Here is a 42,671-nt window from a genome sequence, read left to right as displayed (position 1 = left end):
GTCCAGGCGATCGTCGCGGACCTGGAACAGGGGGGATACCTCACCCGGGTACGCCAAGGGCGCCGCAACCACTACCGCATCAGCCCCGGAGCCCAGTTCCGCCACCCCGCCGAAGCGGGCCGCGACATCGCGGGACTCCTCGCCCTCTTCGCCGACGACCCGCCCACGACCCGCACACCACGGCGGACCTGACCGGCCTCAGGCAGCCCCGGGTCCGGACGGCGTCGGCCACAGCAACGGCGGGAGCGTGCGGCAGACTCCCCCGACCGGCCGATGCCGCCCGCCTCACGGCGGGCGCCAGGCCGCGGCAGCCGTGGTCCTGGGGTGGCGGCGCCCCCACCCCAGCACGCTCGATGGTTCTCATGCCCGGTCAATGCCGGGACCGCGGAAGCGACGCGGACCCGTCCCCAAGCCGCCTCGGACGAGCGGCACCCGGAGTCCGGGCGTCGCTCTTACTTCCGGTCAGCCGGGAGCGGGTACCGCTCCGGGCCGGGCGAGCACGCCGCGGCGGCGGTCGTCCTCGTCGAGAACGGCCGGCATGTCCGCCGGCAGGCCCGCGGGATCGGCGGCCTTCTCCGGGGGCCCCTTGCGGAGCAGGTGCCGGCAGGCCGGGACGCAGCCCCGCCCGCCTGCCGCCCTATTCCAGGCCGATCCCGTCGCAAGCGGCCTTGAGGGCCTCGGTGCAGATCTCGTCGACGGTGTAGACGTTGTCCAGGACCAGGGTGCTCCTGATGTTGTCGCGGGTCACGGACACGCCGAGGATGAGGACGGCGGGGACTCGCTTGGTGGTGGGGCTGCTGACCACCTGGTTGATGATTCCGTCGATCTTCTCGCCCTGGGCGAGGAGGACGGCGAGTTCGGCCGCGGACTCGGCCTCGCGGGAGTAGGGCTTGTAGACGCTCATGAACTGCTCGCCCGCCACTATTCGCTGCACGGCGGGGAGTTCGGTGTCCTGACCGGTGACCGGCGGCAGGGGGGAGACTCCGGCGGCCTTGAGGGCGGAGATGATGCCGCCGGCCATGCCGTCGTTGGCGGAGTAGACACCAACGATCTTGTCCTTGCCGAGTGCGGAGATCGCCGCCGTCATGTTGGCGCTCGCGGTCTCCCGCTTCCACTCGGCGGTGTCGTACTCCTTGCCGATGTTCACCTTGCCGTCGAGGACGGTGCGGACGCCGGCCTTGTAGCGGGCGGCGTTGGGGTCGGTGAGGGCGCCGTGCATCATGACTATCTTCCCGTTTCTGGCTCTGTCGCCCAGGAGATCCAGCAGGGTCTTGCCCTGGAGGCGGCCGATGTCCTCGTTGTCGAAGGAGACGTACGCATCGACCGGGCCCTCGGCCAGGCGGTCGTAGGCGACGACCGGGATGCCCGCCGCCTTGGCCTTCGTCACCGCGCCGGCGATCGCCTTGGAGTCCACCGCGTCCACGACCAGGACATCGACCTTGCTCTCGATCATCGCGTCGGCCTGGGCGTTCTGCTTGGCCGCGTCCCCCGTCGCGTTGGCGTAGACCACCTTGCCCTTGCCGAGGGTCAGCAGGGCGACCTTCTTCTCCATCAGCGGCTTGTCGAACTTCTCGTACCGCGCGGTCTCGTTCTCGGGGAGCAGCAGGCCGATCGTGACACTGTTGCTACCGCTCGCCTTGCCCTCCACGGTGGTGCCGCAGGCGGCGAGGGTGGCGGTGAGCGCCAGCGCGGTCAAAGCAGTGGGGGTGCGCAGATACGGGTTCATGCGGTGGAACCTCCCTGACGTGGCCGAATTCGTACGGCCGAGGTGGCGCGGAACGACCTGCCCTTTCCGCTGCGCCGGAGGGTACCGCCTACGGGACCGTAGACGGCGCGGCGTCCACGCCCGCCGCCGAGGCCTTCGCTGAGGCGGGTCGCCGCGACGCGGCTTCACGGAGAGCGTCCGGTCGCCGAAGCCGTGGTGGGCGAGGAAGACCTGCGGGTGATGGAGCTCGTTCTACCGGCTCCAAGGAGACCTTGGTGAGCGGCCCGGAGCGCGCTGGCGCAGAGCCGGCGGCGGGCGGACAGCTCGTAGGCAACGTCGGCGACGGCCGAGACCATCCGAGATCGTCTCCTGGACGGCCGTCTCTGCCCAGGGGTAGCGCTGGGGGTCGATCGCGGCCAAGGGCCGTCCGCGGACGAGCGCGATGGCCCGGCGCAGGGAAACGTCCCCGTCCTCATCGTGGTGGGCGAGGTACCGGGACGTGCGCCAGTCGCTGGTGACCGCCGGGGCAAGCCGGCAGCGGCTGTCACCGGTGTCCTGGGCCCGCGGGAAGCAGGCCTCGCCGCCGCTGTTCTTTCCGAGCCAGGACCTGGTGCGGCTGATCACGGCGTTGCGGCACCGGGTAGCGCTCCGGTCCAGGCGAGGACGTCGTCGCGGCGGCAGTCCTCGCCCAGAGTGGCCGGCATGTCCGCCAGCCGGCCCGCGAGGTCGTCGGCCCTCTCCGGGTGAGCCAGGCCCGGGCGGTCGACACGGTGACGGTTGTGGCGTCCTCGCCGAACCAGCTGGCCAGGGCGGTCTCCAGCTTGTAGGCGAGGGCGACCGCGGTGGGCCGGTCGCCGTCCGCGTGGGCGGCCCACCCGGGGCGCCCGCATTGCGCGTCTCCGGGCGGGCTCGGCGACCCAGAGCCGGCCCGGCTGCCGGACCGGCTTGCTCCAGGTCCTCGTGGGCGTGGGCGTGGGTCATGCTGGCAGTGAAGCAGTCGGCGCCGACAAGGCCGCAGGCATCACCCGGGGCCGTGGTCGGGGTGGCAGGGCAGAAGCCGGAGCCGGAGTCAGATGCTGTCGACCGGGGCGGTGACCGGCGACGTGTGACGGCTGCCGGACCTGCCCGCGGTCGACAGCACCACGGGGCTGAGACCGGCCCTTAACCGGCCCTTAAAGGTGCCACTCCCCACAGTCGCTATTGCACCCCTCGTCCGGATAAGGCCCGCTGTTGACGCGCTGACACGGGTGTGAGCCGTACCGGACAGACTGGTCGCGTCCGGGTGCGGCGCTGCCGGTGTGCCCGGCGGCGGGGTTCAGAAGGAGACGTCGAAGTAGTCGATGTCGGTGAACTCGACCCGGAGCTGGTCAGCTCAGGTTCCGCCGTCCTTGAAGTAGATCTCCTGCAGTCCCTCGGCAACGATCGCGCGCAGGTCGCGGTCGGCGGCGCCCTGGGCGCGGGCGTCGAACAGGCGCTGCGCGTAGGCGGCGGGGAGGTGGACGGTGAGGCGGCGGACGCGGCCGTCGTCGGTGGTGCCGACGGGTGCGGTGCAGCCGAACCGGGCCCGGGTCTCGACCGTGATGCCGGTGCTGGTGGCAGCCTCCTTGCGGCGGCGGCCGCGTACCACGGGCTGCCAGCGGGCCCGTACGGCGGTGTCGGTGCGGTCCGCGACCCGCTTGGGCGGGGTCTTGCGGTCGCCCTTGCGGTAGCGCTCCACCGACCGCTGACCAACCCCGAGCTCCTCGGCGACGGCCTTAGTCGTCTTGAGCTGCTTCACCAGGAAGTTGATCCACCCTTCAGGGTCTTGGGCGGCTCCTTGGTGAAGGCCTCCTGGTCGGCGCGGACGATGGCGTCCTCAATCTCTCCCACAGCGGTTCAGCTCCTCAACACGGGGTCCAGGTCATGCAGCTTGAGCGGCGTCTGCCGTGGCCTCCGGCACGTCTCGCCGGAGACCACAGCGCGGTTCTATTCGCCGTCGTCGAGGACGGCGTCGCCGCCCTTGATGTGGCGGGCGGGGTTGGGGCCCTTCTCCGTCAGGTCCACCGCCCACGCCATCTCCTGCACCCCCTCCAGCTTGGCCAGTCCGGGGGTGGGGCCGAGGCGGAAGCCGCCCATCAGCGGCTTGCCGGACGCCGCGTACGGCAGGAAGTCCAGCGGGCTGGCGCCGGGCGAGGGGTAGACGACGCAGTCGGAGAGCACCGCAAGGGGGTACAGGCCGGTCAGCTTGACCATGTTGGCGAGCTTGCGGTGCATGTTGCCGCGGGCCTTGGAGATGACGGCGGCGCGGATGTCGGGGCACCAGGTCGGGCGCTGCACGGCGGGCCACGGGTCGCCGTCCCGGTAGGTGCGGCCCCCGGGGGGGGTTCGCGGAGCTTGCCGATGCCGCCCTTGACCGTGGCCTTGACCGCGGAGAGGACAGCGGCCATGGCCGGGTCGGTCTGCTTGTGGACCTCCATCGCCGTCAGGAATGCGGCGTCGGTGAGATCGGCCGTGACGCCGAGGTCGGCGAGAGTGTCCACGTACGCGGTCTTCAGCCGGTCGTGCCACGGGTCGAGGTAGGCGCCGGTCTCCCGGCGCAGGTAGGCCTCGATGGGGTGGACGTCGTGGCCGAGTTCCCGGGCGTAGGCGAGGGTGTGGGTCTGGTACCAGGCCGGACCGTGCGGCCGGGTGCCGTCCGGAGTGAACGGCGAGGGCAGGCGAGGGTCGAGCTCCCCACGGGTCTGCGGCGGCGGCGTCCAGGACGTCCCACACGGTGTCCTCGGCGTGCTCGGGCAGGGCGTCGAGAACCTTCGGGCCGGTGCGGACAGACGGACCGTGTACGGCTGCGGTGCGGTCACCGGCGCCTTCCCCGTAGCTCCGCCATGTCGACGGCCTCGCTGTCGTCGTAGCCGGAAGCGGCGAATGCGTCGACGGCCGGGGCGTGGGCGAGGCGTCCCTGCCAGTCCTGGACGACCTCGTACAGCCCGGCGAGGGAGAAGGTTCGGCGGGACTCCTCCAGCGCGGCCGCCCACTCCCGCTCGAAGGCCGGCACCCACGGTGCGGCGCGCCGGTCGGCCGGCGCGCCTGGCGCGGGGGCGTACGGGGTGACAGATGTGTGGTCGGGCTGGGCGCTCATGGGCTGTCCCTCCCGGCGGCGGGTCGTACCGCGACGGTACGCGCGCCGGGAGAGTATGGAAGCCGGCATCGGCAGATCCCTCCCTACCGGGTCAGGGCCCGGGCGAGAGTCCGGGCGTGGCGGCGCAGCGGGAGGTCCTGCTTGTCCCAGGTGGCGGCGACGTGGTTGAGGAGTTCGGCCGTCGCTCGGTCGGTGTCGCTCGGATCGTCGGCCAGGAGGCGGGCGGCTGCGGCCGCGATGCCGGTTGCCGGGGCGGGGGGCTCGAGGTCGTGGTCGGGGCCGTTGTGGCCGATGCCGAGGACCAGGAAGCGGCGGACGCCATCCCGGGTCTGAACGGTGATGGTGTTCTCGCGCGGCGAGTCGGGGCGGGCGACGTAGAAGTCGGGGTGGTTGAGGATCACCGCAGCAACGGCGTCGGTGAGGACCCTTGCGGGAAGGATGTCGTCGTCGGTGGGCTCGGCGTCCTGCATGGTGAGGGTGTAGTTGATGCCGGCCACGCTGGTGAAGCGGACAGTGTCGTCGCCGGGTTCGGCGGAGGCGGCGAGGAAGTGCGGGCTCCCCAGCAGCGCGTCGGCGATACGGGCGGCGTCGTGGTCGGCAACGGGCAGCGGCCTCTTGTCACGGTCGTGCACGGGGTTGCTCCTGGGTGTCGGGGGTGTTCGGGGGCTGCCCGATGATTCGCACCCTGCCCGCCTCACATCGCCCCCGACCCCGCACTACGCGCCGTCTGGACCCGGGAGCGACACAAATGTCTTCCACTGGCTCCGCACAACTGACCACCAGCCCTGCCACGGCGCCCTCAAGCCACTGATCGAAGACCACGCCGAGCAGCTGGCCAAGGAGATCGACAGACGCTGAGCCTGAGCGTGATGGGCAAGGTCAGGACCGCGCGGTCCGAAACACCAGATACCGGCTGAAGGCTTCGTTGCTGTCGGGGGTGAAGCGCCACTCCAGCAGGGCCGACCGCAGCTCCGGCTCGGTCAGCCAGCCATGCCAGGCCACCTCATCGGGATCGGGGACCACGACGTCCGGCACCACGGCTTCGTGCACGCCGAGCCAGTGAGGGCTCAAGCCGCTTCGGTTGATGAACGTGAACAGCAGGCTCGGCAGCGCACGAATGCCCAGCTCTTCGGCCAGCTCCCTCGCGGCGGCCTGTTCATAGGACTCGCCGACATTTGCGGCGCCACCGACCTCGACCTCATAGAGCCCGGGGAAGCGCGATACCTGCTCCGACCGCCTGTGGACGAGGATCCGTCCACGCTCATCACGACACACCGTCACGGCGACTCGGTGCAGCCAACCCTCCCGGATGGCCTGCCGGCGGCTGACCACCATCCCCAGCACACGATCTTGATCGTCGACACGCTCCACCAGCTCATCCACGACGCACACCCTGGCAGAGCCCACTGACAACGCCGCTTTGAACGGCGTGCAGCAGATGTGGCTTCACCTTCCGCTTTTCCGCCTAGCAGACGCTTCTGTGCCAGGCTTCCACAACCCAGCTTCCAGCGGTGGGCCCAGCCCCGCTTCACTCAGTCCGCCCAGAGTAAGTGATGAGCCTCGATCCCAGCGTGGAACGGGATCGACACAGCACAGGGCCCCTCGTTGCCACGAGGGCCCTGCGGCAGTTGGCGAGGCTGACGACGAGGTCGTTGTGCACCAGGCGAGGGCCCACGCGTTGATGGTGTTAGAGAAGGTCGTTCACAGGAATGACGGCCTATCCTGCCTGTGCATTCCCCTCATCATCCGTCAAGGGCACCCATCTGCTCGAAGCCAGGTTCTCCATCCAAAATTGGATGGAGATCTCCCTGAAGCGCCTGCAAAAGGAAGTCAGTAAAACCGATCTCGAAGGAGATCCATTCTCCTGCATCTATCGCCACATCCCCCACTCCCCCGGCTCGCCGAGGAGGCACCGAAAATAGGACATTACCTGAGATGGACCGACCAACGGGAACCGCACCAGCTGGATCTCTATAGATAGGCATGGGGGTGCGTAGCTGCCCGCGCGAGACAAGTATGCATAAATTTTCACTACCGAACGCCACAGGTCAAATAGATTCAAACCCTCATCACCCATCCGACCTGCAGGGTGAAAACACAGGAGAGTCCCCATGAACTCACCAGAACCATACGCGCTAACAAACGCCTTATAGTCGGCAGGAAGAATTACCCCGAGCTCCGCTTCAACCCGCGCCCAGTCTCGCGCTGGATCGCCCAAGACGCCTGGAGGCCCAATTAGATCACGGAATTGATATAGTTCCACCCGAAGACCTTTCAGAGCAGTCCACTGGTGGGGCGATTATATACGACAAGACGACCCACCCCTACCTCGAAATAATACGCCCCACCCCCACCAAGAGAAACTCAACAATCACGTTCGAATAGGACAACGGATTCTAAGAAAATGGCGGATCATACCACTCGATGGTCAGTTCGCCGGGCCGCACTCGCGACTTTAACCCTCCGGCAGCACCATGCCCCCTGACGGAAGAATTCATTTCACTCAGCATGCTCCGCAGTGAGGGCCACTTCGGCTGGTACTGCAAGCGCCCGTCGTCATAGGCAAGTACGGAACCGAGCAATGGACCGGTACGGTTGTCCAGGAACAGTTGACCTCCAGCTGAGTCACTCGCAATGGGTAGCCAATCCGAATGACAGGCGAGGCCATAATTGTCCACTAACGTACCTCGTTGGCGCTCGTATTCTATATCCTCCAGCATGAGGGTCCGGCCAATCAAAATTTGGTCGACGCTCTTGAGGGAGCATCCCCCAGGGAGATAGGCCGAAGGCGATCCGCCTCGCGTAAGAGGGGGGCTCCATTGTGGCAGCAGAGAAGCGCGGGCAAGTCAGGGTGGAGAAGAAGTCCACTTGCATCAAGCCTCTCGATCTCACTTTCGCTGGCAGGGGGGTTCAGGGAGAGGAGCGTTCCCGGGGCATTCATTTCTAGCCAGGCGCGAAACATTTCCCACTCCTTGGCCATTGGTAGGATCTCACGCATTTAAAGCTCCTTGTTGAGGTTGAATCTCCGGCGCCTTTTCATCTTTCGTCGATAAGGTAGCAAATTAGGTTGAGGGGTCATACCGTTACCCTCAACCTACCTTCGTTATGCGCTCTCGTATCTCGACTTCGTCGGAATCAGCTGCTCGCCTCTCGCTTTTTACAGCCACCTGTCCGAAGGCGCTCCTTCACAGCCCTGGCTACGGCCCTCGGCCCGTGCGGCGCATGATCGCTCCTGACCTGCGCGACCACGCGACTCCCACGCCCTCTTCTACAGCTGGGCAGGGCCAACTCCGTACTGTCGGGCGCCCCACGGCGCCCACGTGATCAGGGCTCCCGGTCCCCCGGGCCGCAACAGGCCGGTGCAGATCCGTGTGCGGACGCCAGGTTGTCCCGGGACGTGTCGTTGGCGGCCGGAAGAAGCGCCCCAACTTCGCCCAACAATCGTCCTCTCCGGCATGGCCGGTCGCTCCATCCTCAGCCCGCTCGCCGCCGCCCCTGGTCCCTCGACTGGGACATCGCCCGCATCCGGGTGGCCGACCCCGCGCAGTGGAACCCCCGGGGGCTCCCCGAGTACGACCTCCGCGACCTCGTGCGGTCCGCCGACTGCCCACCTGACCTGGTGCGCTGGCTGACCCATGAGGAGACCGCCGACGAGTACAGCTTCCTCCACCTCTTCCGGAACCGGGCCGAAGGCCTCGACCTGCTCCGCTCCCTGCGCCTCACCACCGCCTCGGCCCCATCGCCCTATGGGCCGCCACACCCGACGGCGAGGACTGGCGTCCCGAGATCACGATCGCGGACGTCGTGCGGCTCGCCCACCCCGCCCACGCCCTGACGGACTGGTGGACCGGACGGGCCCTGTGGCCGTTCCCGACGTACGTGGAAGAGGCCGCCACGACCGCGCTGGAGGCACTCCTCGCCGACCTCACCCCCGAGCAGCGGACGGCCCTGACCGAACGGCTGCCCACCTTCGAGGGCACCCTGCCGGAACTCCTCGACGCGCTGCCACCGGCCGCCCCGGCCCCGCAGATGGCTGGCCGTGACCGTCCATGACCGACGATGCGGATGCGCCCCATGGACGTCTGGACGCCCAGGCCCGCGGCGGGAGCGCTACGTGCCAGCCCCAGTGCCGGTCGAGACTCGCGCCCGGTTCGGGTACACCGCAGCTGTCGGCACCACCGACGACGGCCCCATGCGACGCCTCACCGTCCACCTCCCACCCGCCTACGCGCAGCGCCTCTTCGACGCCCGGCAACAAGGCGCCCAGGATCCGGAACTGCGCGCGATCGTCGCCGAAGGCCTCCAGGACATCTACCTCAAGGACAGCGGCACCCGCGCCGGCCACCTCGAAGTCGAATTCACCGACATCGACTATGTCGACGTGTCGTTCTGAAGGATGGGGCGGCCCGGCGGTACTGCCCCCAACGGGTGAGCCGAAGCACGGTAGTTGTCACAAAGGCACCATTGGTGTCGCCGCGCTGGCGAAGTACAAGGCGCCCGGATCGAGGCGATGGGCACAGGCCCTGTATCCCTGTCCGGCGCGGGCGGGTGGGCCGGTGGGGTGCGCTTGAACAAGCAGCCGCCTTATCCTCGCAAGCATGTCTTACGAGGAGGAAGGACCGCGTCCGGCCGACGTACTGCGCGCGTCTTACGGTGCCTTCGACGCCGTCGTCACGACCATCACGGATGAGCGGTCGTGGCTGTCGACTGGCTGTGCCGGCTGGGCGGTGCGCGATCTTGTCTTCCACTGCCTGAGCGACGCGCAACGCGGCCTGGTGGCGCTGCACACGCCTGCCGGACGGACGCCGGACCGTGACGCGGTCACCTATTGGGAGGATTGGCGCCCGGACCCCTTGGGCGCGGCCAACGGTCGGAGGTTCACTCGGGTCGTCGCCAGCATGTTCCTGCGCATCGATCAGTTGTGCGAGCTGTATTCGCAGACTGCGGCCGCAGTGGTGGATGCCGCAGCCAGTGCCGCGCCCGACCAGCCCGTTGCCACCCAGGGCCACGTGCTCAATGCCGGCGATCTGATCCGCACGCTGGCCGTCGAGGCGACGATCCATCATCTCGACCTCGTCGTGTCGCTGCCTGACGCACCAGGCCCTTCGGCAGAAGGGCTTGGCCAAACGCGCCGCACGCTGGACGGGCTGCTGGGCCGCCCGGTGCCAGTGCCGTGGGACGACGCGCAGTACGCACGCGTGGCGACCGGACGCGCGCCGTTGTCCGATACCGACCGAGATCGCTTGGGTGCGGACGCTGCCCGATTCCCCCTGTTCGCATAGCCCCCGGACAGGCTGACCGACATCAGCAGACCGGCCGGGAAGGGAAAGACTGCAAAAAGGCTATTGGTGACAAGTCACATGCCTCATCGGTGACAACCAGCTTGCTTCAGACGATCCCGACGGCCAGCTCACCCCATCTCGAAGGTGACAGCTACCGTGCTTCGGCTCAACGGGTGGGCACCGGGCCTGACCCGCGCACGCCATATCGGCACGGGCTGCAGCGACTCTAAGCCGGCCCTGCCCGGTGCCTCACCCTGTTGTGTGGCACCAAGCGGGGCGGCCCTGGACGGTGGCCGCGGATCGGGAGCCGGGCTGCGTCGTTGTACCGGGCGTGATCAGTACACAGCGGATCGCCGGTGAGGCGGCCGCCCTGGACCTGATGCTGGCCCACCTCACCCACGACGCCGAGGCGATCGCCTCCGCCACGGCCGACGGCGCCGTCTGCGCGACCACCGCGTCGTATGCCCGCCGGCAGCTTGCCGGGCTGCTCCACGACGCCGTCCTCGCCCACCCCCATTTCTCCCTCCACCGCCCGGCCGTCCTCGGGCCGCCGGACGGGCCTGGCTCCAGCACGTCGCCATGGGGTCATTCGCCGCGTTGGAGTGTGGCTGGCCAACCAGAAGCAGCGCCGCGACCGGCTCGACCAGGCGCAGCGCGCCGCTCTGGCCGCCGACGCCCGCGTGACACGTGCCGGCCGAGGGTGGCGAGGTCAGAGCACGGCGACGGTGAACGGCCTGTCCGCGGAGTTGCCGCTGCTGTCGCTCGTCACGACCGTGATCGTGTCGGTGGCGCCGCCGCAGTAGCCATGGGGTCCGCCGATGGCGGTGATTTCGCCCCGGCTGCTGTTGAGCGTCGCGACGATCGCCGCGCTGGCCAGCTCGATGCTGGAGTCCGAGACCCTGACGCAGTACACGCCCGCCTGGTTCGTGCCGATCCCCCGGGTGACGGCGTCGACGTTCTTGGATCCGAGGAGGGAAGCGGTGCCGCTGACCTTCGCGGCGGCGCGGGCGTACGGGGCGTCCATGCCGGCGGCCGCGGCAGTGCCGGACAGAACGGCCAGTGAAGTCATCGAGGGTGAAGCGGACGGCGGCAGCCACTTGCTTCGACCGGGCCGTGGCCCGCACCCGACGAGCCGCGTACTCGGACGCCGAACCTCGGTCCAGAGGGTGGTGGGGCGGCCCGGTATTACTGCCGCCAGAGCGCTCTGGTCACCGGGCCTCGCCCGCGCACGCCCTATCGGCGCGGACTGCGCCCGACCATAACCGCGGCCGGCCGTCACCCCGCATCAGAGTCACAGCGTTCGGCATCCCGTGTGACATGCGCGGTCGAGGGTTGACCCCCGGCGCTGACACCGCCACCACCGAAGCCCGCCCCTCTCGCGTCCCCGCCGGCGGCCGACCCGGGTGTCGCAGCGGCCGAGGATGAGGAGCTGGAGCTTGATCACGCTCACGGTGCCGGGAGCACGCCTGGTTCTGGCCCGTCTCGGATGGACGCCCCGGAGTGCACCGGCGATACCGGCGGCATAGCTTCGCAGTGCGATCCCGTGCGCCGTCCAGCCGCGGCGCGTCCAAGCGGTCGAGAGGACACTCCATGGCAGTCGTGATGACCTTTTCCTGGCCCGAGATCACACCCGATGTGTACGACGCGGTGCGCCAGAAGGTGCGCTGGGAAGAGGACACACCGGACGGGTGCGTGCTGCACGCCGCCTGGTTCGTCGACGGGGGCCTCAACGTGATGGACATCTGGGAGTCGGAAGACCACTTCAACCGGTTCATCGAGGCCAGGGTCGCTCCCGTACTCAAGGGCGAACTGGGCGTGCAGAGCGACCCCGAGCCGAGGTTCCACCCCCTGCACCGGCGCTTCGTCGCCCCTGGCGTCAGCGGCGCCGGCTCCTGACATCTCAGAGCAGCCGGACGACGGGAGAGGCGGGAGGCGGGTCGGCAGCCCGTGGGCCCGCTTGGCGTGCCGGCCTTTGAGCATGTACCCCCAGTGAGGGCACTGACAGAGATCATCGGCCAGGCCCTTCAGGGCCGGCCGCAGGTCCGCCCCCTGAGGCAGCTGTACGAAGGCCACGGACAGGTCTCCGCCGACCGCTCGCGTACGGAGTTCGCCGCCTCCGCCCTCGATTGCGACGGGTGCGTCCTGCCGGGGTGGTCTACGGGGCGGGGCAGGCGTTCTACTGGCCGCCCGGACACGCCCCCGTGGCCCTCGAGGACTGCGAATACGTGGACTTCTCACCGACCGATGACTTCACCGCGGTCATCAACCACATCACGTCGCAGGGCTGAGCCCCAGCGTTCGGCACCAGCCGAAACGGAGCCGGAGAGTATCGGGCTGACGCCTGAAACCGACACCGCCGCGCCCGGTGTGAAGGCGGCTCCCTACCGTGCACAGCGCGGGCCGATCCTGGAAGACGCCAGCCCCGGCGCCCGCCCCAAAGGATCGGGGCACCCCGGGCAGGGATGTGCACCGCCAGTCCAGCAAGCTCTCGCGGAACCCGTTCCGCAAGTGTGGACCGCCACGGGGCGAGGGCGTTGTCCTGTCTGCTGGACTACCTCGGCGCCGGTGCCTTGCCGGACACCTTGATGCCTGCCTGTCGGAAGTCGTCCAGAGTAGAGGCAATGGTGTCTGGGGCGACACCGACCGTGTAGTCCAGGCGTACCCGGGTTCCGAATCCAGCCGCGACAGCGTCCAGGGCGGTGGCGCGCACGCAGTGGTCGGTTGCGATGCCCACCACGTCCACATCCCGCACCCCGCGTGCGCGCAGCCAGTCCGCGAGGGAGGTGCCTTCGGCATCCGCGCCTTCGAAGCCGCTCTTCGACGCGCTGTGGGCGCCCTTGTAGAAGACGGCGTGGACCTTGCCGCCGGTGGCGGTGGGGGCGAAGTTCGGGTGGAATTCTCCGCCTTCGTCTCCGGCGACGCAGTGGACGGGAAAGCTGTCCTTGAAGTCTGGGTTTGAGGAAAAGTGGCTTCCCGGGTCGATGTGGTGGTCGCGGGTGGCCACGACGTACTGGTAGTCACCGTCCGCGCTCTGCTCCACCAGCTCGGCGATCGCGGTGGCGATCTGCGCGCCTCCCACGACGGGAACACTGCCTCCTTCGCAGAAGTCCTTCTGCACATCCACGACGATCAAGCCTCGGCTCATCACGAACACCCCTCAGGACGACGGAACGACCCCCGTCTTCTACCGGCCTTCTCCCCTCCGCCGGAGGCGTAGCGGGCTGCGCTCACCCACACAGCCGCAGACATTCACCGCAGGAACGATTCGCACTCTCGACGCAGTCAGAGGCCAAGTGCGGTGCGCCGTCGGGGCCAGGTCTGCCGTCGGGCGCCGGTAGCGGCAACCACACCGCGTCCATACCGCGGCCGTGGATCAGATCGCCCCCGGTAACTGCCCGGCGGCTGCGACCAGGTCGGGGAATCGGTTTGGTCCAGGCAGCCGCGCCGAGTCTGCAGGAGTAGCCGGCCGCCGGGCTGGCGGTAGTGCCCCCTACGGCCGGTTCGAGCGGACCCTGAACAGCCAAGTTCACACCGGTCCGAGCGCAAGGCGCGATCCCGGCGGGAGTGAGCGCAGCGGCGCTGGCCGCCACCCGGCGAGGACGGCGACCCGCGCTGCTGCTCTCGCCAGACGGTTTCCAGCCCGAAGTTCTATGCCCCGGCTACCGCGCGCAGGCTCATCGCGTAGATCTCGCTGTCGTCCTCGAACAGCGTTACCTTCTCGGCACTGCCGTCGAGGAGCTCCTTCCACACTTCACCGATCCACGACTCGGCGTCTCCCTGCGTCGTGAACTCCTCCGGCTCCACCGCCGGTGACGTCTCCGTGCCGTCAGCCGTCTCGAATCGCGACACCCATGCCATGGACGCCGACGCCGACGCCGCACTCCGCACTCCGCACTCCGCACCGCAGGCTTCACCACGGAATCCCTCGACGCCCACATCCTCGTACTGCCCCCACCACCAGCGTGAAAGCACCGCCGCAGCCCCGGTCGCTGTGTCCTTCGCCCAGCGTCGTGACAGCCCCCGGACAGGCCCATGGCACCGGTCAGGCCGGCGACCCCGGCAGGTCCCGGTCAGCACCACCGGCCGGGAGCCGCGCACCTGGAGTAGAACGTTGCGAAGAGCCGAAACGGTGAGTGCTCGCGGCCGGGTGCCGGGTCGCTGGTGTGGGTGAGGTGCACGGCGAGGCCGGCACGGTGAAGCGGGTGACGGTCCACGATGCAGTCCATGATCGATTGGATGAGTCTGACCCCGCTGGACGCGGGCGGCACCACGGTGGGCTGCGCCGGGGAACATCCCGGTTTCGCCGACCCGGCCTACGTGCGCCGCAGGAACCTGATCGCCGAACGGGCGGAGAGCCACCCGGTGGGCGAGCCCTCACCCGAGGTGCCCTACACCGACGCCGAGCATGCCACCTGGCGCGCCGCGCACGGCGCGCTGCTGCGCGCGCAGGACCTCTGGGCCTGCCCGGAGGTCCTGCGCGCCCGGGGCGTCGCGCCGATTCCGGCCGGTGGTGTCCCGCAGCACGAGGAGGTCTCCAACCGGCTGCAGGCCCTGACAGGCTTCCGGTTCACCCTGGCGGGCGGGATCGTTGCAAACAAGCGTTTCCTGGGCGCCATGGCCAAGGGGTATTTCCATGCGGTGCAGTACGTACGGCATCCAGCGATGCCCCTGTACACGCCGGAACCGGACGTCCTGCACGACGTGTTCGGGCACGGCATCCATCTCGCCGATCCGTTCTTCGCCGACCTCTACCGCACGGTGGGCCGGGCCGCGGCCCGGGTGGAGACGGCCGACGCGCTGGATCTGATCAGCCGCGTGTACTGGTTCACCCTCGAATACGGCACGGTGCTCAAGCAGCGGCGGCCCAGAGCGTACGGGGCGGCCCTGCTGTCGTCCTACGGCGAGCTCGGGCGCTTCGCCGAGGCCGAGCTGCGGCCGTTCGACCTCGCCGAGTTGGTCCGGATGCCGTACCAGGTCGCCGGCTACCAGCCCGTCCTCTTCACCGTCCAATCCCTGGCCCACCTCGCCGACCTGTTCCACGGGTTCCTCGACGACTTCGACGAGTCCACGCGCGATCGCTACCGCCTGCCCGTCCTGTCCGAGCGCGGCTATATGGCCCGTCCGCCCACCCGATGAAAGCGAGCGGCCACGGCACCGCCCAACCCCGCCCCGCAGAGCGGGTATCACCGCCCTCCCCGCAGACGCGGGCCGGGTGGAGGTCACCGGGCAGTCCGCCGCAAAGCCGAGGAGCGCCTGGCGCTCGGCCTCATCCGCCCACCCGACCGCAGAGGGCCGTCCCGGCCGGCCCCGCGCACCGTCCCCGCCACCATCGCCTTGCCGGGGGACGCCCTTACCTCCGCTCGCAGCTCCCGCTGGTGGTGGGGGTGATCACGTCGTCGTCCGGGCCTGCGTCGACGGTACCGTCCACCTCGAACCAGAACACCTCTGCCGTCGCCGTACAAGACGACGCAGCCCTCACAACGAGTTCCCGCGCGGGTCGCAGGTCGTCCCCGGCGGCCACCGATCCGTTGCCCGTGGCCGCGCAGCGCACCTCGGTGGTGCTGTCCACGGTGCAGGTCCCGGCGTGGGCGCCGTCTCGGTCCTTGAGGGCGAAGGAGGACCCCACCTCGTTGAGGAACTCCGCGTCGGAAAGGGCGCTGACCGACGTCTCCACTCGGTGCCGTAACAGCAAAGCCGGCGGGGGTCAGGTGCTGCGGCGCGGCGCTGGAGGGCTTTGAAGGACAGCCGGCCGGCTGCGGTGTCCCGGACGACGAGCTCGCCATCGAGGACCAGGCCGTCCGGCAGCTGCTCGGCGGCCGCGGCCAAGTCGGGGAATCGCTCCTGGACAAGGGAGCCGCGCCGGGTCTGCAGGAGCAGGCGGCCGCCCCGGCCGGCGGGGGTGAAGAGGATCGCGCGGTGGCCGTCGAACTTCTGCTCCGCCGCGAAGCCGCTCGCCAGGACGCCGGAGCCGGGGACGTACTCGGCGGCCTGGGCGAGCATCGGCTCGAAGGGCGGGGTGAGAACCACTCGGGGTCGGCCGCCTTGACCGCCGCTTCTGGCCTGGCACCCACAGCCTCCCCCGGCCAGGCATGCATGGCGCGTGGGCCCTGCCGAGTCAGGCTCCGGGGTGGGCCAGCTTCCGCTGTCACTTCACAAGCCGCGCCCGACACTCCTGGCACAGTGAGTTCTCTGGGGCGGTATCTGTGGCGCGAGGCGATGGTGAGCGACTCGGTGCAGCTCAGCGCCGGTACGGCCGAGGGTATGAGATGCGGTAGGTGTGGTGCAGTCGCTGGTTCGGGTGAGCGTACGAGGTGCGCCTCGGCACGGCTCCGCCGCACCTGACGATGGGCGGATGAGGCTCCGGCACGGTCGTATCCGCACGACAAGCAATGGGCGAAGGCCGCTGCCATGGCGCGGGTCGGTACCGCCCCAGGTCAGGAATTCGCACAACGGCAGGAAACGAGGCCGCTGTATGCCAGGGCGCTTGGGGTCGTACTTCGTTCGAGGGATGCCCAAGGTGGGGACGTTCATTCATCTGGCCGCCAGAAGCCGTGAAGCGCAGCAGCCGCCGTCGCGGCAGCGCATCGCAACCTGTCGGGGGATCGACGGGAGCTGGTCGTCATGGGCTCGCTGATCGCATGCCCGAATAGCTGACCGTCACCCTCCGTGGCCGGACTGATACGGTGCGACCGCTGCGCGCGCGTGATCAACAGTTGGCTTCGCGGCATCGTTTGCAGCAATAGGCCCCAACACGGCGAAGCCTCATCGGGCCTCGTCGTACGTGACAAGACCGGTAATCGAACAGTGGTTCACGGCGTTCACGATGACGGGGCTGTTTCCCCACGCCTGACTTTGCGGTTGTCCCCCTTGGAGGATTTACATGTCGCTCTTAACGTCCCACGGCGCCGTACGAGCGGATGCACCCGCACCGTGGGACTGTTCGGCGGTCGATCGGTTGCTTTCGCAGTTCCTCGCCGACAAGAAGCAGGCATCGGGCGGTCCTGAAATCGCGATGTTCGTGGAACTGCTGGAAGGGTTCCTGTCGGGCGGCAAGCGGCTGCGCCCGCTGCTGTGCTACTACGGCTGGCAAGCCGCAGGTGGGCATGGGGGCACCATCGCCGTAACTCATCTGGGCGCCGCCTTGGAGCTGTTCCACGCCGGCGCTTTGATTCACGACGACGTCATGGACGGCAGCGACATCCGGCGGGGCCGTCCGACGGTGCACCGCACGCTCGCCGGAAACCATGCCCGGCATAGCTCGCCTGACCGTTTCGGCGTGAACATGGCGATCCTGCTGGGTGATCTCGCCCTGTGTTGGTCCTACGACCTGCTCCAGGTCGCCGAGCTGGCCACCCCTCGGGCAGGAACGCTCAGGGCCCTGTTGGACGCCATGCGCATGCAAGCCGTGACGGGCCAGTACCTCGACCTGCGCGCGACGGGAGGCTCCGCCACCGCAGTCGAGGAAGCCCTGGCCATCTGCCGCGCCAAGACCGCCCGTTACACGGTGGAGTATCCCTTGCTGGCCGGTGCGCACCTGGCAGGCGCCGATCAGGGCATGCTGGCCGCGTGCAGCGCCTATGGTGTTCCGCTCGGGGAAGCCTTCCAGCTCCGCGATGACCTCCTCGGGGTCTTCGGCGACCCGGGAACCACCGGCAAATCCGATCTCGAGGATCTGCGTGACGGCAAGCACACCGTGTTGCTGGCCATTGCCAGGCAACGTGCCGACTCGGTCCAGGCCGGCGCTCTGCGCGCCCTGATCGGGAACGCCCGTCTCGACCGTGCCGGTGCCCAGGACGTCCGCGACATTCTCGTCGCCACGGGAGCGCGCGACGCCGTCGAAGACATGATCGACCAACGACGGGTGCGTGCCCTGGCTGTTCTCGACAGCTTTCCTTTCCCGGCTGCCGCGGCCGCCTCGCTGCGGCATCTGGCCGACATGGCCACCCGCCGCGACCGCTGAACAGGCCATCACCCCGAACGAGGAACTGTCATGGCAAGCCCGTATGTCCCCTCACCCCTCGCTCCCGCTGCTGCGCCCGGTGGTGACGCTCTCTTCAAAGTCGGCCTGCAGTTGGTGGAGCGGCACGAAGGAGGAAGGAGGCCGCAGGAATTCGAGATGCTGGGGTTGCGGTGGGATCTCAGTCCCCAGGTGTTCGCTCCGGTCCATACGGACTCCACCCAGTTGTTCACCCAGTGGCTGCCGTTCCCCGCAGGGGGAAGCTTTCTGGAGGTGGGCTGCGGAGCCGGCGTCACTGCGGTGATGGCGGCGCTGGCGGGGTGCTCGCGGGTCACCGCGGTGGACATCAGCCCCGAGGCCGTGCGCAACACGGAGCTCAACGCCGCCCGCCACGGTGTGACCGACCGGATGAACGTGCTGCACAGCGATCTGTACGACGCCCTGGCGCCCGATGAACAGTTCGACGTGGTGTTCTGGAACTCCAACGTCATCTGCGCCCCCGAGGAGTTCCTCTACACACGCCCCATGCAGCACGCGATCTTCGACCGTGGCTATGCCGCGCACCACAGGTACCTGCGTGAGGGGCTGGCACGGCTGACCGATTCGGGTCGCCTGTTCCTGGGGTTCAACAGCCTCGGTGACCCCGGCCGGCTGAACTCGCTGGCTGCCCAGTGCGGTGTGCGGCTCACCGAGCGGGAACGGACGACCCGCCGGGCCGGTGAGGTTCCAGTGACGTTCCAACTGCTCGAGGCCGTCGGCGTCCGCGATGAGCTGAGGAGCGCGTGACCGCCACGCACACGCCGGTCGCCGCCTCGATCAGGCCCCGGCCCAAAATTGTCAGCTACCTCAGGCTCGCCAAGGCCCGGGTCTACCACTACGTCTATGGCTGGGCCCTGGGGCTGCTGCTCCTGCGATCGGACGGTTTCCTGAGTGCCGACACGCTGCTCGCCATGGCTTTCATGCTGGTCGGCACGCTGGCCATCCAGTGGAGCGCGTCAGCCGCCGACGACGTGAGCGGGTTCTTGGACGGCAGTGACGCCCGTAACTACGCGGGGCGGCCACTGGTGACGATGGTGAGGAAACCACTGCTGACCGGTGCGCTGACCTTGCCCGAGGCGATCGGGTTCGCCGTCGTGGCGTGGATCGGCGGAATGCTCACGATCCCGCTTGCCGCCGGCGTTCTGGACTGGAGGGTTTCCTTACCGGCCATGGTGGTCGCCTTCAGTGTGCCAGCTCTCGCTGTCCAGTACTCCTGCGGCCTCAAGCTGAGCTACCGGCCGCTGGGGCTCGAGTCGACGATCTTCTTCACCGGTGTCTGCACCGTACTCATGCCCTACTGGTTCGCCGCCGGAACCGTCAGCCGCGAGGCACTCCTCATGAGTGCGTTGTTCGGGCTGTGGTTGCTCCTGGTGGTGTCGTACGGAAACGCCTCCGACCGGGCAGGAGACGCTGCCGTCTCCCGGAAAACCCTTGCTGTCGTCCTGCCGCCCCTGGCGTTCGCCGTCGTACTTCGTGTGCTGGTCGCGGTCAACGCCGTACTGCTCGTTCTGCTTTTCACCACGACACGGCTGGACGCAGGATTCATCGTGCTCGGTGCTCCAGCGGTCGCACTGCAACTCGCCCAGCTGTACTACGGGGTGTACCGCCGCGAGTTGCGCAAGGCCCGGTTCCTCGTGCTGATCTCCATCGACCTCGGGTTCCTCGGCCTCGCCACCGCGCTCCTCACGGGGCTCCCCTCATGAACCAAAGCCTTGGCGACCGGGCTGTCGTACTCGGAGGAAGCATCGCCGGAACGTTTTCGGCCAGTGTCCTCTCGGAGTTCTACCGTGAAGTCATCGTCGTGGACCGCGACCGGGTGGTCGGCGTGAGTGGGCCGCGGCGCGGCACTCCCCATGCCGGGCATGCCCACGGACTGCACGCCCGCGGCTGCCGCATCCTGGAGGAGCTCTTTCCGAACCTCCTTCGGGACATGCGGCACGCAAGGCTTCCCGTGGGGGATCTGGGCGAGCAGCGCTGGTACTTCAACGCCCGGCCGTTCCGGTCCATGCGGACCGGCTTGCCGTCCGTGACGGCCCAGCGGCCCGTGCTGGAGGAGTACTTCCGCAACGAAGTCGCCGCACTGCCCAGCGTCACTTTCCTGGACCGGACTGACGTTCTCGGCTTTCTGTCCACACCGGACGGCAGACGCGTGACCGGGGTCCGGCTGCGTTCGACGGCAGCGGATGCCGCAAGCGCATTCGATCTCGACGCCGACCTGCTCGTCGACGCCACCGGCCGCGGATCGCGCACGCCGGTATGGCTGCAGGAGCTGGGGTACCAGCGACCCGTCGAGCAGCGGATGACGATCGGGCTGGCCTACACCACACGGCTCTACCGACGCCGCCCGGACATGCTCAACGGCATGCAGTTCATCAACTGCATCGCATCACGCGAGTTCCCGCGAGGGGCGTTCTTCGGTCAGGTCGACCGCACAACGTGCATCGTGTCGCTGACCGGCATCCTCGGCGACCATCCACCGACCGATCCCGGCGGATTTCTCGCATTCGCCAGGTCCCTGCCCGTCCCTGACGTCTACGAGCAGATTCGGCACGCCGAGCCGCTGAGCGCCCCCGTCTGCTTCCGCTTCCCGGCTAGCGTGCGCCGACGCTACGAACGGCTGCCGCGCCTTCCCGAGAGGCTACTCGTGCTCGGCGACGCAGTGTGCAGCCTCAACCCCAACTACAGCCAAGGCATGACCGTCGCGGCCATGGAAGTGATGGCCCTGCACCGGCACCTGTCCCGCGGCACGCCGAGCACCATGGCGTTCATGCGCGACGTCGGGAGGATCGTCGACCAGCCGTGGTTCATCTCGACGACCAGCGACCTCAAGTACGCCGGAATGGAAGGGCGTCGTGGGCATCGTGGGCTCACCGCGCGCATGGGGAACGCGTACGTGACGCGGTTGCACCATGCGGCGGCGAAGGACCCCGCCGTCACCAACGCCCTGATGCGAGTCGCAGGGCTGATCGACCGGCCGACCGCGCTCATACGCCCACGCGTTCTCCTCGGGGCACTGCGACCTCAGGAACCTGGGACAGGGACCGTCGAGTGACCGGACCGCCCACAGCTGCAGTGCCAACCGACCTGGCCGGCCCGGCACGCGGCGAGCACCTCCACGTTCCGGGGATGACCGGCCGCTGCCTGACAGCGTTCGACACCTCGGCCGGCTCTGCCCTTGGCCTCACAGCCACCAGGCCCCCGAGACCGTCGCGACGGCTCATGCTCCGCGGTACCCACCTGCTACTGCGGCGCCGGCCCGCCCGGACGGGCCGGGCCGGGGCGGGCCGGGGCGGCGGAGGCGGAGGCGGAGGCAGAACCACGGCACGCACCGGGCCGCGCCGTGATCGTCGGACAGTGCCTACGACACACCAGAGGGGGACGCTGATGGACGCGTCGAGACGACGAGCCTGGCTGATCGTGGTCCTGGCAACGCTGGCCGCGCTGTGCGCCGGTGTCCTGGCGCCGGCTGCGGTGGCATCGCTGACCACCGGCGGCTCGGTGGCCACCGGGATCGAAGCGGTGCACGCCCAGCGGCAGGCCGAACGGCTGGGTGTTCCCTCCCCGGACCTGTTCCTCGCCCTGTCCCGCGGGGGAGCCCACCCGGCGCAGCCGCCCCTGGAAGACGGCGTCGCGGCGGTGGCCGCAGCCCTGGCCGGCGACCGCGATGTGGCCGGCGTATGGGCCCCCACCTCGCACGACAACGCGTGGTTGCGCTCCCGGGACGGCAAGACCATGCTGGTCGCTGCCCGTTTGAAGAGGATGGACGGGCAGCCCCCGCCTGATGTCTCCCGTCTGACGAAAGCCGCCGGCACGGCGGCCGGCGGCCTGCGGGTGGAAGCCAGCGGCACGGCTGCCGCCAACGAGGAAATCGACGAAACAAGCGCACGCGACCTCATGCGGGCAGAGCTGATCACAGCTCCCGTACTGTTCCTGCTGCTGGTCTTCGCCTACGGCTCCCTCGTGGCCGCCCTCCTGCCGGTCCTGATGGCCGCGCTGGCAGTCGGCTGCACCATCCCTGTGCTGGGACTGTTCGCCCAGGTCACCGAAATCTCCTGGGCAGCGGTCAACGCAGCCTCGGCGATCGGCGCGGGGCTCGCAGTCGACTACAGCCTCTTTCTCCTGGCCCGGGTCCGCGAGCAGCGCTCACGAGGCGACAGCGCACAGCGGGCGCTGTCCACCGCGCTGCACTCCACCAGGCGGTCCATCGCCTTCTCCGCCGCCGCGATCGCCGCCTGCCTGGCCGCCGCACTGGTGGTGCCCGTTCCGGTACTGCGCGCCCTGTCCATGGCGGGCATGATCGTCGCGATCCTGTCCGCCGCCGTTGCCCTGCTGGTGCTGCCCGCTCTCCTGCGTCTGCTCGGCCCGCACACCTACGCTTTCGACCCCTTGTCCCGGTGGCGACGCACCCACCACGAGAACGGCAGCAGGTTCTGGCGGTCCGCCGCCCGCACGGTCACCACACGTCCCCTGCTCACCACCGCTCTCACGGCCCTCCTGCTGGCAGGTCTCACCCTGCCGCTCGGCCACGCCCGGCTCGGCCTGGCGGACGAGCGCACTCTGCCGCCCTCCGCCCCGGCGGCGGCGGCCGCCCAGAACGTCAGGGACGCTTTCGCCGCCCCACCCGAACGGCTGCTGACTCTGGCCGTCACCGGCCCCGACACCGCCCGAGGTCTGCCCGCCTACACGGAACGACTGGCCCGCCTCCCCCACATCATCGGGGTCCGCATCGTGCGCCCCGCCCAGCCCGCGAACGGACCCATCCCCACCGGCCACCCTTCCCCCGCCGCCGTGCTCCTGCTCGTCTCCGCCGCCGACCCCGGCACCGAGCAGGCGGCAGCAGTCGTACGGGCCGTACGCGCCACAACCGCACCCGGGGCCGTCCTGGTGGGCGGCCGGGCCGCAGAGGTCGCCGACACCCTTACGGCCATCCGCAACGCCATGCCCCTGTGCCTTCTCCTCCTGGCCTGCGCACTCCTGACCCTCCTCGCTGGCTACACCCGCACGATCATCGCCCCGCTCAAAGCGCTCCTGGTCGCCGTGGCCAGCCTGGGAGCCAGCGTCGGCATCCTGGTAGTCCTCTTCCAAGACGGCTACGGCCGCACCCTGCTCGGTGACTTCACCATGACAGGAACCCTCGACACCCCCATGCTCCTGTTCACCCTCTTCGTGACCCTCGCCCTGTCCGTCGACTACGAGATCTTTCTCCTCGGCCGCATCCGCGAGGAATACGACCGCACCGGCAGCAACCGCACCGCCATCATCGACGGCATCGCCCGCACCGGCCGGCTCGTCAGCAGTGCCGCCGCAGCTGTCGCCCTGTCCGCAGCAGCCATGGGTACCTCAGACGTCAGCCTCCTCAAATTCACCGGCCTCGGCATCGCCATCGGCGCCCTGGTCGACGCCGTCCTCGTACGCGGCATCCTCGTCCCCGCCGTCATGGGAGCCCTCGGCCCCGCCAACTGGTGGACCCCTGCACCCTGGCGAAAACCCATCACCACCTCCTGAACCGCAGCCCGTGATCGGCGACGGCGACGACCTCCAGGTCGTCATCGAGGACGTCCAGTACTTCTGCCCGGACGGCTGAACGAGTCCCAGGAGCTCAACGGACCCACCTCACCCCACGTCACACCACAGCCGATCCACCCCGAGAGAAAAGGGGTTCCCACCAACCCCATATCAGCAGCATGTTCGGCCTGTTGACTGCACCAACGACTGCGAGCTGGCTTGTGGCGGTCTCGACCGCCGGTGTGGGAGGGCCGATGTCAGCGGGGGCCACGTATCTTCGGTTGGCCGTCCGACCGGGCGGTGAGGAGGGGTGAGACATGAAGGGGGCCGGGGACGCGCGGCCGGCAGCCGGCCTGAGGCCGCCTGGTACCTGGAGGCGGCTTTCAGGCCCGGCGCTCACCTCGGGACCGTCTATGACGATCCGACAACGCCCATCGTTGTGACGGGTATCGAGGAGGTGACCACTATGCGTGTTCCCAGTGGCCGTCTTGTTGTCGATGCGCCGTGAGACGACGATGACCGGCTTTGTTCACGGGTTGTGGCTCTGGCACAACTTCTGTGATGTGCATACGTTGAGTGACGCCTTGCGCTGTGTGGTCTACTGTCGCGCCGGGAGGGATGGTGAGTCGCATCGGTGCGTCGATAAAGCGGACGTGGCTGGACTGGGCGGTCTTCGTCTACCTGGTCGTAACCGCGACCAGGTGCAAGAGCCCCCTCCTGATCGTCTTCTTTACGATCGTCGCGCTTGCTGTGGCAGTCGTCTGTGTACGCAAGACCTGGCGAATGGCTCGGCCGGCCGGCAGTGGGGCGTCACGTTCTGCGAGCGAGGCGGGGGCACACCACAGCAGTTGAGCCAGAGCCGCTACTCACGTACAGAGCCAGGGGCCGCTCCGGCGGCCCCCGCTCCACGGCTGTCCCCTGTAGTGCTCAGGCCCGCCCACCCGCGCGCGGCCGGGCGGGCGTTTGGGGGTGGAGCCAGGACTGTTCGACCTCCGTCATGAGGAGGCGGAGGGTCAGGGAGTGCTTCTCCGGTGGGAGGGCGTCCAGTGCGGCGCGGGCGTGGGCGGTGCCGGAGGTGGTGTCGCCGGAGCGGGCGGGCATGGGTCCGCGGTGCGTCTCGAGGTGGGTGGCGAACCGGGGCAGGGTCGCGGGGAGCTCCGCGGGCCGCGTCCTGGGCTGGGACGGCGGTGGTCTCCTCTCCGAGGCGGGCGGCGAGCAGGGAGGCGAAGACGTTGAGGCGCCAGTGGGGGACGGCATAGCGGGATCGGGCGGTGCCCGGGTACGGCCGGGCGTCGACGCTGGCGCTGGCACGGGTGGTACGGAACCGGTTGAAGCCGGTGGAGAGGGCGCTACCGTCCCCGGGACCGGGACGTCGGCCCCCGCGGCCGTGGGGGCCGGGGGGCGGAGCGGTGACCGTGACCGTGGCGCCGGGACAGGTCGTGGCCCGGCACGGTCATGCACGGGCTGCGGGCCGCGGCCGGCGAGGACGAGGACCGCGAACCAGATCGACGCCAGGCCCACGGTCACCGCCCGGCCCGCCCTGTCCCAGCGGACCGTGAACGCCGGCGCCGCCCCCAACGGCGGAACCACAAGGGTCGCGACGACCACGGCCGGGACCGCCGGCAGGGGATGCCAACGGCGCGGCGGAACCTGGACGGGCAGGGTGCTGTCAGGGGGTGGGTACACGCGTCTCCAGACCGGAAGCAGCCCCTGCCGCGGTATCTGCGGGAGCACACCAGGCCAACGCTCCGCCCACCCACGAAGTACCGACACAACCGGCAATCTCCGCGGCCGGGCGACCACCTGAGGGACTTGAGGGACCGGCCGGGCGCTCCGGACAAGAGCCGCGGTCGATACCCCGTCGACTCGAGTGGCGGGGGCGGGGCGCGGTGGGGCGGGGTCAGGCGGCGGCGAGACTGATCTGGTCGTTGAAGATCACCCAGCGCTGGCCGCGGTCGCCGGTGTCACAGGGCTTGGTCGAGAGGTTCGGGGTGCTCCAGGTGTTGGCGAAGCAGTACGCCGGAGCGTAGGTGAGGGCGATCTGCTGGCCCGAGACGGTCCAGTACTGGCCCTGGTCCTTGGGGTCGCACGGCTTCACCGAGACGTCCGGGGCGTTCCACGTGTTGGCGAGGCAGTAGGCAGGAGCGTTGCGGAGGGAGATCTGCTGGCCCGAGAGGGTCCAGTGCTGCCCGCGGTCAGCGGCGTCGCACGGCTTCGTGGAGACCTTCGGGGTGTCCCAGGTGTTGGCCAGGCAGTAGAGACCGGGAGCACGCAGGGCCGGGGCAGAGGCGCTGGTGGCTTCCGCCCCGGCCACCGGCAGGAGGGAAGCGGTCAGGGCCAGCATCGCGACGGCGAGCGTCTTGCGGACTGCGATTGCCATGGGGTGGAATCCGTTCTTGCAGTAGGCGTGGGATGCGCGAATGGACGCGAAATGCATCCCCGACTCGGTTCCGAGCGCTGGGTAATTGGTAACATCACCCATGGATTGGCCAACGGTTTCTGCGTAGTCCATTCATTCCAACGAGTCGCCACATGTGATGATCCGATACCGGCGGCAAGTCGATGTCCGAAGAGAATGAACCGCTCCTGACGTGCTCCCCGCCACCCCGGCTTCGTTCACGTCCGCCCGGTGGCCGGGGCTCCGTGGCGTGACCTGCCGGACCGGTACGGGCCGTGGCAGACCGTCTACGAGTGGTTCGCCCGCTGGGAGGCGGACGGCACGTGGGCGAGGCTGTCGGAGCATGTGCAGGTCCGCGACGACGCGGTGGGCCGGGTGGAGTGGACCGTCGCCGTCGACTCCACGGTCAACCGGGCCCACCAGCACGCCGCCGGCGCACGTAAAAAGGGGCCGCGGACGGGGCGCACTGCTCAGTTCATTCCTTGTCGCGGCCCTGGTCATGGCGCTTGAGGTTGCGGCCTGCTCCGCTCGGTGACTTCAGGTAGGTATTCTCCGCCTCTGCATCCTGCCACTTGGCGTACAGGTACGTGCACGCCAAGACGGAGGCTCCGAGGGCGGTAAGGGTCACGCCCTGAGCTACCAGCAGACGCTTGGTGAGCTTGGAGAGCTTGCCTCCAGCTGGCGGAGCCTCGGTCTTACCAATGCCGACGTGGCCCGTCTCCAGTGAGTGCCGCTGCAGATCTTCGAGACCGTCAGCCTGGAAGGGGCATGCGGTGCAGACGTATTCGATCATAAGTTGATCCCCCCAACGGAAAGTAGATTGCCACAGATTGAGTGCGCCGACGCACCACTTGGCCACCCTCCAGCCGGGGCCAACCGGCGGGCAAGCGGTTCCGGTGGACAGGGGCCCGGACGTGCTGTCCGAGGCGGCGGCCCGGCAGGGCGAGGGCGGGGTGCTGCTGCACCGCCAGGCGCTCTACCTCACCTCGTACGACCCGGGGCCGGACGCGGCCGCGTGGACCGCGCACACCCTCCACCAGCGCCGTGACGTGCTGGCCCGGCGGGGCTGGTCGCCGCACTGGGCGGAGGCCCCCCCCCACCGCCACGGCGCTGGCCCGCCTCGGGGATCCGCAGCCGCTGCTGGACTTCATCGACCGCGCCCTGGCCGACGACGACACCGCCGAGGCCGCGAACTGAACTACTGGGCCCTGTGGCTGGGGGCGTTGCCGCTGCCGCAACCGGACGACACGTTCATGCGAGACCGCGACCTGTCGGGCTGGGATCCGGTGACCTGTACGCACACTCGCTGTGGGCGCTGCTGACCGCGTTCCCGTGGCTTGCGCAGGCCGCCGGCCCTCTGGTCGGGCCGCTGCGCGAGCAGGCTGGCGAACTCCTGGACGGGGTGGCGCTGTCGGAAAGATCGCGGCGGGAGCTGGCCCACGTCCACTACGTTTTCGATCACAACCGCTGACACCGGAGGACCTCATGGCCGACGACACCACCAGGGGCACCGCGAGCTTCATCTCCGAGATGGGTGCGCTCAAGCGCGTCGCACGGACCGGCTGGTGGTTCACCGGCAACAAGCAGCCGGAGTCCGTGGCGGAGCACTCCTTCCGCGTCGGGGTAATCGGCTCGGTGCTCGCCATGATGGAGGGCGCCGACCCCGCGAAGGTTGCGCTGGTGTGACTGTTCCACGCCAGCCAGGAGACGCGGGTCGGGGACATCCCGCACATCGGCCGGAAGTACATCAAGGCCGCCCCGAACGGGGAGGTGACCGCCGACCAGGTCGCCAACGCCCACCCGGCCGTGCGCACCGGCGTGCAGAGCGCGGTCGACGAGTACGAGGCCGGCGAGACCCCGGAGGCGGTCGTCGCCCGCGACGCCGACAAGCTGGAGTGCCTGGTCCAGGAGGTCGAGTACAGGGAGCAGGGCTACAGCCTCACCCAGAACTGGATCGACACCAGCCTCGCCTCGCTCAGGACCCCGTCCGCGAAGGCCCTCGCGGACGCCGCGCTGAGCATGGCCTCGTTCCAGTGGCAGAAGAACCTCCTGCCCTGACCGGCACCGCCCCGGCGAGGCCCCCGGCGCTGCTGGGGGCCTCTTGCCGTTCGGCCCGGGGGTTGGCGTGAGGCGGTCTTGTGCCGCCGCTCACGCCTGGCTGAGGCTTGGCTGGTCACACACCAAGGGGGTGCCTCGATGGGACGGTTCAAGCCCAAGAAGCAGCGGAGCAACCAGCCGCCGCGTCAGCGATTCCACATCGACGACCGGGCCGTCAGCCAGGCGGAGATCCTGGCGGCCGGGGAACAGCTGAGCAACAACGTCGACGACCACGGCCAGCTGCTCTACATGGACTCCCCCGCCCTCGGTCTGGGGCAGGTCGCCACCGGCATCGACCCCGAGACGGGCACCGTGCAGACCACCGACGGCGAGGTCCCGATGCCGGTGGCCCTGTTCGAGCCCGAGCGCGCGATGATGACCCGGATCCCGGGCGGCCCGCCCACCGAGATCCAGGTGGAGGGCGCCCTCGCACTAGGGATGCGGCGCTTCCCCCGCGGCATCGCCGACCTGCGGACCATCCCCGGCTGGGCCCTGCACCGGCTGGTCGACGACCGGATCGAGCTGCGCTCCCCCGACGGCGGCGTCTACTCCCGCATCACCGTCCCGGCCTCACCCGACTGGTACTCCGCCGCCCTGCACCACGGATACGCGGTGTGCTTCTACGGCCCCCAGCTCGGAGTGCGCACCCCACCGGACAGCACACCGGAGCGGTACACCGACGCCAAACGGCTGGAGGAGTTCCGCACCGCCCGGGGCCGCGGCCTGGTCGCCGGCGGCATCATCGCCTACCGCAACAACCGCTGACCGCTCCGGACGGTCGAGGAGGAGAGCGCATGCCTGCAGGAGTGGCCGTCATCTGCGACACGGACGACTGCCTCGCCGTCTTTCTGGCGGTGGAGACCGGCAACAACGGTGACGAGCGTTCAGCGGACGATGTCTCCCAGCTGGCACGGAAGGCGGCTGAGGGCCCCAGGGCCGACGACGCCGGAGTCGGGCCGGCGTGGGGGGCTCCCACCTCCGACAGTGGTCCCGGTGCAACTGCCAGCCCACCTGTGCAGCACCCGCTGGGTGCAACCGTCCAGCCTTCGCCCGGTGCAACCCCCTCAGCCGGAGCGAAGGCCGACACCGGCTGCTCGCCGGGCAAGCCTGCGTTCTCCTGCGCAAGCCGGGGTGGGCAAGCCCCGTTAAGTCGCGCAGCCGTATGGCCCTTGACGGCGTGCGCTGAGTGCGATGGCAGACGATTGTGGCATGTATGGATGTTTCTGAGGATAAAGAAATTCGGTTGGCGCTCGTCATGAACGGGGGCGTGAGTCTCGCCGTCTGGATGGGTGGCGTGACGCACGAGATCGACCTACTGCGCCGCGCATCAGATCCCGACGTGCCCCCAAGTACGGTCCCCACGAACGATCAGCCCATGTTCGAGCGGTGGCGGGCTGCTTGCAGCGGTTCGTCGGGGCGCCCGCAGCGTCGTGTCATCGTCGACGTCGTCGCGGGAACGAGCGCCGGCGGCTTGAACGGCACGCTGCTGGCTACCGCGATCGCACGAGGCACCGCTCTGGACCCCGCCCCGGAGGCGGATGCCTCAGACACCTACTCCAAGCTGAGGAAGGTCTGGCGGGATGACGCATCCTTGCAGTTCGACAGGCTCCTCCCTCGGGATGGTAAGCGTCCACGCCCCTCCATTCTTGACGGCGCCTTTTTCGCTCGCGCCGTGGATAAAGCGCTCCGCGAAATCAAGAGCCCAGTAAATCCAGCCGGGGGAAAACCGGCACAGTCGCCACCCGTAACTTTGTTCGTCACGGCCACTTCGACAGGACCGGACGCGCGGGTTTACCGGGACGCATTCGGTAACCCGCTGACCTGCGCTGATCACCGCCGGGTCTTCCGATTTGAGAAGCCAGCCCGTCAGTACACCTACCAGGCCGGCTCCTGGGGAGAGCCGCCGACGGAGGCCTTCCCAGAAAGCGCTCCCCGTAACGACTTCGACGAAAGTACTGGGTTGCCCAACGTGCTCGCCTCAATCGCTCGAGCCTCCGCTTCCTATCCCTTGGCCTTCGCACCGGTCCCCGAACCAGAGGTGTCGGACCGTGTTCGGGTGCAAGGGGTTGGCGATGCATCGTGGCTCATGGACGGCGGCGTCTTGGACAATGCACCTTTCGGACCAGTGCTGGAAGCCATCGCCAGCCGGGAGCTTTCCGGACGTGTCGAGCGACTACTGGTCTACGTGGTGCCCTCAGGCGGCGCCCACGCGTCGGTGGAAGGGGCTGAACCTGAGCCACGATGGACTCGCGTCCTGAGCTCGGCGCTTCAACATCCGCGGGAAGCGGACCTGCGCGCTGACGTGCAAGACGTCCAAGCCCTCCTAGAGCAGGCAGACGGTCTCCACGCCGAAAGTAGAGACTTCTTCGCCACTCTGTTGACCATGCCGGATCAGCGCAAGCAGGCAGCCGCCGCCGCTCGCCTCATGCTGAACACCTATCGCCAGGGCCGGACCGTTGGCGGCATCTTCGAAGCTCGTCGGCTCGTCGCTACGACCTCGCTGGCCGCCACCCAAACTTCCGCAGACCTGGGAGGTACGGTTCCGCTTTGGGTGCCGAGCAGACCAGATCCCGACACTGCCGCTCTGACCGTTGCTCCTTGGCGGTGGGGCATCACCGCAGCCGAGCGGACGGTGCGCTTGTTCCTGCGTGACCTGCGGCGACGCCTGGACGAGGCTCCGGGGAACGCCAAAGTGTCAGAGGGCCTGACCGAGCTGAGTACCGAATCATTGCCACGCATTGACGCCGTGAAGCAGGCCTTTACCGATCGTTTGCGTCTCGGGCTCGAGGGGGCAGGTGATGCTCCGGCCCAGACCGTCGGGGGCATCATCAACCAGGCTGTTGAAGATCTACGGTTGACCGAGTCTTTGGCCTGGCTCGTCTCCGAGGCCACGGCATCCTACTGCCGCGCAGCAGGGCCTGGACTGAGCGCAGACGAGGTCTTGCAAACTGCACTTCATGTCGAGGTGATCTCTCGCGCCTTCCATGTCCGATCTCCATCGCGCTCCGCTGCACCGTTTAGGTTCTTGCGACTTGGCCCGGATGTCGCGATGCCGGTGCTTGGCGCGGACCTGAGCGACCAGGTCAAGGCCAACGCCGAGAGCAAGCTCTACGGCACTCAGCTCGCGCACTTCGGCGCCTTCGGCGATGCCGACTGGCGAGACTGGGATTGGCTGCTCGGCCGCCTGGACGCCGTTGCCCACCTTGGCCGTGCACTCGACCTGGACGACGACTGGGTACTGGAGTCTCAGCTGGCGGTTCTCAAGAGCGAAGGTGTCAAGCCCAACGAACTGTCCGCACGTATGGAGTCGATGCTGGGACTGACCTTGTCGGGGCTCCTCAAAGATCTCAAGGATCGACCGGGCCGCCGGGGGCGCGACCTCGTGCGCAACCTGGTCGACTCCGCCGCTGACGGACTAGCCCACCTTGAGCACCCCGCCGTCCTTCGGTGGCCAGCTCACATCATCGCCCGCGCGATCCGGCGCCCCCTGCGCCTGTGGTTGCGGACCACGGGCTTCTGACCTTGTTGTTCAACGTCCTGCGGGTCCTACGGGAGGTGGCATCCTTCGGCAGTGTGACTTACTGATCGAGCAGGCGGAGAATTTCCGGTGAGTACCAGGTTGTGAAGGCGGGCGATGCCGAGCGCGGCGGCCACCGCTTCGGCGGACATACCGCCGTCGCGCAGCGCGCCGGCGGTCTGCCTGCCCACCCGGGCGGCGATCCGCTCCAGCACTCCGGCGGCGCGCAGCGCGGCCAACGGCGCGTCCGCGGCCGTGGTGGTCAGCTGGTCCGTCATCTCGACCAGGAGCGCGGCCACCCGTTCGGGCAGCGGCACGGCCGCATCGCGGACAACGGACAGGTGCGCAGTCCAGTCCGCGAGCGGTCCCGCGAGGTCGACGTCCGCTTAGTACAGGGGTTGGCCGCCGATCGTGTCCCAGTCCAGGGGGTATTGAGCAGCGCTGCGCCATCCGCGCGCGCACACGGCCCGGAGGGTCTCGGCGCGCGGGCGGCGGGCCCGGCAGTCGTAGGCCGACCAGTGCGTGGTCGACGGCACGTCCGGACCGCTTCCGACATCGAAGTACACCGGACCCGGCTCACTGCCGCCCACGAGTACACCCGCCGCGCCCGCGTCCGCATCACCGAAATCCACCGTCCACCAGTCCCACTCCACCAGCACACCGTCCCTCTCCCACGCACCCGCCGACACCGCCGGCCGGATCCCGCCTGCGACCCTGCCCCAGCCGCACGCGCGCCCACACCCGGACGGCCCCAACAACCAGTGCAGTTGGGTACCGGACTCCGCGACACATCCCAAAAACAAGACACCCAGTAGGGTTAAATCCAAAATCTAGGTGGGGTTAATTTTGCTAGGGTTCGGGGTGGAGGTGGGCCATGCCGAGCCAGGAAGAACTGTTCGACGCGGTGGACGCACTGCTGGAGGGCGAGCCGCAGCTGCCCTCCCCCGCGGAGCGGGCGCGGCTGCGCGAGGCGGCCGGTGTCACCCAGGCCCGGCTCGCAGCCGCGTTGAAGTCGACGCCGCAGACGGTGAAGAACTGGGAGAACGGCCGCTCCGAGCCGCGGCCACCGCGCCTTCAGGCCTATCTGCGGCTACTGGACGGCTGGGCCGAGCGCTATCCGGCACCGGCCGCCGTCGCACCCACGTCTGCGGCGGTTCCGGAGGCGTTCACCGGGCCCGCGGAACAGCCCGCCGAGTCTGCCGAGCCCGCCGAGGCCTCCACCGCCGCGGCGGTGGATCCGGTCGTGAAGGCGCCGTCGGCGACGTCGCGCCACCCGGCAAGGAAAGCCACCCCGTCGGTGCCCATCGACCCCCGGTTCCCGCACGGCCCGCTTGTGGTCCTGGACGGTGACGGGAGCGCATACGGCATGGACGGTATCGTCCTCGACTGCCCGGCCACCACGATTCCGAAGTTGGTGGAGTGGACGCTGGAGGAGTCCGGGCTCGGCGCCGCGCGGTTGAACCGCAACGGCAAGGACTCCGATCCTCTGGTCGTACTGACCGCGGCAGCCGCCGTGAAGCTGGGGCTGCCCGAGCGGCTGGAGGGCCACGAGCAGCGCCGCTCACTGCGCCTGGAGGACGACCACCCCGTCGTCAAGCAGGTCGCCCGGGCGAAGTGGAAGCTGACGCAGCGCGGCTTCGGCCCCTGGGCGCGCATCTACCGGCCCGCTCAGGCCGGGCAGCGGCAGTGCGTGCAGTTCGCGGTCCTGTCGTGGGACGCGCTCGATGCACGGTCGTGGCCGGGGGTGGCGGAGATGGAGTCGGCCGATGTTGCCCGCGTGCTGGGTACGTACGCGGCGCGGGTGATCACCCCGCGCGGCTCCACCGCCACGTCGGGGCTGGAGCTGATGACCGCGCTACGGCCGCCGACCCGCGCCGTGAAGAACGACACCACCGGGGAGTGGGCGTCCGCGTACAACCCGGGCTCGCTCGGCAGCGAGCCGATGGACCCCGCCCCGCCGGAGGCACCGACCGAGCATCCCGTCGCGCAGGGGTGGACGGGCGGCTTCCTGGACGAGGAGGCGTTCCAGTGGGTGCGGGACGTGGAGCTGCTGTCGGATGAGGAGTGCCTGCTGCCGTACGCGGTCGGCCTGGACCTGAACACCGCGTTCCTCGCCGCCTCCGCCCGCCTGGTCGTCGGGCTGTCTGCACCCGACCACTTCCACCGCCCGGCCTTCAACAAGAAGATCCCCGGTTCCTGGCTAGTGGACCTGTCGGGGATCGAGCTGGATCCGCGTCTGCCGTCGCCGTTCACGCCGTCCGGGCAGCGGCCGACGGGGCCGGCCTGGTACCAGACCCACACGCTGGCCTACGCCCAGGAACTCGGCATCGAGGTCCGGCCGATCGAGGCGTTCCTGCGGCGGGAGACCGGCGCCTATCTGGATCCGTGGCACGACCGCCTCAAGACCGCCTACGCCGACACGCTCGCCGACCTCGGCGTCACCCCGGACTTGGACGACCGGCAGTTCCTCACCGCGATGGAGCACCACAAGCAGGTCGACCCCGCCATGGCGGCCGTGCTGGCCGCGATCAAGGCCACCGTCAAGGGCGGCATCGGCAAGCTCCGCGCACGCCCCCAAGGACGTCACTACCGCGACGGGGAGCGGTGGCTGGCGCTGGAGCGGCCGACCTGGCGGCCCGACATCAGGGCAGCCGTCATCTCCAAGGCCCGCGTCAACATGCACCGCAAGATGGCCAACACCGCCAAGGCCACCGGCCAGTACCCGCTCGGCGTGCTGTCGGACTGCGTCGTCTACGCCAGCCCCGGACCCTCCCCGCTCGACTTCCTCCCCTACACCACCTCCGGCAAGCCCCTCCCCGGCGCCTTCCGCCTCGGAGCGACACCAGGGTTGGCGAAGGTCGAAGGGGTGCAGGAGATGGCGTGGGCCGTCGACGTCATGGAGAAAGGCCTCAACCCTGCCCGCCACATCAAGGGCGGCGATGCCGTCACCGACGAAGGAGAATAGAAGCCGTGGGGGACATCGACGACGCCCTGGAGCGGGCCGACCGGGAGGTCTTCACGCGGGAGCCGCCCAAAACGCTGAAGGGCCGCATCAACTTCCTGATGAGCCAGCTGAAGACCACGAAGGCCGTTGCCGCCGCGCTCGGGGTCAGCCAGCGGTCCGTGGAGCGCTACCGAACCGGGGAACGCAAGACGCCGCCCAAGGCGATCACCGACCGGATCGACGCCGCCGTACGGGCCCGCTGGCAGCCCAAGGTCCGCAACCGTCGACGTAAGGAAGCCGCCACCCGCACTGGCATCACCGTCGAGACCCGCGCCCGGTTCGGCTACACCGCACCCATCGGCACCACCGACGACGGCCGCATGCGACGCCTCACCGTCCACCTCCCGCCCGCCTACGCGCAGCGCCTCTTCAACGCCCAGCAGCAAGGCGCCGGCGATCCGGAACTCCGGGCGATCGTCGCCGAAGGCCTGCAGGACATCTACTTCAAGGACGGCGGAACCCGCGCCGACCACCTCGAAGTCGAATTCACCGACATCGACTACATCGACGTCTCATTCTGAAGAGACCACGACAGCCCATCCCGGCGAACCAGGTGGGGCGGCCCCGTGGGGCCGCCCCACAGCCGTCCCGTAGTTTCGGGCGTTGTACTGCGCGACTCGGTCGGCGACGTCGGAACAGTCCGCCGGCGGGAAGGCGCAGGCACGAGACGGAGCGCCTCCCCCAGTCCCGGAAGTCCAGCCCCAAGCTGAGGAATCGCGCACAGTCGAAAAACCGCCTCTCCACCAGTAGGACGGCGGCGTGGACGCCACGGAGTACCGGGTGTGGGTCCGGGCGCCTGAGCACGTATGGCCGGTCGACGGCGTCGACTACGACCAGGTCCCCACCGAGCCTCTTCCGCCGGCACCGCCGAAGTCGGTGGTCCGCGAGGTCCTCGGGGAGCGCCGGCCTTCAGGCTGGGTCCTGGCGAATGTGCGCGAGGTGAATGTGCGCGAGGGTCGGGGCCCAGCCCGCGGTGTGCTGCACACGCCGGACTGTGAAGAGGCGCCCGAGGGGGCGCCGCTGCTCGATGTGCAGCGCGCCCTGGACGTCGCGGAGAACCCGGGGACGCGGCTGTGCACGCTGTGCGGGTGCGCTCAGGAGCTGACGCCGATGCTGCGCAGCTTCGACCACATCGGCGACTCCTGACGCGCGTCGGTCAGGGTGTGTCGCCGGAGTAGTGGAAGCGGCACACGACGCCCGGGCCGCCGGGCGGGCGCGGTGCGCCGGGGAGCGGGTCGTACAGCGCCCGGCCGCCAGGCCACCGCCTCAGCTCCGTCATCAGGGCGACACCGTCGTCTATCTCTTCCGGCCGCCAGCCGGTGATGTCGAGCAGCAGTCCGTCCAGCGGCCCGCCGACCAGGACGGCGTACGTCTGGTGCGGCAGCGGGCCCGTGTGGGGTTCGTCGTGGTCGTGGCCGTACACCCGGCCTCTCAGCAGCTGTTCGCCATCGGCGTTCATCCGGCCAGCCTTCCAGTCGCCACCGACAGTGTGAGGCCGGCGGCGCCCGATAGTCCGGCCCCTCCCGCGAGGCGGGCGTCAGGCACAGGGCAGACGGTCGGTGACGGGCCAGTCGATGCGCACCCCGCGGCGGATCAGCGCGGTGATGCTGTCGACCTTGCACGTGGGCGGCTGCTCCTGGGTGAAGCGGCGCAGCGCCCGGTGCACGCCGTCGTGCAGTTGGCCGTCGGTCATCGTGGGCGCCTGCTCCTGCAGTTCGTCGAGAAGCTGCCCGGCGCGGGCCGCACGGGACAGTGCGGCGTCGGCGAGCGGTCCTTCGGCGAAGCCGTTGCTTACGTACAGGCCGGGCTCGATGAAGGTCATGGTGACGGTCCTCTCCGACCGGCCGCGCGTGGTCTCCCGGGTGGAGACGCGGTCGCGGGATCGAGCGAGCGGGAACGTAGAGCACGGAGTTCGCTAGCGTCGCGTCGTGGCCGCCGGCCCCGGGCAGTGAAGAGGACCTCTGCCCCACGGCTATCGCGTGGGTAAGACACCTCATGCGGCTAACGGGACAAGTTGACCTTGGTCAGCCAGCCGCAAAGGCGGCCAGCAGGGTGTCTGCTCGGACTTCCAGTTCAGGCGTCAGAGCTCCCTTCACGGCCAGCCTGACCTCATCGCCGCCAACCGCGCGGGCAAGCCGAATCTCGACCTGTCGATGCTCGCCGACCAAGGGATACGAGTACCAGCCGTCGGTCCGCTCGTCGTCGGTCGCCTCGAGCGCCAGTGCCACCGTCTCCCAGTCGGTGGCATCGAAGCCGTAGCCCACGTAGTGCGACAGCAACTCCAGGAACGACCGCAGGTTGCGACCCCAGATCCATCCGCCGACTTCTGCCATGGCTCCCCCTCCGTGCTCAGGGGGACAGCCTGTCATGAGCCCGATCCTCAGTGATCATCCAGCTGCGGCTGGAGGAGGAAATGCGACGGATGCGTCGAAGTGCACCCGGTTCTGAAGGCAGTGGTGGAGTTGGCCGAGCATGCGGTTGAACAGGTGCCGCAGGGCTTGGGCATGCCAGTCTCCGGCCTCGCGCCGCCGCCGGTAGTGGGCATTAGCTCCGGGTGAGTGGCTGAGGGTGGCGAAGGCCCATAGGTAGCCGGCGTGGTTGAGCCGGTTGTTCTTCACGAACCGGCGGCCGACGTACTTGCGTTTGCCGGAGGCCCGGGTGATGGGGGCCGAGCCCGCGTATGCCTTCAGGCCACCGGCGGTGGCGAAGCGGGTGCGGTCGTCACCGATCTCGGCCAGGAGACGAGCGCCGACTCCGGGCCCGACGCCGGGAAAGCTGAGCATGATCGGTGCGTCGGGGTGGGTTCGGAAGGTCCGCTCGACGGCCTTCGCGAGCTCGTCGACGCCTTGCAGACGGCATTGAGCTGCGTGAGCAGGGCCTTGGCCTGGATGCCCATGGCCTATTCGACTGCCGGCGCCAGGCGGGCAGCTGGCTGTCGGAACAACGTGTGAAGACGTTCTGCGTCTTCTGTGATGCCGCGCTTGCGGCCCGCGTTGGTCAGCATCAGCCGGAGCTTCCAGGTGGGCAGCTGGGCAGCGAGTGTTGGGGTGGGAGCCGCCCCGAGGACCTTCCTGGCATCCGGCCGGGTCAGTGCGCCAGCCTTGTCCCGCCATGCTTCGATCGCCGCGGGGTAGTACTCGCGCAGCAGCGAGCGGAGCTGGTTGGCGAGCTGCTGCCGGTTCCAGATCGCGTCCTGGTGGGCGCGGGCGAGGACGCCGATGGCCTGGGCCAGGTCGCTGTCCGCGGGCAGCGGCCGGTGCATGTGCATGTCGGTGCGGATGATGTTCGCCAGGACCAGGGCGTCGCCGGGGTCAGACTTCTTGCGGCTCACGCCGTGCCGGTCGCGGTAGCGGGAGGCAGCCATCGGGTTGACCGCGAACACCTGCCGACTGCCGGTCCGCAGGGTGGCGACGAGCAGGCCCCGGCTCGTCTCGATCGCAATCGGGATCGGCGTCTCGGCGCTGTCACCGTGCTCGGCCAGGAGGTCGAGCAGGAGCTGGTAGCCGTCCAGGTCGTCGTCGATGCGGCACTTGGCCAGCTGCTTGCCGGTGTTGTCGATGATCGCGACGTCGTGGTGTCCCTCCGCCCAGTCGATCCCGCAGAACATGTCCATTCCCCGCCCCTTCGCCGGTGCTGTTCTTGAAGGCGAGCACACGGGCCGCACGGCGCACGAATTCCAGGACTCCAAGGTCCGCCACCTCATCAGCCGTGCGCGGCACCGCCGAACCGCACGGGCGCACGCCGTGTCCAGAGCTCAAGGCTCGTGAGGAGTAACGCGTCACCGTACGGCAGCTCATCCATCAAGGTTCCCGAACCTGACGGGCCTTCGGAGGCAGAACGTGCGAGGACCGGCCGGCACCCAGCGCCACCGGTCTTTCCACAGACCTGATCGGTCGGAGGTGTCGTAGGGGTCACCACGGCACCGACCGGACCACGCACGTCCTGCCCTGGGCTGGCCAACGCCGCCCCGGGCCCCATCAGAGATCCAGAACCTCTAATTACTAACGAATTAGAGGTGTCGTCGGCGCGGACAGGCTTGCCCAGTGGGGCTGACCGGGGACAACGGATGGTGTCTGATTTGTCGGGCTCCCGCTCCCGGTCACACCTGCGGTCCCCCGCTGAAAGCAACCGTGCAGGCAACCGTTCAGCCCCCTTCCGGTGCAACCCTCTCCGCGGCTGCCGGGGGCCAGGGAAGGCACGGGGTTGGCCAGGCCGGCTCCCACCTCCAGGCCGCCCACCGCTCGGCCTGCGCGAAGATCCCGGAGCGTTCGGCGAGCATCGCCAGGACCTCACCGCGGGCGGCGTCGACGGCCTGGTGCTCGGTGTCGGAGACGATTCCGAGCCGCCGCACGTGGGCGTACTCGTCTTCGTCCTTCCACTCCCAGCGGGTGAGGTCGGGCGTGACCACCAGGTCCATGGTGAGGTCGAGGGTGTCGAACCCGGCCTCGGCGCGGCGGGTGGGGTGCTCGAAGTTGACGTACCAGTTCCGCAGCCGCCCGTACCCGTCGGGGACGTAGAAGGCGTTGATGCTGAACCAGGCCGTGGGCGGCTTCCACAGCAGCAGCTCGGTCTCCTGCCACACGGCGTCCTCGAGTTCCCACCGGCCGGCCGCCATCGCGTCGAACGCCTCCGTGCGCACCGACCGGTCCCCCTCCGCGCGGGCCTGCGCGTACAGGGCGGGCCACCGGGCCTGCGCTCCAGGCGCGCAGGCCGTCACCAGCGCCTCGCCGGTGTCGGCGACGACCCGCAGCGCCTGCTCGCTCCACACCCGGCCCGACCGGTGCACGTCACGCCGCACGACCGTCTGACCCGTCTCGAAACCGCGCACCGCTTCCTCCTCCGGTCCGGGACCGTGCTGTCGACCCGGCCTGCCCACCTCAGCCCACCCCGGCCGGGGTGGGCAAGCCGCCGTCCGGGGGCGGCTTGCCCAGCCAAGCCTTCGGCTTGCCCGCCGACAGATCGGTCACTGGGTCAGGCGTGACCGATTTCCTCGGTCCATCGGTCAAACCGCACGTCAGCGCCGTGACCGATCCATGCAACTCCCCCGCCGACCGGTCACCGGCCATCGGTCAGCTGACCTGTGACAGCGAAGCTGGACCGCTCGTCATCGAAGTTGGACGGACGGCTGTTTACGCCGGCGAAGATGGATCACTGCATGGTTGGTGACAGCGAAGCTGGACCGGCAGGGGCTTGAGCTGCGCGATCCCGGAGTCCGGCTCGCCGGAGGACCGCTCTTTGCCGGCAGGTGCCCGAGCACCACTGGCGGGCGCGGGACGGCTCGAGGTGGGCCGCGGAGGTTCCGCATGCCGCACATTCCCGCTGGTCACAGCCTCTGGTGAACTCGTGCTCGAAGGAGTGGTCCGAGCACCAGGGATTCGGCCTGAGGGGCTGGAAGGGGCAACGGCAGGTCAGCCAGGACGAACAGGCACACCCAGAAGATCTGCACCCGACTAGGTTCCCGTCGAGAGCGTCAGCACTTCTCCTTCCGGGCCTGCTGGATCAGCGGCTCGGCCTCGTCCAGCGTGAAGGTGACCTGCCAGGTCTCGGCCGCCCGGTGCAGGGTGTCGGCGAACTCCTGGTAGCCGTGGTCCTGTTGAGCCGCGTCGGCGGCGCGGTTGGTCGCCGTGTTCAGGTACTGCTCGGCGGTCTGGTAGTAGGGGTCGGTCAGATTTGACGGCCTAGGGCGGGCGAGTTGGTCGGTCAGCTGCTGCAGGGAGGCGCAGGCGGACTTGGCAAACTCGCGCGCCGCCACCGTGGCCTTGGAGGGCGTCGAGCTGCAGGCCGCCAGTGACAGCGTGGACGCCAACAGCAGGGGCAGGGGCAGTGACAGGCGAAGTATCAGCTGACGTCGACTAGTCATGGGCCAATCCTAGTTAGCTGACGGCCCGACCGCCCGGAAATCCGGTGGGCCCGCCGCCACCGTCCCGCCCGGCCCACATCTGGACCTTGTCCGCTCTGGCCTGCAACGCGGCCATCAACGACGGCACCACTTCCGCCCACTCTCGCCTCAACGCCCGCGCACCTCGGCGGGCTCGTCACCCGCGACGGTAGAAACCAACCACACGATCACATACCAAAAAACCGCGAAGCACCCCAGCGAGGCACCCCAGCGAGGCACCCGCACCGAGCATGCTCCCACCCCAATCGGTCCAACTTTCTCGTCCCTGAACAGTGTTGGTCCAACTTCGGTGGCAATCCGTCCAACTTCGCTGTCACAGATCATCAGCCGCAGCCTCGCCGGGAATCTCCGCAGCAGGGCCGTGGCCGACGCCGCCCCGCCCGGCGCGCTCCGGCCAGGGTGGGCAAGCCACCCACCGAGGCGGCTTGCCCAGGGTCCCCTTGGGCTTGCCCACTCCCCCGGAATACCCCGTTGCGGCAGTGCGCGCCGGGTAGCCTCCGGGCACAGTGCGCCGAACGGGCGTCGTCAGTCGGCGGATGAACACGGCCGCCCGCGAGCTGTGGGCCCGGGGAACGCCCTTCGTGATCGACGAGGTCAAGCGCACCCGAACCGTCGACCGGTCGGTGGCCGCGATCCTGCTTGACGCCCTCGCCGAGCACCCCTTGTGGCCCCGGCTGTGCCACCACAGCAACCCACCAGCACTCGGCTCCTGAGCCCACCCGTCTCCTGCTGGGCAAGCCGTCCTCGAAAAGGGCGGCTTGCCCAGACTCCCCGAGGTCGTGCAGCAACCCGCGACGCCTGAACAGACCCCGGGTCTTCGATGTCTGCGCTACGGCCGCCGTGCCCGCCGCGACGTCCTCGTCCGGGCGCTGCGCCGCCCGCTCGGCCTCCGCGCGGGCGACGGACTCCTTCGCGTACTCCCCGCACAGGTCGTCCCATTTCCCGGGCCACGAGGACTGCCGCACCTGCTGCCAGCGTTCGTCGGAGAACTTCGCCCCGCACCGCGCGCAGACCGGTCGCTTCGCCTCCCGCTCTGCGGCCTCCCGCTCCGCCCGCTGGTCGCGGGCTTCCTTCCACTGCGCGGCGTATAGCCGGTCGCCGTTGGGGTTGTTCAGGGCTTCGGGCAGGGTCTGCCACTCCTCGCGGCCGAGCCCGCGCCACACCGCGCCTGCGGCCCCGGCCGGGTCGGCGGTGATCCGCTCCAGTTCGGTGACGACGACGGGCACCGCCTGGTGGTAGTCGACGGCCGTGATGCCCGCGCCGCGGCCCGGGTACGAAGCGCCGGCGAAGTACGTGCGGGCGGCGTGCTCCAGGCGCTGCATCCGGCTCTCACGCTGCGCCGCCGTCTTCCCGGTGAACACGAACGCCACCGGCACGTAGCCCTCGCGGCCGGTCGGCGGGTAGATCCGCGACCACAGCCGGAAGTCGTGCACCGTCGCGCCCCGTGCCGCCCGCTCTTTGTCCGCATCGGCCTTCGGTGCCAGGAGCTCGAACCAGTCGCTGTAGCGACGCAGCTTGGCTACCAGGTCGTCGAGGGGCTCGGTGACGCGGTCGACCTCCAGGAGCATCGCGGGCACTCCGGCGGCCGGGGCGCGCATCGTCAGGTCGGCGTACTGGGTGTAGCCGTACGGGAGGCGGTGGGCTATCTCCGTCTGCCAGGACAGTGGGGTGCCGTACCCGGCTCCGGTGAGCACGGCGGCGGTCGAGGTGACGGCGGCGGCGTGTTCGTCGTAGCCGTCGGCTTCCACCGGCCGGCCTCCGTCGTCGTACTCCAGCTTGCGCAGCGCGGAGATCCGTACGTTCTTCGGCAGCAGCAGCTTGGCTTCCTTGTGGCTCTTCTCGGTGAGCACCCACAGCTGGTGTCCCGACTCCAGTCGCGTCTCCACCCGGGTCAGGCCCGAGTCCTTCAACGCGTTCAGGGTGTCCCTGGTAATCCGGTCATGCCGGTCGGTGGGGCGCAGCATCCGCCACAGCTGGTCAGCGGTAGCTCGCTGGAAGATCCCCAGAGCCTTCAGCACTTCCTTCCTTCGCACTCCGGTCGGCTTCCAGACCTGTGTCGACCTAAGGGCTGTCCCGTAAATGATCTTTGAGTCGCCCTGGGCAGGGTCAGTCGCGGTGCGGGCCGCTTGCCTATCCGGCGAGGGCGAGGTTGT

36 protein-coding genes and 8 pseudogenes are annotated in these 42,671 nt (G+C 69.2%); 20 read left to right on the top strand and 24 right to left on the bottom strand.

Annotation, left to right across the window (positions count from 1 at the left end; translation table 11 throughout):
• Window positions 1-192: pseudogene (locus ACZ573_RS37315) on the top strand (AsnC family transcriptional regulator); the annotation flags it as partial.
• 445 nt (window positions 193-637) lie between these two features.
• Here the strand turns inward: ACZ573_RS37315 and ACZ573_RS37310 are convergent.
• From ACZ573_RS37310 to ACZ573_RS37280, 7 genes and pseudogenes are all read right to left on the bottom strand, one after another.
• Window positions 638-1,726: a sugar ABC transporter substrate-binding protein gene (locus tag ACZ573_RS37310; protein ID WP_471313159.1), complete on the bottom strand. Its 1,089-nt coding sequence runs from the start codon at window positions 1,724-1,726 to the stop codon at window positions 638-640.
• Window positions 1,727-3,077: 1,351 nt separating this feature from the next.
• Window positions 3,078-3,574: pseudogene (gene tpg / locus ACZ573_RS37305) on the bottom strand (telomere-protecting terminal protein Tpg).
• A 96-nt stretch (window positions 3,575-3,670) separates the two neighbouring features.
• A pseudogene (locus ACZ573_RS37300) lies at window positions 3,671-4,416 on the bottom strand (telomere-associated protein Tap); the annotation flags it as partial.
• Between the two features lie 122 nt (window positions 4,417-4,538).
• Window positions 4,539-4,820: a DUF6247 family protein gene (locus ACZ573_RS37295; RefSeq protein ID WP_471313157.1), complete on the bottom strand. Its 282-nt coding sequence runs from the start codon at window positions 4,818-4,820 to the stop codon at window positions 4,539-4,541.
• Between the two features lie 83 nt (window positions 4,821-4,903).
• Window positions 4,904-5,452: a hypothetical protein gene (locus ACZ573_RS37290; protein ID WP_471313155.1), complete on the bottom strand. Its 549-nt coding sequence runs from the start codon at window positions 5,450-5,452 to the stop codon at window positions 4,904-4,906.
• A gap of 247 nt (window positions 5,453-5,699) precedes the next feature.
• Complete coding sequence (locus ACZ573_RS37285; RefSeq protein ID WP_471313161.1) at window positions 5,700-6,155, bottom strand: NUDIX domain-containing protein; 456 nt, start codon at window positions 6,153-6,155, stop codon at window positions 5,700-5,702.
• Window positions 6,156-6,562: 407 nt separating this feature from the next.
• On the bottom strand, window positions 6,563-6,700 hold the full coding sequence (locus tag ACZ573_RS37280) for a hypothetical protein (protein WP_471313153.1): 138 nt from the start codon (window positions 6,698-6,700) through the stop codon (window positions 6,563-6,565).
• Window positions 6,701-8,624: 1,924 nt separating this feature from the next.
• Here ACZ573_RS37280 and ACZ573_RS37275 point away from each other — a divergent pair.
• The 3 genes from ACZ573_RS37275 to ACZ573_RS37265 all read left to right on the top strand — a co-directional run bounded on the left by ACZ573_RS37275 (window position 8,625) and on the right by ACZ573_RS37265 (window position 10,102).
• A complete protein-coding gene (locus ACZ573_RS37275; RefSeq protein ID WP_471313151.1) occupies window positions 8,625-8,873 on the top strand; it encodes a hypothetical protein in 249 nt (82 codons plus the stop codon).
• A gap of 61 nt (window positions 8,874-8,934) precedes the next feature.
• Window positions 8,935-9,213, top strand: coding sequence for a telomere-protecting terminal protein Tpg (gene tpg / locus ACZ573_RS37270; protein WP_471313150.1), 279 nt, complete (start codon window positions 8,935-8,937; stop codon window positions 9,211-9,213).
• A gap of 205 nt (window positions 9,214-9,418) precedes the next feature.
• The gene (locus tag ACZ573_RS37265; protein ID WP_471313148.1) at window positions 9,419-10,102 is read left to right on the top strand and encodes a maleylpyruvate isomerase N-terminal domain-containing protein; all 684 of its coding nucleotides are present in this window, start codon (window positions 9,419-9,421) and stop codon (window positions 10,100-10,102) included.
• A 709-nt stretch (window positions 10,103-10,811) separates the two neighbouring features.
• On the opposite strand, the gene ACZ573_RS37260 is transcribed toward ACZ573_RS37265, so the two are convergent.
• Window positions 10,812-11,171, bottom strand: a complete 360-nt coding sequence (locus ACZ573_RS37260; protein WP_471313146.1) for a hypothetical protein — start codon at window positions 11,169-11,171, stop codon at window positions 10,812-10,814.
• 521 nt (window positions 11,172-11,692) lie between these two features.
• Here ACZ573_RS37260 and ACZ573_RS37255 point away from each other — a divergent pair.
• Both ACZ573_RS37255 and ACZ573_RS37250 read left to right on the top strand, forming a co-directional pair.
• On the top strand, window positions 11,693-11,998 hold the full coding sequence (locus tag ACZ573_RS37255; protein WP_471313143.1) for a hypothetical protein: 306 nt from the start codon (window positions 11,693-11,695) through the stop codon (window positions 11,996-11,998).
• Between the two features lie 239 nt (window positions 11,999-12,237).
• Window positions 12,238-12,390, top strand: a complete 153-nt coding sequence (locus tag ACZ573_RS37250) for a hypothetical protein (RefSeq protein ID WP_471313141.1) — start codon at window positions 12,238-12,240, stop codon at window positions 12,388-12,390.
• A gap of 263 nt (window positions 12,391-12,653) precedes the next feature.
• On the opposite strand, the gene ACZ573_RS37245 is transcribed toward ACZ573_RS37250, so the two are convergent.
• Together ACZ573_RS37245 and ACZ573_RS37240 are read right to left on the bottom strand one after the other, a co-directional pair.
• Complete coding sequence (locus ACZ573_RS37245; RefSeq protein ID WP_471313139.1) at window positions 12,654-13,247, bottom strand: isochorismatase family protein; 594 nt, start codon at window positions 13,245-13,247, stop codon at window positions 12,654-12,656.
• Between the two features lie 503 nt (window positions 13,248-13,750).
• Window positions 13,751-13,960, bottom strand: a complete 210-nt coding sequence (locus tag ACZ573_RS37240; protein ID WP_471313137.1) for a hypothetical protein — start codon at window positions 13,958-13,960, stop codon at window positions 13,751-13,753.
• A gap of 366 nt (window positions 13,961-14,326) precedes the next feature.
• Here ACZ573_RS37240 and ACZ573_RS37235 point away from each other — a divergent pair, with 366 nt between their 5' ends.
• Window positions 14,327-15,238: a phenylalanine 4-monooxygenase gene (locus ACZ573_RS37235; protein ID WP_471313135.1), complete on the top strand. Its 912-nt coding sequence runs from the start codon at window positions 14,327-14,329 to the stop codon at window positions 15,236-15,238.
• Window positions 15,239-15,452: 214 nt separating this feature from the next.
• Here ACZ573_RS37235 and ACZ573_RS37230 read toward each other — a convergent pair whose 3' ends face one another.
• Entirely contained in the window at window positions 15,453-15,776 is a 324-nt protein-coding gene (locus ACZ573_RS37230; RefSeq protein WP_471313163.1) for a hypothetical protein, read from the bottom strand.
• Window positions 15,777-15,829: 53 nt separating this feature from the next.
• Window positions 15,830-16,102, bottom strand: a pseudogene (locus ACZ573_RS37225) (ATP-dependent DNA ligase); the annotation flags it as partial.
• A gap of 880 nt (window positions 16,103-16,982) precedes the next feature.
• On the opposite strand from ACZ573_RS37225, the gene ACZ573_RS37220 reads away from it, so the two are divergent.
• From ACZ573_RS37220 to ACZ573_RS37200, 5 genes are all read left to right on the top strand, one after another.
• Window positions 16,983-18,062 carry a polyprenyl synthetase family protein gene (locus ACZ573_RS37220; protein ID WP_471313134.1) on the top strand — a complete coding sequence of 360 codons (1,080 nt, stop codon included), beginning with the start codon at window positions 16,983-16,985 and terminating at the stop codon, window positions 18,060-18,062.
• Window positions 18,063-18,092: 30 nt separating this feature from the next.
• Window positions 18,093-18,845, top strand: a complete 753-nt coding sequence (locus ACZ573_RS37215; protein WP_471313132.1) for a methyltransferase domain-containing protein — start codon at window positions 18,093-18,095, stop codon at window positions 18,843-18,845.
• On the top strand, window positions 18,842-19,801 hold the full coding sequence (locus tag ACZ573_RS37210; RefSeq protein WP_471313130.1) for a UbiA family prenyltransferase: 960 nt from the start codon (window positions 18,842-18,844) through the stop codon (window positions 19,799-19,801). Before ACZ573_RS37215 ends, ACZ573_RS37210 begins: the two co-directional genes overlap by 4 nt.
• Window positions 19,798-21,150, top strand: coding sequence for an FAD-dependent oxidoreductase (locus ACZ573_RS37205; RefSeq protein WP_471313128.1), 1,353 nt, complete (start codon window positions 19,798-19,800; stop codon window positions 21,148-21,150). The genes ACZ573_RS37210 and ACZ573_RS37205 overlap by 4 nt, the downstream gene beginning before the upstream one ends.
• Before the next feature lie 332 nt (window positions 21,151-21,482).
• Window positions 21,483-23,603, top strand: a complete 2,121-nt coding sequence (locus tag ACZ573_RS37200) for an MMPL family transporter (protein WP_471313126.1) — start codon at window positions 21,483-21,485, stop codon at window positions 23,601-23,603.
• 927 nt (window positions 23,604-24,530) lie between these two features.
• Here ACZ573_RS37200 and ACZ573_RS37195 read toward each other — a convergent pair.
• Together ACZ573_RS37195 and ACZ573_RS37190 are read right to left on the bottom strand one after the other, a co-directional pair.
• A pseudogene (locus ACZ573_RS37195) lies at window positions 24,531-24,867 on the bottom strand (hypothetical protein); the annotation flags it as partial.
• 636 nt (window positions 24,868-25,503) lie between these two features.
• The gene (locus ACZ573_RS37190; RefSeq protein ID WP_471313123.1) at window positions 25,504-25,983 is read right to left on the bottom strand and encodes a ricin-type beta-trefoil lectin domain protein; all 480 of its coding nucleotides are present in this window, start codon (window positions 25,981-25,983) and stop codon (window positions 25,504-25,506) included.
• A gap of 255 nt (window positions 25,984-26,238) precedes the next feature.
• Between ACZ573_RS37190 and ACZ573_RS37185 the strand changes: the two are divergent.
• Window positions 26,239-26,463 (top strand): annotated as a pseudogene (locus tag ACZ573_RS37185) (transposase); the annotation flags it as partial.
• Between the two features lie 13 nt (window positions 26,464-26,476).
• Here ACZ573_RS37185 and ACZ573_RS37180 read toward each other — a convergent pair.
• Window positions 26,477-26,794 carry a hypothetical protein gene (locus ACZ573_RS37180; protein ID WP_471313121.1) on the bottom strand — a complete coding sequence of 106 codons (318 nt, stop codon included), beginning with the start codon at window positions 26,792-26,794 and terminating at the stop codon, window positions 26,477-26,479.
• Between the two features lie 251 nt (window positions 26,795-27,045).
• Between ACZ573_RS37180 and ACZ573_RS37175 the strand changes: the two genes are divergently transcribed.
• From ACZ573_RS37175 to ACZ573_RS37160, 4 genes and pseudogenes are all read left to right on the top strand, one after another.
• Window positions 27,046-27,198 carry a hypothetical protein gene (locus ACZ573_RS37175; RefSeq protein ID WP_471313119.1) on the top strand — a complete coding sequence of 51 codons (153 nt, stop codon included), beginning with the start codon at window positions 27,046-27,048 and terminating at the stop codon, window positions 27,196-27,198.
• Between the two features lie 288 nt (window positions 27,199-27,486).
• Window positions 27,487-28,059 (top strand): annotated as a pseudogene (locus ACZ573_RS37170) (HD domain-containing protein).
• Between the two features lie 138 nt (window positions 28,060-28,197).
• The gene (locus tag ACZ573_RS37165) at window positions 28,198-28,863 is read left to right on the top strand and encodes a hypothetical protein (RefSeq protein ID WP_471313117.1); all 666 of its coding nucleotides are present in this window, start codon (window positions 28,198-28,200) and stop codon (window positions 28,861-28,863) included.
• A gap of 448 nt (window positions 28,864-29,311) precedes the next feature.
• Window positions 29,312-31,618 (top strand): DUF3376 domain-containing protein, encoded by a 2,307-nt coding sequence (locus ACZ573_RS37160; protein WP_471313115.1) that lies wholly within the window; start codon window positions 29,312-29,314, stop codon window positions 31,616-31,618.
• Between the two features lie 26 nt (window positions 31,619-31,644).
• Here ACZ573_RS37160 and ACZ573_RS37155 read toward each other — a convergent pair whose 3' ends face one another.
• A complete protein-coding gene (locus ACZ573_RS37155) occupies window positions 31,645-31,932 on the bottom strand; it encodes a hypothetical protein (protein ID WP_471313113.1) in 288 nt (95 codons plus the stop codon).
• Between the two features lie 69 nt (window positions 31,933-32,001).
• Window positions 32,002-32,304: a hypothetical protein gene (locus ACZ573_RS37150; protein ID WP_471313111.1), complete on the bottom strand. Its 303-nt coding sequence runs from the start codon at window positions 32,302-32,304 to the stop codon at window positions 32,002-32,004.
• A 185-nt stretch (window positions 32,305-32,489) separates the two neighbouring features.
• Here ACZ573_RS37150 and tap point away from each other — a divergent pair, with 185 nt between their 5' ends.
• The 3 genes from tap (at window position 32,490) to ACZ573_RS37135 (ending at window position 35,765) form a co-directional block, all read left to right on the top strand.
• On the top strand, window positions 32,490-34,580 hold the full coding sequence (gene tap, locus ACZ573_RS37145) for a telomere-associated protein Tap (protein WP_471313109.1): 2,091 nt from the start codon (window positions 32,490-32,492) through the stop codon (window positions 34,578-34,580).
• Window positions 34,581-34,585: 5 nt separating this feature from the next.
• Window positions 34,586-35,140, top strand: a complete 555-nt coding sequence (gene tpg, locus ACZ573_RS37140) for a telomere-protecting terminal protein Tpg (RefSeq protein ID WP_471313107.1) — start codon at window positions 34,586-34,588, stop codon at window positions 35,138-35,140.
• A 238-nt stretch (window positions 35,141-35,378) separates the two neighbouring features.
• On the top strand, window positions 35,379-35,765 hold the full coding sequence (locus ACZ573_RS37135; protein WP_471313105.1) for a DUF6233 domain-containing protein: 387 nt from the start codon (window positions 35,379-35,381) through the stop codon (window positions 35,763-35,765).
• 10 nt (window positions 35,766-35,775) lie between these two features.
• On the opposite strand, the gene ACZ573_RS37130 is transcribed toward ACZ573_RS37135, so the two are convergent.
• The 7 genes and pseudogenes from ACZ573_RS37130 to ACZ573_RS37100 all read right to left on the bottom strand — a co-directional run bounded on the left by ACZ573_RS37130 (window position 35,776) and on the right by ACZ573_RS37100 (window position 42,536).
• On the bottom strand, window positions 35,776-36,078 hold the full coding sequence (locus ACZ573_RS37130) for a hypothetical protein (protein ID WP_471313103.1): 303 nt from the start codon (window positions 36,076-36,078) through the stop codon (window positions 35,776-35,778).
• A 78-nt stretch (window positions 36,079-36,156) separates the two neighbouring features.
• Window positions 36,157-36,441 carry a hypothetical protein gene (locus tag ACZ573_RS37125; RefSeq protein ID WP_471313101.1) on the bottom strand — a complete coding sequence of 95 codons (285 nt, stop codon included), beginning with the start codon at window positions 36,439-36,441 and terminating at the stop codon, window positions 36,157-36,159.
• A gap of 202 nt (window positions 36,442-36,643) precedes the next feature.
• On the bottom strand, window positions 36,644-36,952 hold the full coding sequence (locus ACZ573_RS37120; RefSeq protein WP_471313099.1) for a hypothetical protein: 309 nt from the start codon (window positions 36,950-36,952) through the stop codon (window positions 36,644-36,646).
• A gap of 54 nt (window positions 36,953-37,006) precedes the next feature.
• A pseudogene (locus ACZ573_RS37115) lies at window positions 37,007-38,232 on the bottom strand (IS110 family RNA-guided transposase).
• A gap of 531 nt (window positions 38,233-38,763) precedes the next feature.
• The gene (locus ACZ573_RS37110) at window positions 38,764-39,447 is read right to left on the bottom strand and encodes a ribonuclease FAU-1 family protein (protein WP_471313097.1); all 684 of its coding nucleotides are present in this window, start codon (window positions 39,445-39,447) and stop codon (window positions 38,764-38,766) included.
• Between the two features lie 642 nt (window positions 39,448-40,089).
• The gene (locus ACZ573_RS37105) at window positions 40,090-40,479 is read right to left on the bottom strand and encodes a hypothetical protein (RefSeq protein ID WP_385262724.1); all 390 of its coding nucleotides are present in this window, start codon (window positions 40,477-40,479) and stop codon (window positions 40,090-40,092) included.
• A 362-nt stretch (window positions 40,480-40,841) separates the two neighbouring features.
• Window positions 40,842-42,536, bottom strand: coding sequence for a replication-relaxation family protein (locus tag ACZ573_RS37100; RefSeq protein ID WP_471313094.1), 1,695 nt, complete (start codon window positions 42,534-42,536; stop codon window positions 40,842-40,844).
• Window positions 42,537-42,671: the final 135 nt, after the last annotated feature.

It is taken from the genome of Streptomyces sp. NPDC040545 (assembly GCF_055595065.1).
The sequence above is the reverse complement of the archived record's forward strand: the minus strand, read 5'-3'. Positions and strand labels throughout refer to the sequence as shown.

Coding starts and splice junctions, on each gene's coding strand:
- ACZ573_RS37310 (WP_471313159.1), bottom strand. CDS start 1,726: ATGAACCCGTATCTGCGCACCCCCACTGCTTTGACCGCGCTGGCGCTC.
- ACZ573_RS37295 (WP_471313157.1), bottom strand. CDS start 4,820: ATGAGCGCCCAGCCCGACCACACATCTGTCACCCCGTACGCCCCCGCG.
- ACZ573_RS37285 (WP_471313161.1), bottom strand. CDS start 6,155: ATGGTGGTCAGCCGCCGGCAGGCCATCCGGGAGGGTTGGCTGCACCGA.
- ACZ573_RS37265 (WP_471313148.1), top strand. CDS start 9,419: ATGTCTTACGAGGAGGAAGGACCGCGTCCGGCCGACGTACTGCGCGCG.
- ACZ573_RS37260 (WP_471313146.1), bottom strand. CDS start 11,171: ATGACTTCACTGGCCGTTCTGTCCGGCACTGCCGCGGCCGCCGGCATG.
- ACZ573_RS37255 (WP_471313143.1), top strand. CDS start 11,693: ATGGCAGTCGTGATGACCTTTTCCTGGCCCGAGATCACACCCGATGTG.
- ACZ573_RS37245 (WP_471313139.1), bottom strand. CDS start 13,247: ATGAGCCGAGGCTTGATCGTCGTGGATGTGCAGAAGGACTTCTGCGAA.
- ACZ573_RS37240 (WP_471313137.1), bottom strand. CDS start 13,960: ATGGCATGGGTGTCGCGATTCGAGACGGCTGACGGCACGGAGACGTCA.
- ACZ573_RS37235 (WP_471313135.1), top strand. CDS start 14,327: ATGATCGATTGGATGAGTCTGACCCCGCTGGACGCGGGCGGCACCACG.
- ACZ573_RS37220 (WP_471313134.1), top strand. CDS start 16,983: ATGTCGCTCTTAACGTCCCACGGCGCCGTACGAGCGGATGCACCCGCA.
- ACZ573_RS37215 (WP_471313132.1), top strand. CDS start 18,093: ATGGCAAGCCCGTATGTCCCCTCACCCCTCGCTCCCGCTGCTGCGCCC.
- ACZ573_RS37205 (WP_471313128.1), top strand. CDS start 19,798: ATGAACCAAAGCCTTGGCGACCGGGCTGTCGTACTCGGAGGAAGCATC.
- ACZ573_RS37200 (WP_471313126.1), top strand. CDS start 21,483: ATGGACGCGTCGAGACGACGAGCCTGGCTGATCGTGGTCCTGGCAACG.
- ACZ573_RS37190 (WP_471313123.1), bottom strand. CDS start 25,983: ATGGCAATCGCAGTCCGCAAGACGCTCGCCGTCGCGATGCTGGCCCTG.
- ACZ573_RS37180 (WP_471313121.1), bottom strand. CDS start 26,794: ATGATCGAATACGTCTGCACCGCATGCCCCTTCCAGGCTGACGGTCTC.
- ACZ573_RS37165 (WP_471313117.1), top strand. CDS start 28,198: ATGGGACGGTTCAAGCCCAAGAAGCAGCGGAGCAACCAGCCGCCGCGT.
- ACZ573_RS37160 (WP_471313115.1), top strand. CDS start 29,312: ATGGATGTTTCTGAGGATAAAGAAATTCGGTTGGCGCTCGTCATGAAC.
- tap (WP_471313109.1), top strand. CDS start 32,490: ATGCCGAGCCAGGAAGAACTGTTCGACGCGGTGGACGCACTGCTGGAG.
- ACZ573_RS37130 (WP_471313103.1), bottom strand. CDS start 36,078: ATGAACGCCGATGGCGAACAGCTGCTGAGAGGCCGGGTGTACGGCCAC.
- ACZ573_RS37125 (WP_471313101.1), bottom strand. CDS start 36,441: ATGACCTTCATCGAGCCCGGCCTGTACGTAAGCAACGGCTTCGCCGAA.
- ACZ573_RS37120 (WP_471313099.1), bottom strand. CDS start 36,952: ATGGCAGAAGTCGGCGGATGGATCTGGGGTCGCAACCTGCGGTCGTTC.
- ACZ573_RS37105 (WP_385262724.1), bottom strand. CDS start 40,479: ATGACTAGTCGACGTCAGCTGATACTTCGCCTGTCACTGCCCCTGCCC.